This is a genomic window from Rhizobium sp. 05L419 (genome assembly GCF_056397845.1).
This window is the reverse complement of sequence record NZ_JBFTOF010000011.1, coordinates 111,626-166,291: the sequence shown is the minus strand read 5'-3', so window position 1 is coordinate 166,291 and position 54,666 is coordinate 111,626. Positions and strand designations below refer to the sequence as shown.

Below are 54,666 nucleotides of genomic sequence, written 5' to 3'. Positions count from 1 at the left end.
ACGGCGCCACGGTCACTTCGCTCGAGGGGCGCGACCGGCGTACCTCGAACGTGGCCGCCTACGCCGTCGATCCGGCGTCGGCAGAGCGCTTGTGGAAGGCGAGCGAGGCCATGACCGGTATCGCACTGCCCGGCTGATATCCCGGGGCCTGGAGAACATGGACCGATTTTCGCCTCGTTGTGCCCTTCTCCCCGGTAGGGAGGAGGGGTTTGGGGCACAGTGGGCCGAAAACGTTGCCAGGGGCCCAAGCCGCCGTCCGTCACTCCCAAATGACGATGAGGCGGCGGGTATTCAGGCCGCGACCGCTTTACTCCGTTTCTCTGTTTCCAGCTGGCACCATGTCGGTAACCGCGCCACTCATTTCGAGATTTCCGCCAAATCCCGCCGTGCCGATATCGTCGAGGCATGCCTCAAATAGGATAGTACTGCCGCATGAAACGGGTGGCTTCCAGAGGCCTCCGGCCGACCATGCAGTTCCTGTAACCGAGGAACGCGATATGTCATCCATGCTGGCACTTCATGTCCTCGCCGCGGAGCGCGGTGATGGACTTCGTCCGGAACTCGTGGATGCGCTCAAACGACAAGCCCTTATGGATCGGCTTGCCTCCATTCCCATGTCGCCTGGCGCCTTTTCTCCCGCTGGCGGCGCTGTTCGTTTCTTGCCCCGTCCGGACGAGCGCAAGCCCCGGCGCCGAAATGGACGACAACTGAGCTATCCTTGACAGGTGCCTTGAACCGCAATGCTCGACGCCGCGTCATGCGTCAGATCGGCTGATCAAGCTGCTGACTGTGTCGGGAAGTGACACCGGCTCGGCCGCGTGCTCGTCTGCAGTCGGTCCTCAGTATGCGCGCGATCTATAAAGCGCGATGTCGTTGAGCTCGCTGACAAAAATTGTCGCCGGAGCAATCACACCCTATGCTCTATCGCCCACCGGCCCGGCTTTCGGAGCGCGATTTTCGCCGCCAGGCACTTCTCCCCGGCGGGGAGAAGTGAAAGAGCGACCGCGAGGCGACGAGGGGCGAGCGACCAACGCCACCTGCAACCACAGGGCCACGCCTGCCGCCTCCCTCAGCCGGCGCGTCTTCAAGCAACCGTGACCGGAACCTCGGTCGAGGTGCGCATGGCGTGGCTGTAGGGGCATACGATGTGGGCGGCAGCGGCGAGCTTTTCGGCCGTCGGCTTGTCCAGGCCGGGAATATTGACGGTCAGCGCCACTTCGATGCCGAAACCGGTGCCGTCTTCGCGCGGGCCGATGCCAACCTTCGCGCTGACGGTTGTGTCTTCCGGAATCTTGACCTTTTCCTTGGCGGCGACAAATTTCAGGGCACCGAGGAAGCAGGCGGAATAGCCGGCGGCGAAGAGCTGCTCGGGATTGGTGCCGGTTGCGCCGTCGCCGCCGAGTTCCTTCGGAACCGTCAGCGTCACGTCAAGAACGCCGTCTTCGGAAACGGCGCGGCCTGCGCGGCCACCGGTGGCGGAAGCTTTGGTCGTGTAAAGGATAGGCATGTCAGTCTCCATTGCATTGGTTGGGTTGGGTTTCACGTTGCGTCTGGATTTTTGTATAATGCACAATTAAATTGTGCGCAAGTTAATTTTGCAAATTGCATTCAGAATCCGAAAGGAGGAGAATGCACCCCAGGGATCAACGGCAATGAAAACGCAGACGGCAAAGACGATGGAAATTCCGGAAGAGGAAAAGCGGCTGGAAAAACAGCTGTGCTTCGCAGTCTATTCGACAGCGCATGCGTTCACGCGCGCCTACAAGCCGATCCTCGACAAGGTCGGCCTCACCTACCCGCAATATCTTGTCATGCTGGTGCTCTGGGAGAAATCGGAGCTGCCGGTGAAGACGATCGGCGAGCAGCTGGATCTCGATTCCGGCACGCTGTCGCCATTGCTCAAGCGCCTCGAGCAGAACGGGCTGATCACGCGCACCCGCGACGCTCGCGACGAACGGCAGGTTCTCGTGGCGCTCACCGCAAAGGGACAGGGCATGCGTAGCGAGGTCGACACCATCATGGCCTCGATCGGCCAGGCCGCGGGCTGCACGCTAGAGGAGATGGTGACGATCCGCGAAATGCTGCAGGGTCTGCGGGCGAACCTGACGTCGGCAATCTGATACGCAGCGTGAGGCGAACGCCTCTCTCCAATGGAGAGAGGCCGACGCGCCTTATTGCAGGACCACCACCGGCGCCTTGTTCGGCACGCGGTCGTAGAGGTCGATGATGTCCTGGTTCAGCAGCCGGACGCAGCCCGACGAGACGGCTTTGCCGATCGAGCGCCAGTCCGGGTTGCCGTGAAGACGATAGAGCGTGTCCTCGCCGTTCGAGAAGATATAGAGCGCGCGGGCGCCGAGCGGGTTTTTCAGGCCCGGCTCCATGCCACCGTTCTCGATCGAGTACTTGGCAAGCTCCGGCTGGCGGGCGACCATCTCGTTCGGCGGCTTCCAGCGCGGCCATCGCTGACGCCACTGGATCACGCCCGAGCCCTCCCAGGCGAAGCCTTCGCGGCCGATACCGACGCCGTAGCGCATCGCCGTGCCGCCGGGCTGTACCAGATAGAGGAAGCGCGACGGCGTATCGACGACGATCGTGCCGGCCGGCTGTCCGGTCGGATCGATCACCTGCTGGCGATAGAAGCGCGGATCGATCTGCTGGAAAGGCACTGCGGGGATAAGGAACCCGCCATCCTCGATCGGGCCGTACATGACGGCCAGTTCCGCGTCGGTGGGTGCCGGAACCGTCTGGAAGGCACGAACCGGATTGGGGAAGGACATCGGCTGGCCGACGGGGGAGCCGGTGCCCGACGTGGACGCACAGCCTGCCAGCGCAGAGGCCGCCGTCATCGCCGAAAGCGACAGAAAGCTGCGGCGGGAAATCGATTTTTCAAAGCTCATACGCAGGTCTGGTTTCCTTTAGCACGGGAACAGCGGACGCCTTTCCCTGGAGGGTTTGTTCATCGCCGCCGACGACTGGGCCAGTGACGGCTGGGCCGCTGACGACAGAAATGAAAATATCCCGTTGCGCTAAATAAACCATAACCTCACGAACTCGTGTCCCCACTTGGTCAGACGTTCTCGCACGGCCTGTTGCGCGGCTACATCACCACGATCTCGGCCTTGGCCGGAACGCGATCGTAGAGATCGACGACGTCCTGGTTTAGCATGCGCACACAGCCCGACGAAGTCTGCTTTCCGATCGACTGCCAGTCCGGCGTTCCGTGAATGCGATAGAGCGTATCCTCGCCATTCTTGAAGATATACATCGCACGCGCTCCGAGCGGGTTTCCGAGCCCCGGGTTCATGCCGCCATTTTCCGCGGAGAAGGCGCGAACATCCGGCTGGCGCGACACCATTTCGGCCGGCGGCGTCCAGCGCGGCCATTTCTGCTTCCACTGGATGACACCACGGCCGGACCAGGCATAGCCCTCGCGCCCGATGCCGACGCCATAGCGCATGGCCTTGCCGCCGGGCTCGATGAAATAGAGATGCTTGGTCTTGGTGTCGACGACGATCGTGCCGGGCTTCTCGTTGGAGGGATAGGCTACTTCCTGGCGCATGTACTGCGGATCGATGCGGCTGACGGGGATGGCCGGCAGCGTAAAATCATTGTCGCGCACCTGGCCATACATGGCGCTGCTGACCGGATTGGTAACCGGCAGGCCGTAGGTCCGACTATAATTGCCGCCCGGCAGACCGTAGGTCTGATTATACAGCGTCGGCGGCTCGATCTCGCGCCTCTGCGGCACAGGCGCATCCTGCAAAGCCCTGACACGCATCGGATCGACGCCGGGCGGATTGTAGAACACCGGCGACGTCTCCTGCACGAAGCGGGCGGGGTCGGTTGCGCCGGTATCGGGAACGAGGATGTTGCAGCCGCTCAGCGACAGAGCCGCAACAGCAAGCCCGGCAATGGACGACAGCCGGCTGAGACCATTCATAAAACCACCCTCATCGATGACAGCGACACGTATAATTGCGGCCAAGATGGCAGGCGCGGCTGGCGCGAAGCTGGTGGGGATCACTCGCCTGGGGCGGCGGCTAAGCGGTCACCCCATGAAAGAAGCGAATGCTCTGCGCGATTTCGTCGGGCAGGGCCGAAGTGTGATTGCCGGTCACCGTATCCGTCTCGATGTGCACCCCGGCCGAGCGGGCGCGGCTGGCAAGCAGGCCGGCGCGGTCGTTGAAGTGAGCCTCGTCGGTTCCGTGGACCACGCGAACAGGACACTTGAAGCTCTGCGCGTAGCAAAGCGCACTGCGCACCTCGAACTCGTGGTTGTTCTGGTCGTCGAAGCGAATGTCCTGCGGATAGCGGTTGAAGAAGCGGAAGGCATCGGGGTTGCCCGAGATCGGTGCGGCGGCCCGGAATTTGTGGCTGCTCATCGCGGCAAGCATGGTCAGCGTTCCGCCGATGCTGTGGCCGGCGATGAAGACACGGTTGGAGTCGACGCCCGGAAGATGGGCAAGACGGTCGGCTGCGGCAAGAACATCGTCCACCTCGTCGTAGAAGCCGGAGAAGTTCCCCATCTGGCCGTTTTCACCGCGCATCGACGGCATCATCACCACGTAGCCCGCATCGACGTACGGGGCCATCAGGGTCCAGTGCCCGACGCCCATTGCGTTGCCGCCATGCAGGAAGAGCACGGCAGGTTTGGGCTTGCGTTCGCGCTTGTACTTCGACACCCAGGCGGCAAGTTCGAGTTCGCCGCCATAGCCGGAGCGATAGAATATCTTCTCGGCACCAGACGGCGCATCGAGCGGTTCATACTTGTCGGGGGCCGGCCCTTTCTGCAGCAGCTTGGTGCGGAAATGATTGCGAACCTTGGCGTAGTCGCGGGTGATGAGGCGCGGCTCGGGGGGAACATCGAAGGCGTTTGCCATGCGCGGAACGATGATCGCTCCGGCCATGCCGGCGAGGAGCAGGCGACGCTGGCGAAGAAAGGCATTGTTCTTGTCTGTTGTCATGGCACTCTTCCGTCATTGCATGCAATCTGCCCCGGTAATTTGGAAAAGTGCACCCGACGTCCGCCGCCGCCAACACACATTGTGTTGAGAAACCGCCGGCTGCGTCATTTTGCGTCAGGAAAAGCCATCATTGCGCCTTGGCATCGATCATGGCGACGAGAGTCTGGAGGCGATCGGCCTCGTAGGACGGCTTTTCCGGCCGCAATCGGGCGATTCGGGGAAAGCGCATGGCGACGCCCGATTTGTGACGATTCGACCGGTTTATGCCTTCGAAGGCGACCTCGACGACGAAACCGAAGTCCTTGTCGGCCCTGACCGCACGTACGGGCCCGAAACGCTCGGTCGTGTTGTTGCGGACAAACTTGTCGAGAACCTCCAGCTCGGCGTCGGTGAAACCGAAATAGGCCTTGCCGACGGGCACGAGCTGTTCCCCGTCGGGAGTTTCCGTCCATACGCCGAAGGTGAAATCCGAATAGTAGCTGGAGCGCTTGCCATGACCGCGCTGGGCATACATCAGCACCGCATCGACATTGAATGGATTGCGCTTCCACTTAAACCACGGCCCCTTGAGGCGGCCCGCTTGGTAGACGCTGTCGCGCCGCTTGATCATGACGCCCTCGATGACGGGATCGGGCGGCGACGCGCGCAACCGATCGAGGTCGTCCCACGAGGTGAACCCAACCAGCGGGGAGAGGTCGAAACGCTCGTGCGGCGCGAGTTCGACGATGTCGGAAAGGCGGTCGCGGCGGTCGACATAGGCCCGCGCCCGCACATCCTCCTCCCCGTCGAAGAGAAGGTCGTAAGCGCGGATGAAGGCCGGATACTCCTCGAGCATCCTGGCGGTCACCGTCTTGCGGTTGAGGCGCTGCTGCAGGTCGGAGAAGGTGCGCGTCGGGCTGTTCGAGCGCGCGGTGCCGCCGACCAGCAGCTCTCCGTCCAGCACGCCGTTGAAGCTGATGGCATCGACGATATCGGGAAAGGCGGCAGAGATGTCGTCGCCCGAGCGGGAATAGAGCTTTCGGGTCTCGCCCGAGCGCGACAGCTGCACGCGGATGCCGTCCCATTTCCATTCGGCGGCGTAGTCGGCCGGGTCCAGGCCGTCCAGGTCGCCTTCGCCCACCGGATTGGCGAGCATGACGGAGTGGAAGATGGCAGGCGTCGCCAGCACCGGCTTGCCGCCCCTGTCCTCCAACCAGGCGAACAGGCTCTCGTAGGACGGCTGCAGGCCATGCCAGAGCGTTTCGATCTCGGTCACATCCTTGCCGCCGAGATCGGCGAGCGCCTGCTTGGCCAGGCGGGCGGAAACGCCGATGCGCAAGGCGCCCGTGGCGAGCTTGATGAAGGCGAAGCGGCCCGAGGCGTCGAGGTGATCCAGCAGGTCGCGGACGAAGCTGCGCACCTCCGTGCGCCCTAGCGAATTCATCCGCACGACGACGTCGCCGAGCCGCGGCTGGGCAAGCGCCGACCGTTCGATATCCTTCTCATTGTCCCAGACCAGCGCGATCGTCTCGGCCAGGTCGCCGACATAGTCGTAGGAATAGCGAAAGAGCACCTCGTCCATGCGTTCGAGCACGAGTTCGCGCAGCATTGCCGGTTTGACGTTTCGCACCTCCAGCGTACCGGCGATCGCGGCAAGCCCATAGCCGCGGTCGGGGTCGGGCGTGTCGCGGAAATAATCGGCGAGCAGCTTCAGCTTGCCGTTGCGGCTGGGAGTGAGCACGAGACGATCGAGGAGGTCGGCGAAGGCTTTCATGCAGGCCCTCCGACGCGCGGTGAAGACCCCTCCCCAACCGACATTCGCGGTGAGGACCCCTCCCCCTTGTGGGGAGCGGTTGGGGAGGGGTCTTTTCCCAAAACTGCCGGGGAGTGAAAAACCATCCGCATCAATCCCCCTCGTCCTCATAGCCGACGAGGTGGAGGGGCCTTGCCTTGATGCCCTGCAGTTCGCACCAGCGGACCAGCGCCTCCTCGCGGCCATGGGTGACCCAGACTTCGCCGGGGTGCAGCTCGGAGATTGTCTCGGTCAGCTCCGGCCAGTCGCAGTGGTCGGAGATGACCAGCGGCAGTTCCACGCCCTGCTGCTTGGCGCGCTGGCGCACCATCATCCAGCCGGAGGCAAAGGCAGGCAGCGGCTCGTTGAAGCGCCGTGCCCAGCGATCGGCGACAGCCGAGGACGGGCCGACGACGATCGCGCCTTTGAAACCGGCCTTGTCGGTGGTTTCGATCGTTGCCGGCCGCAGCTCGCCAAGCGCGATCCCCTGCCCGACATAATAATCGCAGAGCTTTTCCATGGCCCCGTGGATGTAGATCGGCTCGTCATAGCCGGTGTCGCGCAGCAGGCGGATAACCCTCTGCGCCTTGCCAAGAGCATAGGCGCCGATCATGTGCGTGCGCTCTGGAAAGCGGCGCAGCGAGGCGTAGAGTTTCGCCATTTCGTCGGCGGGGTCCGGATGATGGAATACCGGCAGACCAAAGGTCGCCTCGGTGATGAAGACATCGCAGGTAACCGGCACATAGGCTGCACAGGTCGGATCGGGGCGGCGCTTGTAGTCGCCCGATACCACGATGCGCGTGCCGCTCTTTTCGATGGCGATCTGTGCGGAGCCGAGCACGTGACCGGCCGGATGAAAGCTTACCTTGACGCCATTGACCATCAGCTCCTCGCCGAAGGCTGCCGCCTGCTCGCTGACGCAGAAGCCGTCGCCATAGCGAATGCGCATGATGTCGAGCGTCTGGCGTGTTGCCAGCACATTGCGGTGACCCGAGCGGGCATGGTCCGAATGGCCGTGGGTGATCAGCGCGCGCTCCACCGGCCGAACCGGATCGACATAGAATGCTCCTTCCGGGCAATAAAGCCCTTCGGGTGCGGGATAAAGCAATGCATCAGGTCTCATGACCGCGAAGATAGCGGGAAACGACGGAAGGGCCAGAGGCGTTGGCAGCATCTGGACGAACGAGACCGAACCGGTCGGCGCCTGGCCCGGCGACCTAGCGCTTCAACAAGCCGGGGATGAGGTCGGCAGGAACAGGTTTCGAAAAGCGGTAGCCCTGCGCCTCGTCGCACTTGGCGGATCGGAGGAAGTCCAACTGAGCGCCCGTCTCCACGCCCTCGGCGACGACGGCGAGCCCCAGCGTCTGCGCCAGCGAGATAACCGCAAGGCCTATGGCGACAGCCGTCTTGTCGCCGGGAAGCGCCTCGATCAGCGAGCGATCCATCTTCAGCCGATCGAAGGGGAAGGTCTTCAAAGACGCCAGGCTGGAGTATCCGGTTCCGAAATCGTCGATCGAGAAGCGGATGCCGAGCGGGCGCAGCGCGTTCATCATGGCCAGCGCCCGGTTGGCATCCTGCATGAGCACGCTTTCCGTAAGCTCGAGCTCCAGCCATCGCGGCGCCAGGTCGAACCGTTCGATCGCCTCGGCGACGTGGCGCGCAAAATCGGGATCGGTAAACTGCTTGGCGGAGACATTGACCGCCATTCGCAGCGGCGCAAGGCCCATATCCTGCCACTTGCGCGCCTGCCGGCACGCCTCGCTCAGAACCCACAGTCCAAGGGGAACGATCAGTCCGTTCTCCTCGGCCATCGGTATGAACTCGGCGGGCGGCACCATGCCCCTTGCCGGATGGTTCCAGCGCACAAGAGCCTCTACCCCGGTCACCTCCCCCGTCATTACGTCGACCTGCGGCTGGTAGTGCAGCACGAGCTGGTCGTTGACGATCGCCTGGCGCAGTTCCTCCTGCTCGCTGACCGGCAGCTTGATCTCCGCATCGCGTGCGCCCAGGTGGTGCTGCAGCGTATTGCGGCCGAGCTGCTTTGCCCGGTACATGGCGCGATCGGCATTCGCCAGCAATTCCTCCGCGGTGGATCCGTCGCTCGGGAAGGAGGCGACGCCGATGCTGCACGTGACCGCGATCTGCTTGACCTCTATCAGTATCGGCTTGACGACCGCCTTCTGCAGATCGCGAAGCCGGCGCATGATGCCGCCATCGTGGCCGGATTGATGCACCAGCACGACCAGAAACTCGTCGCCGCCAAGGCGAACGACCATGTCGGAAGCGCGCACGCCATTGGCCATGCGTGCCGCCACCTCTTTCAGGATTTCATCGCCGGCCGCATGGCCCAAACCGTCGTTGATGTCCTTGAAGTTGTCGAGGTCGAGATAGGCGACCGTCACCTTGCGGCCGTTGCTTCGCGCCTGGTAGAGCGTCTTGGCCATGCGCTCCTTGAAGAAGGCGCGGTTCGGCAGTCCCGTCAGATCATCGTGATGCGCCATGAAGTGGATACGCTCGTCACCTCGCTTGCGCTCGATGGCGATGCGCGCGATGTGGGTGGCTAGTGCGACAAGCTCCGTCTCTCGCGCCGTCGGGCGGCGAACCCTGTTGGAATACAGCGCGAAGGTCCCGAGCACATTGTTCTGAGCGGTCATGATCGGGGTCGACCAGCAGGAGCGGAACCCGAACTGCTCGACCACGCCGCGAAAATCCGCCCATAGCGGATCGACCCTCGCGTCTTCGACGATGACAGGCGCGCCGCGCCACGCAGCCGTTCCGCATGAACCGACATTCGGGCCGATCACGACGCCATCGATCATGCGGCTGTAGGCACCTGGCAGATTGGGCGCTGCGCCGTGGTAAAGCCGCCGGCCATCGCGATCCAGCATGAGGATGGAGCCCGAAATGCCATCGAGCTCGGCCTCGATCAGCAGTACCAGTGCCTCCAGAACCATTTCCAGCGGCTCGTTGCGGGCGATCATCTCCAGCAGATGCGCCTGGCCGCGACGCAGCTCCTCCTGTCGCTTGCGCTCGGTGATGTCGCGCGACACGCCGATCAGGCCGACGACGACACCGCAGTCATTGCGCAGCGGAAGTTTCGACGTAAGCCGGCAAGTCGGTTTTCCACCGATCGCGGAGGGGACAACCTCCTCGATATCGAGGCAGGCCTCCCCGGTCGCCATGATGTCCTGCTCGAATTCGAAGTAGCGACGGGCGGTGTCGAAATCGAAGAAGTCGAAATCGCGTCTACCGCAAATGCCCTCGGGATCCTCGAGGCCGAAGCTGCGAGCGACCACGGTGTTGGCAAATACGAAGCGGCTGTCGCGATCCTTGACGTAGAAGAAATCCGGAAGCTCGCGGATGATGGCCTTCAATCGCAGGTTTTCGATACCGTCGGCGGCGCTACGGTGGCTTGCCGCAATAAGTGCTTCCGTGGCAGCGACGATCCGATCGGCTTCGTTGTCTGTGTGGTCGACATTGCGGCGGCCGGCACCCGTCTTATCCATGACCATTCTCCAGGGCGGCGATGACAGAAGGCGCATCCAGTTGGGCGCGACCGAGATTAGCAGCAAGCTTAGCGCTCATTTCCTTCGCCCTGCTTAAATGGAAAGGTGAATGGGAGAACAATATTTCGGGCTCAATTCTCGTTTCAGATTTTTCCGACAAGTCTTCCTCAGCAATGCTCCAGAACGATACAAAGCTCTCGGCACGTTTCTTGCTTGTCGGAGGCAATGAACCGGTTCTTAACGATATCGTCGCGCCGCGAATTTCTTCGGCTCGCAGCCGTGGCGGCGGCGGCTCTATCGGCGCCGCGTGCTTTTGGGTCGACACGACAGCCCGACCTGCGCGGCTCGATCGATGCTGTGCAGTACAAGGCGGCGGTTCCCGGCGCGGGCGACCAGAAGAGCGGCAGCCTGCAGCGCGTGATCGACGAGGCATCGCGGAACAACGTGCCGGTGTTCCTACCGCCCGGTGTCTACAAGGTTTCCAACCTCAGACTGCCCGACAATGCGCGCATCACCGGCGTTGCGGGCGCATCGAGGATCCTCTACACCGGCGGCGGACACCTTTTCTCGGCCGAAAACGTCAAGCGGATCGAACTTTCCAACATCGTCATCGACGGTCAGAACCGCTGGCTCGGCGACCATGCCGGGGCGCTTGTGCAGTTCACCGACGTGGACGAGGTGCGGATCGACAACTGCGAGATCGGCGGCAGCCGAAAGCATGCGCTGCAGCTCGAGCGCTGCGGCGGGCGGATCGAACGCAGCCGCATATCGGGCGCGGGGCAGTCCGGCCTCTACGCCGTCGAGTCGGCCGGGCTGTCGATCACCGGCAACGAGGTCTTCGACTGCGGCAACGGCGGCATCCTTGTCCACCGCTGGAACAAGGGCGCCGACAACAGCATCGTCAGCGGCAACCGCGTCTACCGCATCCGGGCGAACGACGGCGGAACGGGGCAGAACGGCAACGGCATCAATATCTTCCGCGCCGACAGCGTAATGGTGACGAACAACCACGTTTCCGACTGCGCGTTTACCGCCATCCGTGCCAACTCCGCCTCCGACATCCAGATAAGCGACAATCAGTGCCTCCGGTCGGGCGAGACGGCCGTCTATGTCGAGTTCGAATTCGAGGGGGCTGTCGTCTCCGGAAACATGATCGATGGTGCCGCCAACGGCATTTCGATCGCCAATTTCGACCAGGGCGGCAGGCTTGCCAGCGTTACCGGGAATGTGGTGCGCAACCTCACGCTGATTGGCCCCTACCCGCATGAACTCGGCTTCGGTGTCGGGATTGCTGCGGAGGCCGACACGCTCATCTCCGGCAACATCGTCGAGGGCGCTCCGCGCTGGGGCATGCAGCTCGGCTGGGGTCCTTACCTGCGCAATCTGATGGTCACCGGCAACGTCATCCGCAAGGCGCCCATCGGTTGCGCGGTTTCGGTTGCGGACGGTGCCGGCACGGCTGTCATCACCGACAACGTCTTTCAGCAGACACCCGACGGCGCCGTGCTCGGCTTCGAATGGGACAAGAAGGTCTCCGGAGAGCTTGCGACTGGCGGACAGGCCCGATACCCGCAGCTAACCGTCGAGCGCAACCGGATCTCCTGAGAGGTCGGCTTGCTCGATGCGCGCGCCTTCGTGACATCAATAGCTTTCATTGATCCATAACGGCGAGATGCTTCCGCACTGGCACGGCCACGTCTAGTTTCACTTCACTTCAAGCAAGGGGATCTGACATGTTGACAATCTATGGCGTTTATCGCTCGCGCGCTTCGCGCGTCTACTGGATGGCAAACGAGCTTGGGCTGGAGTTCGAGTCCGTGCCTGTGCTGCAGGCGAACCGCCTCGACAATCCGCTGGCACCCGATGCGCCGATCAACACGCTTTCGCCCGCGTTCGTCGCGATCAATCCGATGTTGCAGATCCCAAGTATCAAGGACGGCGATCTGGTCATGCACGAGTCGCTGGCCATCACGCTCTACCTCGCCCGCAAGCAAGGTGGACCGCTTACCGGCAAAACCGTCGAAGAGGACGGTTTGCTGACGATGTGGACATTGTGGACAGCAACCGAAGTCGAACCGGAGACGATCAAGGTCGTCTACACCTATGACTACGAAAAGGAAAACACCGAGGAAGGCAAGGCGACGATCGCCGTTGCGTGCCGATCGCTGAAGAAGCCGTTCGCCGTGCTGGAACAGCACCTCGGCGACAACGACTACCTTGTCGGCAACCGCTTCACCGCCGCCGACCTGAACCTCGCCGAAGTGCTACGCTACGTCCAGTCGGAACAGGCACTGTTCGACACCCATCCGAACGTCGGCGCCTGGATCAAGCGCTGCCAGTCCCGACCCGCCTATATCGCCATGCAGGCAGCGCGCTCGCATGAACCGATCTGATCAGGGAAAGAGCTTCAGGGTTTCAGCCATTTCTTCGCGGATCCAGGCCTTGAAATCCCTGACCTTCTTGGGCTCTCGCACCCCTTCGGCCGTTACGAAGTAATGGCCGAAGCCCGTCTTCGCGCGGATCCCGAACGGGGCCGCCAGCTGCCCCTGCTGCAGCGCGTAGCCGGCAAGCGTCTGCCAGGCGAGCATCACCCCCTGCCCGGCGATCGCGGCATCGAGGCAGAGCGACGCGTCGTTGAAGACGTGGCGGGTTTCGAGCGAGGCGCCGGGAAGCCCTGCTTCGCGCATCCAGACCTCCCAGGTGAACATCGCATGACCGTCGATGATGGCCGGCAGCGCCAGGATGTCGGTGGGCTGCCTCAGCCTTGCGGCCAGTGCCGGCGAGCAGACCGGAAAGACCTCCTGCGCCAGAAGCGGCTCGGCCTTCACGTCGGGCCAATCGCCGCTGCCGACGCGGATGCCGATGTCGACATCGCAGAGCGCCGGGTTGACGAGCCTCGTGGTCGCATCCATACGCAGACTTATGCCCGGATGTCGTTCTGCAAAACGATCAAGTCGATAGACCAGCCAGCGCGCGGCAAAGACCGGTGCAACTGATATGGTCAGGATGTTGTCGTCCCGGCGCTGCGTCGCCGCCACGGCCTGCGACAGATGGCGAAACCCCTCCGTCAGCATGGCAAGCAGCCGGGCGCCCGGCTCGGTCGCGAGCATCCCCTTCGGCGTGCGCTCGAAAACGACGAGATCGAGCTGTGCTTCAGCCTTGATGACCTGCTGGCTGACAGCGCCGATCGAGACGCCGAGCTCTTCGGCTGCCGTCTGCAGGGAGCCGAGCCGTCCCACAGCCTCCACCGCGCGCAGACCGTTCAGATGAACCGAATTGAGGTTTCTCATATAGATTTCCTATAGCTCCGTGCTGCTATTCTCAATTGAAATCTTGCTGCTGAGCCCGGATACTCATCAAATGACGTGCAGCATCTCCGGCGCACGGTAAACCCAAACGGATGGAAGCAAAACTCGGGAAAGCGAGGCATGCGATGCAACTGCTGAAGTTTTTCTTGAACGTTGAAATCATCGATCCGCCCTATGTCACTGACCCCGGCCAGGATCCCTTGAACCATCCGGATCTGGCACGCATGTCGCTGACGGAACTGGCCGACCTGCCGCTTGTCGCGCAAGGACGGGCACCTTTGCCGCAGAAGCCGGCGCTTGCCGTATGCGCATAGCGGCCGAAACCTGCTAGGCTCCGCCAGAGGCAAACGATCGGGAGGGAGCATGGCGGAGAAGGTGGAGACGGTATATGGCCGCCTGCGGCGGCTAGCTGCCGAAGCAAATCTGCCCGGCATCGAGGAGAGCACGTCCTATGGGAATCCGGCTCTCAAGGTGGGAGGCAAGACGTTCGTTGCAGTCAAGGACAGCGAGACGGTCGTGCTTTCGATTTCGATCGACGACAAGGAGCGGCTGATCGAGATGGCGCCCGAAATCTACTACCAGACCGATCACTACGTCGGATGGCCGCACCTGCCGCTTCGCATCGACGTCATTGCGGATGCGGAGTTGAAGGAGCGGCTGATCGGCGCGTGGCTTTTTCGCGCGCCGAAGAAACTCGCAGCAGGCTTCCGACGGTAAGCAGCCAGGCGCCCCGGGCCGAGGCGCCTGTTCGTCGATCAGGCTTGTTCGCGAGCCAGGGCACGCTGCACGGCAGGGCGCTCCATCATGCGGGCATAATGCGCCGTCGCCTTGGAAAAGCGCATCGGGTCGACACCGTCGCCGCGAAGCCAGCCGGTCATCACGAAAAGATAGGCATCGCCCACGGAATAACGCTCGCCCATCACCCACGGCCCGGCCAGCATATCCTCCTCGATCAGCATGAAGCTGTCCGTCATCGTCTGCGGGACCTTTGCCTTCATCGCCTCGAGCGCGGCGGGATCGTCGGCCCAGCGGCTGCCGCGCCGGCCATGCGCGTGGTTCACATGCACCGTCGAGCACAGGTAGCTGTTGAAAGCCTGAAGACGGGCGAATTCAAAGGGATCGTCCAGCGGAGCAAGGCCGGCTTCGGGGGCGATCGCGGCGATGTAGGCAAGGATCGCAGGCGTTTCCGTGACGACGCCGCGCTCCGTGGCGAGGGCCGGAACGCGGCCCTTCGGATTGATCTTCAGATATGCCGGCGAGCGTTGCTCGGCTTCGGCGAAATGGACCCTCTTCGTTTCGAAGGGAAGTCCAGATTCCTCCAGTGCGATGAGGCTTGCCAGCGAGCAACTACCCGGCGAAAAATACAATGTCAGCATGATCGACTCCCGTTTCGGCCCCCTTATAACGCGCCGGCCCGCTGACGAACATGCGGAAAGCGAGGCCGATCTGCCGGCCTCGCGTATCGGCTCATTTTATCACGCCGCCCTTATGACGCGACGTGTGTCACGCTGCCCTGGCGCAGCCCGGGACGTCCTCGAGCTGGTACCAGACGGGAATGCCGCGTTCGCGGGCGATGCGCACGTCGTTGTCCGCGCCCTTGGATTCGCCTTCGAGACGCAGCACGCCTTCGCAAAGCTGCAGCAGACGCCCGGCGACCGGATGGAAGATCTGCTCGTAGAGATCGTCGCCAACCGACGTGCCGCCAGCGGCATGCCAGATCGGCAGCGCCACCCACTCGCCGATCATCGGCACGTGGCCGGCTTGAAACAACGCATGCGACGGTTCCTCAAGGCGCTTGAGGTTGGCCGCCATCTTCACCGGGTCATCGCCCGTTCCCGACCGATAAGGGCCGGCAATCAAAATTAACATGATCAAACTCCGCTACTCCCGGCTTCATGCACGGGATTTCTTGAAAATGCATGAAATTCCTTGAGAGTCGAATCATTTCGTGCATATTCATGAGACTTCATTCAACCTCACGGATTCCCATGCTGACGTCGCAACGCAAATCCCTGATTCTCGACATCCTTCGACGTGACGGGCAAGTGATTGCCAAGCGTGCGGCCGAGAGCTTTTCGCTGTCGGAAGACACCATCCGGCGGGATCTTCGCGAGATGGCGGCCGAAGGTCTACTCAAGCGGGTGCACGGCGGCGCCATGCCGATCTCGCCGGAGCTCACCGACTTTTCGACGCGCAGGGATGTGTCGTTGGAAGCCAAGCAGCGCCTGGGCGCAAAAGCCGCGAGCCTTGTCAGGCCGGGTCAGATGATCTTTCTCGATGGCGGCACGACGACTGCGGAGATCGTCCGGCATCTGCCGCGCACCTTCGACGTGACCGTTGTGACGCATAGCCCGACGATCGCTGCTGAACTGGAGCATCATCCGACGGCCGAGGTCGTCCTGATCGGCGGACGCCTCTACAAGCATTCAATGGTGGCGACGGGAGCGACGGCAATGGCGGCGATCTCGCGGCTTCGGCCAGACATCTTCTTTCTCGGGGTGACGGCCGCCCATCCCGTGCACGGCCTGTCGACCGGGGACTTCGAGGAGGCGGCCATCAAGCGGCATATCGCCGGCTGCTCGGCGGAAACCTACGTGCTGCTGACGGAGGAGAAACTGGATCGTGCATCGTCCTGCCAGGTCCTGCCGATCTCCGAAGTGTCCGGACTGATCGTACCCGCGGAAGCCGCAGAGGCCCTGCTTCAACCGTATCGCGACCTCAATGCCGCGATCCTCGCAGGATGAACGGCGCCAGGAACCGAACGCGCAACTGGTCAATATTCTGCGGCAGGAGGCTCGCCACAAGCGCCAAGGCGAAGACGCCGCAGGCGAGATAGGCGAGCCCATTGCCGTCCATGCCGAAGGTTAGGAGATCGAGCAGCCCGGGCTGCAATGCCGCGATCCAAGCCGACAGCGACGGCTGGCCCAACAACCGTCCAGGCAACGCCGCGAAGGCCGGCGCCTGCGCCACTGCGATCAGCGCTCCGTAGACAGCACAAAACCGGATCGCCGCACGCAACGGACGCCACGGGCCGAGCGGTTTGGCGCCGCCGTCCTCGAACGACCACCCGATATAGGCGCAGAATGCCACCAGAAACAGGAAGGCAACCGGCAGGCTCTCGAGCACGGTTTCCGTCTTCAACTGCCCCGTCCAGCCGCTTGCCAGCAAAAGCGGAAACGGTGCCGACGCGACGAACCAGATGAAGGCGGACACGCCCCAGGCAGGGCTCAGCCCGACATAGCGGGTCCGCGCAATCGTGACGGCGAGGATGATACCACCCGCCAGATAGACGCCCGCAGGCTTCACGGATCCGGTCATCGTCAGGATAATCGGACCGCAGGAGCCTGCAATCCTCGCACATCCGGACATCGCGACCGTCGCCCAGGTGACATAGTCGAAGCAGATCGCAAAGAACAAAAAGATCGCCATTGCGATCAGCATCCACCAGAGATAGCGGCCTGCAAACATATCCTGCCCTCATGGCGTTCGATGTACTTGGCCGAGGGTAGCGCAAAGCTAGAAAGCTGCACTCGTTGTTGCTGCCTGTAGTTTCGTATACATTAGCATATCCTGCCCTTCATAGCGCGGATGTGCCGTTCCGAAACGGGTTAGTCGGCCAGCGCAGCTGCGGCGCGAATGTCGCCGACATGGATACCGTTCCAATTGTGCATCCTCACGGTGGCCATGTCGGTCAATGCCGAGTGAACCGCCGTGTCTTGCTCGAAGAAGCGGCTGAGCGCTGCCGCAATCATTGCCTCGGCGGCGCGGGAATGGCCGTCGTCGCACTTGACCGCAATGGCAATTCCCCGCTCCGGGATCGCGGCGCAGAAGACGCCCTCCGCCCCCGTTTTGGCAAAGATGCGGCCGGGGGCGATCTGCATCAGCGCCGTGCAGGCGCGGCCCGTGCCGGCGACGTAGAATGGTTCGGCCATGCAGGCGTCTAACAGCCGCCGCGAAGCCTTGGCGCGGAGCGGATCGAGGCCGTTGCCGGTCGCCATCCTGGCAAAACCATGCGCGAGGCCACGCAGCGGGACTGCGTAGGTGGGGATGGAACAGCCGTCGGTACCGCAATTGTCCTTGCCGAGCGGGGCGCCCGTCAGGCTTTCCATCGTGCCGCGGATTTCCTTTTGCAGCGGGTGGTCGTAGCCGACATAGCCCTTCGGATCGACATCCCGATGGCAGCAGGCGCAGACAAAACCGGCGTGCTTGCCGGAGCAATTGTTGTGAAGCGCCGTCGGCTTGTCCATGGTTCGCGCCTGGTGGACCAGCACCTTCTGGCTCGACGACCAGTGCGCTCCGCATTCCAGCGTCTCGACGCCAAGACCGGCCCGCGCGAGCATGGATGAGGCCAGCGCCACATGCTCGTCTTCGCCATTGTGGGAGGAGCAGGCGAGCGCCAGTTCGCGGTTGCCGAAGCCATAGGCGTCCGCCGCGCCGCTTTCGACGAGCGGCAGTGCCTGCATGGCCTTGCATGCCGAGCGCGGGAAGACGGCCGCATCGATGTCACCGACCGCAAAGGCGATCTTTCCGTCGCCATCGACGGCAACGACCGCGCCGCGATGCCGGCTTTCGACGAGCGAGCCGCGGGTGACTTCGACGGTGACGGGGTTGGCCATGGCAGGAATCCTGATCGTTGGGAACGGTTCACGCATAGCGAATAGCACTGATAATGCAATCGGCTTTCAGCCCGAAAGGCGGCGCAATTGCGCCATGTTATTCAGGAAATCTCCACATACAACCGCGCGTCAGCAGAGGTCATCGGCGTCTCCATGCGTCATCTCAAAAGGCTCTTCCTTGCAATCGTCGTCGTCTACCTCCTGCCTGCGCTGGCCTCGGCCGGCTGGTGGGCGCTTGGCGACCATCCGAAGACATGGCGGGAGGCGAACTGGACCGCATCCGGCGTCCTGCCGAAAGCTGACGGGGACCGCGAGGCAGCGATCTACATCATGTCTGCGAACACCGGCGGCTTCAAAGGCGCGGTGGCCAGCCACTCCTGGATCGTCACCAAGGCAACCGGCGACACGACCTACAATCGCTACGACAAGGTCGGCTGGGGCGCACCGGTCCGGCGCAACAACTACGCGGCGGATGCCTTCTGGTATTCCAACACCCCGCACATCGTTCGCTCAATCACCGGGCCGGAGGCTGATAGGCTCGTTCCGAAGGTGGCAGCGGCCATCCAATCCTATCCCTACTCCGGCGTCGGCGATTACCGGATCTATCCCGGCCCGAACTCCAACAGTTTCGTCGCATATGTCCTGCGGTCACTGCCCGATCTCGGTGCGGTCCTGCCGCCCGATGCAGTCGGCCGAGACTTCCCGACGGACGGCCGGATGTTCGAGATCGATCCGGACGGTCGCGACATGCATGCGACACTCTACGGGCTGATCGGCTTTGCGGCCGGAGCACGAAGCGGCTTCGAGGTGCACTTCATGGGGCTGGTCGCTGGTATCGACATCGCCAATCCCGGCGTGAAGATACCTGCCATCGGCCGAATCGGGCTGTAGTAGCCGCTCGAGCCATCACGCCACCTGACCATTCATCACATGAATTGACGACTGACATCACAAACTCTGGTTTTTCGAAAGCGCTCTGCAGGTCTAAAGCTGGGGCATCGGGAATCATGCCATGCCATCTGCCTTCTCCTCCATTCTCCGCGACCATCGCATCCGCGTCCCAACGCTGACGCTGATTGCGCTCGCCTTCACCTATGCCTCGACGATCCCCTACCAGTCGATCATCGGCATCAACGAGATCGGCTTGTCGGACGGCGCCTATTCGGCGCTGATCTTCAGCGCGGCGCTGGTCAATGTCGCGACGAGCCTGACGCTCGGCATATGGTCGGACAGGCTCAGCGATCGCCGCCCCCTGGTGCTGGCGCTCTCCGTCAGCGGCATGCTCGGCTTCGGGCTGATCTACGAGTTCCGCACCGCCGCCGTCTTCATGCTCGGCGTGCTCGTGCTGATCCCGATCAGCAACTCGACCTATTCGATCCTGTTTGCCAGCATTCGCGCCACGACGAACACGATGGATCGCGGAAGGGCGGCGGCGATCACCTCGACGGTGCGCGCGCTTTACTCTGGCTCCTGGGCGCTGGCGCCCGGCCTTATCGGCCTCTACCTCATCAACTCGCAATCGATGACGCCCGCCTATGGCATTGCGGGACTGGCAAGCTTTACCTGCTTCTGCCTCTATCTCTTCCTTGCCAAACGCGCGCCGAGACAAGAAGGGCCGCTGTCCCACCAGATCGGTTTCTTCTCCTCACTCGGCCGGATTTTCTCGCCCTACGTGCTGATGCGCATCGGCATCATGTCGCTGCTGCTCGGACTGCAGCGGCTGAGCGGCGTGGTATCGCCGCTGATCATCACCCACGCCGTCGGCGGCACCGTGGTCGACGTCGGCTTCATGGCCGGGCTCGTGGCTTTCCTGGAAATGCCCTTGATGATGATGTGGGGGGCGTTGCAGCGGCGCTTCCGCAGCGTTCACGTCCTTGCCGTCGGGACGCTCATCTATTGCGTCTATCTGGCGCTGCTGAGCCTTGCCACGGCACCCTGGCAGATCTATGCCCTCGTGCTGATCAATGCCTGCGGCGCCGCGGCGATCCTCAGCATTCCCATCACCTACCTGCAGGACCTGATTGCCGATCGTCCGGGGCTCGGCAGTTCACTGATCTCGGTCAACGTGTTCGTCAGCAACGGCGTCAGCGCGTCCATCTTCGCGGCCGGCACGGCCTTTACGGACTATTCCGGCACCGCGCTGCTTGCCGCGGCCGTCGGCGTCGTCTCGGTCGGCCTGCTGCTCTTCCTCGAAAGCGGTCGGCGTGAGGTTCAGCAGCCGGCCTAGTCTAGAGTTTCCGCTTTTCTTCGAACCGCGAAAACGCCATCTTTTTGTTTTCACGCAATTCCAGGCGCAAAACCGCTACTCACTTTTGCTGCAATTGCTCTAGGCGGCCGTAATGCGGTAGGCGCAGCGGCGAGCGCCGAGCAGGATATGCTCCTCCCGCTCCACCCTGGCGCCAAGAACGGCGCGAAACGTGTCCAGTTCCGAGCGGCAGAAGCCCGCGCAGACAGTCGCTGCAGCACAGATCGGGCAATGGTTTTCCACCAGCAGCAGCGATCCATCGGCTACTTCCCAGCTATCGGACATGTAGCCCTCGCCCGTGCGGATGGCGGCCAGCTGGCGCACGCGCGCAGGCAGGTCGGGCGCCGTGATCTCGCTGCAATAGCGCTTCAGGGTTTCCTCCTCGCGCCCGGCAATGACGGCATCGAGCGCGGGCTTTCCCAGCTGCGCGACCAGCGTCGTCAGGAGGTTTGCCGTGAGTTCGGCATGACGATCCGGGAACTGGCCGTTGCCGGCGGCGGTCAGATGCCAAAGCTGGCGCGGCCGTCCCTTGCCGGATGCGGCCTCGGTCACAGGCTGGACAAGCCCCTCCTCCGCCATCTTGATCAATTGCTGGCGCACGGCCTCGGACGAGATGCCGAGCGCCGTCCCGAGGTCCGACGCGAGCTGGGGGCCCTCGGTCTTGATTATCAGCAGAATTCGGTTCGCAGGCGACTGGCGCATTTCTTTTTCCAAGTTATTTCTTGCTTTAATAACATGCCCGTGCAATTTTCCAATCTATAACTTTTAAAAATCGTCATTTCCAGGGAAACAACCAAGGCATACGCAATGACCAGCATCGAACAGGCACCCGAGAAGCTCTCGGTCTTTCATCTTTTCTCAACACCCCTTCTGCCCGCGACGCTGATGCTCGGCGGCGGCGTCACGCTCTACGCGGTCGAGACCTATATCACCGCGACCATTGCGCCCTCCATCGTGCGGGATATCGGCGGGCTTGAGCTGTTTTCCTGGATGACGACGCTTTATGTGGCGGCAGCCGTGCTGGGTTCGATCTTCGTCGCCATGCGCCCGCGCGGCACTGGCCTCAGGACCGTCTACGTTGCCGGCGCTGTGGTCTTTGCCGCCGGCAGCCTGATCTGCGCAGTTGCCCCTGCCATGCCTGTCGTGATTGCCGGCCGCGCCGTCCAGGGCTTCGGTGCGGGAGCGCTCGCGGGTCTCGCCTATGCCTTCATCCGCTTTGCCTACCCGGAACCGCTCTGGCGTAAGGCATCCACGCTCTACGCGGCGATCTGGGGGATATCGACGCTGCTCGGCCCCAGTCTCGGCGGCGTCTTCACTGAAGGCAATGCCTGGCGCCATGCGTTCATGTTGCTCGTGCCGCTCGGATTGCTGATGGCTGCGCTGGCGCCGCGGCTGCTGCCACCGGCCGATGACGACCGGGGAGCCGGCAGGACGCCGATTCTGCAGATCGTCCTGCTGCTTTCGGCGGTGCTCTTTGTCAGCCTTGCCGGCACATTTGAGGAAACCCGAACCAAGGCAATGCTGGTCGCAGCATCGATGGTGGCAATCGCTGCGATGCTGGTGGTCGAGCGGCGGAGCGAAAACCGGCTGCTGCCATCCGGCGCAGTCACGCTCAGCAAGCCGGTCGCCCGTGTCTATCTGACGATGTTCGTGCTGATCATGGTCCTGACGAGCGACATCTACATCGCCTATTTCCTACAGGTGCTGCACGGCGTGACGCCACTGATCGCGGGCTACCTGACGGCGCTGGTTGCGCTCGGCTGGACCCTTGCGGCCTTCTTCAGCGGGACGCTGTCGGGCAGGCGTGCCAGCGCCGCGATCGTCATCGGCTGCGTGATCGAGACCGTCGCCGTCGCCTCGCTGACGATCTTTTTCGCCAGAGACAACCAGGCCGGCAACCTTGCGCTGCTCGGACCTGCCGTCGTCGGCATGTTCCTGATGGGTTTCGGCGTCGGCCTCGGATGGGCGCATCTGGTGACCAAGATCCTGCGCCTCGTCGGCAATTCGGAGCAGGACAAGGCATCGGCCGCGATCTCGACGGTGCAATCCCTCGGCAGCGCGTTCGGTGCCTCCGTGGTGGGTGTGATCACCAACAGCACCGGCCTGATCGACCCCGGCGGCATCGCCGGCACCGTTTCGGCCGCACACTGGCTCTATATCGTCATGGCATTGCCGGGACTGGTCGCCATCGCGGTGTCGCTGACGCTCAGAGACGCAGCATGATCTTGCCAATGTGGCTGCTGGTTTCCATCAGGCTATGGGCCGCAGCCACGTCCTCGAAGGCGAAGGTCTTGTGGATGATGGGGGCAACCTTGCCCTCGTCGAGCAGCGGCCAGACCTGAGAGAGAAGGTCGTCGCGAATGGCGCGCTTTTCCTCGGCCGTCCGTGGACGCAGGGTGGAGCCGGTAACCGTCAACCGCTTGACCATGATCGGCCCCAGGTTGACCTTGTCGGCCACCGCTCCGCCGAGAAAGGCAATGATGGAGAGGCAGCCGTCCCTGGCAAGCGAGGCGAGGTTCTTTTCCAGATAGGCGGCGCCGATCATGTCGAGGATGATATCGACGCCGCGGCCGGTCTCGGCCTTGATCACCTCGGCAAAATCCTCGGTCCTGTAGTTGATCGCACGCTTGGCGCCGAGCCTGACGCAGGCATCGCATTTTTCCCCTGAACCCGCTGTCGCATAGACCTCAGCGCCGAAGGCGCGTGCGAGCTGGATCGCGGTCGTGCCGATGCCGCTGGAGCCGCCGTGGATCAGCACAGACTCGCCCTCGGTCAGGCCGGCCATCTGGAACATGTTCGCCCATACGGTGAAATAGTTCTCCGGAAGTGCCGCAGCCTTCCCCGCATCGTAGCCCTTCGGAAAAGGCAGAGCCTGGCCGGCGGGCAGTACGCAATATTCGGCATAGGCGCCGCCGTTCGCAAGCCCGCAGACCTTGTCGCCGATGGCGTAGCCGCTGACACCGGGTCCGATCGCGACGACTTCGCCGGCAAGCTCCAGGCCAAGGATCGGACTTGCATCCTTCGGCGGCGGATAGATGCCCTGGCGCTGGGCGACGTCGGGGCGGTTGACGCCGATCGCCTCGGTGCGGACGAGAAGCTGGCCCTCACCGGGAACAGGCAGAGGCCCTGTCGCGATCGTCATCACCTCGGGTGCGCCGAAGCTCGGCAGATCGACGAAACGCATTTGGACAGGCAAGGACATGATCCGGTCTCCTCATTCCGAAAGCAACTGAAATAGTTCAGTGGTTCGGGCTTGAGAAGGGCGGAAGCGATAGAGGCGTCAATTCGTCTCGCCCAGCAGGTGGAAGACGAGACCCTCCTCGCTTTCCTTCGCTTTCGCCTTGATGTGGGCGATCGCGGCACTCACGCGGTTGGTATCGTCGATGACGAGCCCCTTGGGCAGCTCAAGCACGCCGATCGAGCAGCGCATGAGCGGGAAGAAGGCGTCGGCACCGGCGCGGTCATGGCCGCGAATGCGGCCCGCCGCGCGGTCGGCAGCGGAATAGAAATCGAGCACGTCGTCATGGAAATCGCTGATCAGGCGGTCGAGGATTTCGGTCAGTTCCTCCTTCGTCCAGCCGCAGACGCCGATGAAAAAGTCGTCACCGCCGACGTGGCCGAGGAAGTGGCGCTCAGCGAAGAAATAGCGTCGCATCAGGGCGGCAAACAGCGAAATGGCATGGTCGCCGAGATGAAAGCCGTAGGCATCGTTGAACGGCTTGAAGTTGTCGAAATCGCAATAGCAGAAGTGGCGCGTCTCGTCGTCGTCCCGGCTCGATTCGCGCATGAAGTCGCGTATCGCATGGTTGCCGGGCAGCCCGGTCAACGGGTTCTGGTCCTGCGCCGTCTTCAACTTCTTCTCGTTCATGACCTTGATGAGCGAAGCGGCGGAAACGACGCCGGCATAGCGCATGTTCTCTGTCAGCAGCAGGCAATTGCTGCCCTCCATGTTAGCGAAGATCGCCATCAGCTGCTCAGCGTCGGAATCAAGGCCGACGATGGGCGCCATCTCGACGAAATGGGAAATGGTGCGCTCATAGACCTTGTTCTTGAGCAGGTCGCGGCCGAACGGCTGGTAGATGTATTCCTTGAGGTGGCGCTCATGGAGAATGCCGCGCGGCTCGCCGTTGGCGTTCAGCACCGGGAAATAGGCCTGATGCGGATTGCGGCGGAACAGCTCGAAGACGCTGTCGATAGCGTCGTTCTCATAGACCGTCGGCAAACGCTCGATCTGCTTGCGGATCAGGATTTCGTCGAGAGACTGGGTGTTGCGCTTGGTCTTGCCGAGATCCTGCAGGTGCGGGAAGGATGGCTGCAGCTCGGTCAGATGCGTCGTCGGGCGCGAAATGAACCATCCCTGGACGAGGTCGACGCCGTATTCGCGGCAGGCGATGAATTCCGCCTCCGTCTCGATCCCCTCCGCGATCACGCGCGTGCCGAGCACGTGGGCGATATGGACGATGTTCTTCAGGAGATGACGCTTGCGTGGATTGCTGTCGATATCGGCGATGAAGAAGCGGTCGATCTTCAGGTAATCCACCGGATGGTCGCAGAGCAGCTTCATCTCGCCGTGGCCGACGCCGAAATCGTCGATCGCGAGCTTGAAGCCGCACTTGCGCAGCAAAGAGACAAGCGAGGCGAACTCGGGAACGTTGGTGTTGTCGAAGCGCTCGGAGAATTCGAAGCAGATCGAGGATGGGGGGATGCTGGCAAGCTTTAGATGCTGCAGCAGGCTTTCGACCAGCCGCTCGCCGTGCGGAATGAGGCGGACGTCGAGATTGAGAAACAGCGTCGCATTGGCAAAATTCGGAAGCGTCGCGAACTTGGCGAGCGCCCGGCTTGCCACCATCTGCTCGAGCTGCAGCAACTGGTCGTTCTTGTGGGCCTCGTCCAGAATTTCGACCGGCGAATTGAAGCCAAGCCGCTCCTGGCCGCGCATCAGCGATTCATAGCCGAAAGCAACCCCCGTCCCGGCCTCGCCGATCGGCTGGAAGGCATTTTCGATAACGAGCTTGGCGAGCGTAACGATCTGATCGCTGGCATAACGACGGACGAGCGCCGGTTCGACGGTGGCTGCCAAAGACATGCCGATCTCCACTGTGACTTATTGTTTTGCGCAGGGAAGATGGTGGAGAAGGGTCAACGAAGACTTTCCCCAATGTGAAAGTTTTGTGAAAGCAGCATCGCCGGACATTCAGGCGATGCACGCGAAGAGGCTGCGGCGACCGTCTGGTCGATCTCGGTCAGGCAGAGCGCCGATGTTCGGCTTCGTGGTCTGCGAACATCTCGGCCACGCATTTGCTATCGCCGGCGTCGCAGTCGCGCCCACGCGCGGATCCGTCGATCTTACGCGCAGCATCCCACAGGCGCAGGGCCTCTCGCACGACTTCGCTGCTTGAAACGTAGCTGCCATCATCGATCGCGGCGCGGATGTCGGCCGCCTGCAACGGAGAGATGGAAACGGTTACCATGGGCATGACATTCCTCCCATTACCTCGCGGGACAGAAATCTGCCCTGTCGGGGGACGGATGAGCGTTTCAGGCAAAAGCCGCCGGTTACCGCCGTTTCCGCGGCTGCCCTTATATGAGGAATTTTAGCCGCTGCTCACAAGCTTGTCAAAAAAGAAACAATCCGTGATGACCGGCCTGTGGATTGCGGGCACAACTACCGACGGATCGCGAAGGCGAAGGCGAGCATCGACCAGCCCTGGATGAGCAGGTCGCAGGCAAGGAAAAGACCGAGGATCCAGAGGCTATTGACGGGCCAGCCGAGGGCGATGACGAAACCCGCCAGCGCCGTGATGACACCGCTGGCGACAACCCAGCCCCAGCCTTTGAGCGGCCGCATGCGCCAGCCGACCCAGACGCGGAAAACGCCGGCGATCAACAGCGCGATCGATAGAAACAAGGTGAGCGCCGCCGAGGCGAGGATCGGGTTCATGAAGGCAAAGACCCCGGCGAGCACGTAGAGGATGCCGCTCAGCGCCCAGAACAGCAACTGATCCCACCCGCGCACCTGGAACGCGTGGATGAGATAGACGACGCCGCCGACGAGCATCAGCATGCCGACATAGTAGACCGACACGACTGTCGCCATGATCACATTGCCGGCTGCGATGACGCCGCAGGCAATCAGCAATGCACCAAGGATCGCAAACCAGACCCACTTCGACTGAAGAGACGAAAAAGACATGCCATTGGAAATATCAGCCATGATGCACCTCCCGGTTGGTGAGAAGAATATGTCGCAACAACGGAGGATGCAAAGAGATACCCTCCGGAAAAGTCGAAAGATTTTTTATTGATTGATCAGTCAATCAATATTAGGATGCGATCTTTGCCGGAGCAGCGTTATGCCGAAAGTCGGAATGGAGCCTGTGCGCCGCAAGGCGCTCGTCGATGCGGCGCTGCGCGTGATCGGAGATCACGGCTCGCTCAGCGTCACCATGTCCGAGATCGCGCGGCAGGCCGGCGTTTCGCCTGCGCTCGCGCACCACTATTTCGGCAGCAAAGAACAGTTGCTGATCGAGACGATCCGCTCGCTTCTACGCCAGTTGCGCGACGATGCAGTGACGGCGCTGCGGATGGCCGCGACGCCGCGCCAAAAGCTCGCCGCGATCATCCGCATCAGTTTCCACGCCGACCAGTTCGCGCCCGAGACCATCGCCGCCTGGCTCGCCTTCTATGCGGAGGCGCAGCGCTCCGAAGAAACGCGTCGCTTCCTCGTCATCTACGCCCGGCGGCTGCGCTCGAACTTACTTGCCAATCTCAAAGCGCTTTGCCCCTCCGATGCCGCAGAACGCATCGCTGAAGGCGCGGCCGCGATGATCGACGGTCTCTATATCCGGCAAAGTCTGAAATCGGCGCCAATCGGCATAGAAGCCTCGATCGCGCTGACGGAGGATTATGTAACGATGCAGTTGAGGGGGGTCGAGCGATGATGGCACATATGCTCCCTCATTCCTGTTCTTGTCACAGGAATCCAGTGCGCCCAGGTCCTTGGGCGCGAAATACCAGTTTCATAGCAGGACGGTCTCTCACGGCGCCGACGCGCCGTGGCTGGATTCCTGTGACAAGCACAGGAATGAGCGCCTCTCGTTTCTGCCGCACCGAACCACGCGAAGGACAGACCCGATGACCCTCAGAGCCCAACCCAAGGCGTCGCACTTCATCGACGGCGAATATGTGGAAGACGAGGGCGGCAGCGTCATCGAAAGCCTCTATCCGGCCACCGGCGAAGTCATTGCCCGGCTGCACGCGGCAACGCCCGCCATCGTCGAAAAGGCGATCGCCGCTGCCAAGCGCGCGCAGCCGGAATGGGCGGCAATGAGCCCGACGGCACGTGGCCGCATCCTGAAGCGCGCCGCCGACATCATGCGCGAGCGCAACCGCGAGCTTTCCGAGCTCGAAACGCTCGACACCGGCAAGCCGATCCAGGAAACAATCGTCGCCGACCCGACCTCGGGCGCCGACAGCTTCGAGTTCTTCGGCGGGGCCGTGGCCGCCGGTCTCAACGGCTCCTACATCCCGCTCGGCGGCGACTTCGCCTATACCAAGCGCGTGCCGCTCGGCGTTTGCGTCGGCATCGGCGCGTGGAACTACCCTCAGCAGATCGCCTGCTGGAAGGGCGCGCCGGCGCTCGCCGCCGGCAATGCCATGGTCTTCAAGCCTTCGGAAAACACGCCGCTCGGCGCGCTTGCCATTGCCGAGATCCTGCACGAGGCCGGCCTGCCGAAGGGCCTTTACAACGTCATCCAGGGCGACCGCACCACCGGCCCTCTGCTCGTCAATCACCCCGATGTCGCGAAGGTTTCGCTAACCGGCTCAGTGCCGACCGGACGCAAGGTGGCAGCAGCGGCCGCCGGAAACCTTAAGCATGTCACCATGGAGCTCGGCGGCAAGTCGCCGCTGATCATCTTCGACGATGCGGACATCGACAGCGCCATCGGCGGCGCCATGCTCGGCAATTTCTATTCGACCGGCCAGGTCTGCTCGAACGGAACGCGCGTCTTCGTACACAGGAAGATCAAGGGAGAATTCCTGAAGCGGCTGAAGGCACGCACGGAGGCAATCGTCATCGGCGATCCGATGGACGAGGCGACGCAGCTCGGGCCGATGGTCTCGTGGGTGCAGCGCGGCAAGGTCCTCGACTATATCGAGAAGGGCAAGGCCGAGGGCGCGACGCTGGTCGCCGGCGGCGGCATCCCCAACAACGTCTCCGGTGAAGGCTACTACGTGCAGCCGACGGTCTTTGCCGATGTGACGGACGGCATGACGATCGCGCGCGAAGAGATCTTCGGACCTGTCATGTGCGTGCTCGATTTCGATGACGAGGCCGAGGTAATCGGCAGGGCGAATGCCACCGAATTCGGCCTCTCCGGCGGCGTCTTCACCTCCGACATCACCCGTGCACACCGCGTCGTCGATCAGCTGGAAGCCGGCACCCTCTGGATCAATACCTACAATCTCTGCCCGGTCGAAATCCCCTTCGGCGGATCGAAGCAATCGGGCTTCGGGCGGGAGAATTCGCTTGCGGCGCTGGAGCACTATTCGGAACTGAAGACCGTCTATGTCGGCATGGGGCCGGTGCAGTCGCCGTATTGAAATAATTGCGCGCCGCACCCCTTGTATCCGCCCTGTGGGCACCTTCTCCCCGAGGGGAGAACGAGAAACGAGGCGGCGCAGCATATCCTTCTCCCCCCGGGGAGAAGGTGGCGGCAGCCGGATGAGGGGCTGCGGTAAGACAAACATTATGGGATCCATCATGCAGGCAGATTTCGTCATCATCGGCTCCGGTTCCGCCGGCTCGGCCCTCGCCTATCGCCTCTCGGAAGACGGCAGGAACAGCGTGATCGTCATCGAGGCGGGCGGCAGCGATTTCGGGCCGTTCATCCAGATGCCGGCGGCGCTTGCCTGGCCGATGAGCATGAAGCGCTACAACTGGGGCTACCTCTCGGAACCGGAGCCCGCGCTCAACAACAGGCGCATCACCGCACCGCGCGGCAAGGTGATCGGCGGCTCGTCCTCGATCAACGGCATGGTGTACGTGCGCGGCCACGCGGAAGACTACGACCGCTGGGAGGACCTCGGCGCCAACGGCTGGGCTTATGCCGACGTGCTGCCCTATTTCAAGCGGATGGAGCATTCGCATGGCGGCGAAGAGGGCTGGCGCGGCACGGATGGCCCGCTGCATGTGCAGCGCGGCGGTATGACGAACCCCCTCTTCCACGCCTTCATCGAGGCTGGAAAGCAGGCCGGATTCGAGGCGACGGACGATTACAACGGTTCGAAACAGGAAGGCTTCGGGCTGATGGAACAGACCATCTTCCAGGGCCGGCGCTGGTCTGCTGCGAACGCCTACCTGAAGCCGGCGCTGAAACGGCCGAATGTCGAGCTCGTCTACGGCTTTGCCCGCAAGGTGGTGATCGAGAACGGGCGTGCGACCGGCGTAGAGATCGAGCGCGGCGGCAAGGTGGAGGTGGTGAAGGCGAACCGCGAGGTGATCATTTCGGCCTCCTCGTTCAACTCGCCGAAGCTTTTGATGCTGTCGGGCATCGGCGCTGGCGGGCACCTGCGGGACATGGGCATCGAGGTCAAAGCCGACCGGCCGGGCGTCGGCGCCAATCTCCAGGACCACATGGAATTCTATTTCCAGCAGGTGAGCACCAAGCCGGTGTCGCTCTATTCCTGGCTCCCCTGGTTCTGGCAGGGCGTTGCGGGCGCGCAGTGGCTCTTGACTCGTTCGGGCCTCGGCACGTCCAACCAGTTCGAGGCCTGCGCCTTCCTGCGCTCGGCGCCCGGCGTCAAGCAGCCCGACATCCAGTATCACTTCCTACCGGTGGCGATCAGCTACGACGGCAAGGCGGCAGCCAAGAGCCACGGCTTCCAGGTGCATGTCGGCTACAACCTGTCGAAGTCGCGCGGCAACGTCACGCTGCAATCGTCGGACCCGACGGCCGATCCGGTCATTCGCTTCAACTATATGAGCCATGCCGAGGACTGGGAAAAGTTCCGCCACTGCGTGCGGCTGACCCGCGAGATCTTCGGGCAGCAGGCGTTCGACCAGTATCGCGGGCCGGAAATCCAGCCGGGCGAAGGCGTTCAGACCGACGATCAGATCGATGCCTTCCTGCGCGAGCATCTGGAAAGCGCCTATCACCCCTGCGGCACCTGCAAGATGGGCGCCAAGGACGATCCGATGGCGGTCGTTGATCCCGAAACCCGGGTGATCGGCGTCGACGGATTGCGCGTCGCTGACAGCTCCATCTTCCCACACGTCACCTACGGCAACCTCAACGGCCCCTCGATCATGACCGGCGAAAAGGCCGCCGACCATATCCTCGGCAAGCAGCCGCTGCCACGCTCAAACCAGGAGCCGTGGATCAATCCGCGCTGGGCGGTGAGTGATCGATAATGGGCGAGAGAACGTAGGGAAGACGCACACCGGGCGCACCGGCAGGGAATCCTTCGAGTTCCTGGTGACAAGAAGCATCGAATTCGCCGCGGCCGTCGCCCAGATGATGGCGTGGGCAATCTTATGCGGTGTATCTTCCTGATCTGAACCGCTTTTTCCGCAATGGCGGCTTCCAAGGGAATGACGTGGAAGCCGGAGAGAAAACGGCGCGTCGCATCGACGACGTCAGGTGCGGCACCCGCCAACACCTCCGGCCGGGTGATGATATCAATTGCCGCACGTTCGTAGCCATCAAGCTCTTCGACGGCGGCGGTGATCGCGTTCAGGTAGTCGATCAGGATGATGGTATCGAACAGCAGCTTCACCACTCGCCCCGGATTCCATCCTGATAGGCCAGCCCGTCAATCTTTTTATCGCCCCAACCCAGGCGAAGCGCCACAAATCGACCGGAACCGCCACTCAGGCCAGCATGCGCGCGACCTGCGGAACCTTGGCGGGTTCAATGGCATCGGCGATCGTCGTGGAGAAAAGCACCTTGCGCGTGGCATCCGCAACTTTTGCGAAGACGTGGCGGATTTCGCAGTTCTGTTCGCCCTCGCAGTCATCGCATTTGCGATAGGCCGTGATCGATAGGCACGGCAGCGGAGCGATCGGGCCGTCGATGATGCGCAGCACCTCGCCGAAGGTGATCATATCGGCCGGTTTCAGCAGCAGATAGCCGCCCTGCTTGCCGCGGCGGCTGGAGACGATACCCTGATGCTTCAGGTCAAGCAGTATCTGTTCCAGGAACTTCTTCGGTATCTTCTGCTGCGCCGCGATGTCGGAGATCATCACAGGTTCGCCGTCATCGGCCTCGGCCAGAACGGTGAGCGCTCGCAGCGCATATTTGGCTTTCTGGGTAATCATTTTGCCCGTCAACACACACATGGCGGGCTGATTCTCAGCCCACGGAAATCATCACCGTATCTCTATCGCACTTCCAGCATGAACGGAATTTGAATGAAGAAGCGAAACCCCTGAGACATAAGGTTTTTGGCCTTGTTTTTTGCCCTCGGCCAATGAGCATGAATCTACGCTAAAATTCGACTTCGGCGCTATCAATTCAGATTTCCAATTGACAGGCAGCGTGTAACTCTACTAATTCAATAGACATTAGGGCTCGCGGGCGATTTTCATCGTTCGCGCGGCTGCTTTTCCGCATTGCAGTGGTCGGGGAGAGATATTTGCTCCTTTCACGCCCGCTTTCGAAATGCCTGTTTCTGTCCCATCCATTCCTGACCTGCGATACTCCGGCCAGCATCTAGGACAGGATTCCCATGACTGTTGCCCATACAATCGAAGAAGCGGAAACGCTGAACGCGAAACTTGCTAACCTTAACCTGGCCGAACGTCTGTCGTTCGTGACTGGTCTCGGCGGGCGCGTCGTGTTCACAACCTCGCTCGGCATCGAGGACCAGGTGATCACGGCGGAGATCGGCAATCACCGCCTGCCGATCGACGTCGTGACGCTGCAGACCGGCAGGCTCTTTGCCGAAACGCTCGCGCTGATCGACGAGACCGAGAAGCAGTATGATATCCATATAAGCCGCTACGAGCCGGAGCAGGCCGATATCGATGCCTATGCCGCCCAATACGGCCTGAACGGCTTCTACGAGAGCGTCGAAGCCAGGCATGCCTGTTGTGGCGTGCGCAAGCTGAAGCCGCTTGCGCGCGCGCTCTCAGGAGCAACGATCTGGATCACCGGCCTTCGCCGCGGTCAGTCCGCCAACCGCGCCGAGACGCCCTTTGCCGAGTACGACGCCGAGCGGCATCTCCTGAAGGTCAACCCGCTGGCCGACTGGGATATCGACATCATCAAGGCCTATGTCGCCGACAACAGCGTGCCGGTCAATCCGATGCATGCGCGCGGTTACCCGTCGATCGGCTGCGAGCCCTGCACGCGGGCCATCAAGCCCGGCGAGCCCGAGCGTGCCGGCCGCTGGTGGTGGGAGCAGGACCAGACGCGCGAATGCGGCCTGCATGTTGCCGAAGAGGCCTCGGCGATTGCCGCCCAACAGTAGCCCGTCGACCTCGGGACCGGAGCGCGGCAACCATGCGCTCCCCGAAATCTGAATTGTACTCCATTCCGGACGCCTCTCGCCCGCGAATGATCGAAGTCTGGAGTTAGTAATGCCCGATAGCCGTCCGGATACGGAACTCAACAATCCGCAGAGCACAAAGTCGCCGCTCGATCCGCATCTGAAAGCCCTCGAAAACGAATCCATCCACATCTTCCGTGAAGTGGCAGCCGAATTCGAGCGTCCGGTGATGCTCTATTCGATCGGCAAGGATTCGTCCGTGCTACTGCATCTGGCGCGCAAGGCCTTCTACCCCGGCCGCGTCCCCTTCCCGCTGCTGCATGTCAACACCGGCTGGAAGTTCCGCGAGATGATCGCGTTTCGTGACGAGACCGCGAAGAAATACGATCTCGACCTGATCGAGCACATCAATCCGCGTGGCGCGGCGGAGGGCATCACGCCGTTCACCCATGGCTCGGCAACCTTTACCGACATCATGAAGACCGAAGGGCTGCGCCAGGCCCTCGACGCCGGCAAGTTCGATGCTGCCTTCGGTGGCGCACGCCGCGACGAGGAAGCAAGCCGCGCCAAGGAGCGCATCTATTCCTTCCGCACGCCCGACCATCGCTGGGATCCGCGCAACCAGCGCCCGGAACTCTGGAACGTCTACAATGGCCAGATCCGCAAGGGCGAAAGCGTGCGCGCCTTCCCGCTGTCGAACTGGACCGAGGTCGACATCTGGCGCTACATCCAGGCCGAGGATATCCCGCTGGTGCCGCTCTATTATGCCAAGAAGCGGCCATACGTCGAACGCGACGGCATGATGATCCTTGCCGAAGACCCGCGCCTGGAACTGCTGCCGGGCGAAGTTCGCCAAGAAGGCATGATCCGTTTCCGCACGCTGGGCGACTTCCCGCTGACCGGCGCCATTCCCTCCCAGGCAACCACTCTCGAAGAGGTGATTGCCGAACTCGAGATCGCAACGGTCTCCGAACGCCAGGGCCGCGCGATCGACCGCGACCAATCCGGCTCTATGGAAAAGAAGAAGCGTGAAGGATATTTCTGAGATGACTGCAGCTCAAACAGCAGCCTCGGCCGCAACCGTCGTCCCCCTCCCCGTTGCCGAGGCTGTCAAAGCGGTGCGCGACACGCGCCCGCTCCGCCTCATCACCTGCGGCAGCGTCGATGACGGCAAGTCCACGCTGATCGGCCGCCTGCTCTGGGATACCAAGGCGGTCAAGGAAGATCAGGCGGCGACGCTGCAGCGCGATTCGACCGGCAAGCAAAACGATCTCGGCCTGCCCGACTTCGCGCTGTTGCTCGACGGCCTGCAGGCCGAACGCGAACAGGGCATCACCATCGATGTCGCCTATCGCTATTTCTCGACCGGCAAGCGCTCGTTCATCGTCGCCGACACGCCCGGCCACGAACAGTACACGCGCAACATGGCAACGGGTGCATCGACCGCGGATCTCGCGATCCTGCTTGTGGACGCCCGCGCCGGCATTCTGGAACAGACGCGCCGCCATGCGACGATCGCCTCGCTGCTCGGCATCAGGCAGTTCGTGCTGGCGATCAACAAGATCGACCTGACGAACTACGACCGTGCCGGTTTCGAGAGGATTACGCACGAGTTCCGCGAGTTCGCGCTGTCGCTCGGCGTCAAACAGATCACCGCGATCCCAATGTCGGCGCTGAAGGGCGAAAACGTCGTCTACTCCGGCGAGGCATCGATGCCGTGGTATTCCGGCCCGACGCTGGTCGAGACGCTGGAGCTTGCCACGGTACGGTCCTCGCAGACTGTCGGCTTCCGCCTCTCGGTCCAGCGCGTCTCGCGTCCAGGCGAAAGCTTCCGCGGCTATCAGGGCACGGTTGCCGGCGGCTCGGTGAAGCCCGGCGATAGCGTCATGATCCTGCCGTCGGGCATGGTCGCCAACGTGTCGAAGATCGTCACCTTCGACCTCGTGCGCAATGCAGCTGTTGCCGGCGATGCCATCACGCTCGTCCTCGACCGCCAGGTGGACGTGGCGCGCGGCGACATGATCGTCTCGATCGACGCCCAGCCGCAGGTCGGCCTCTCCTTCGACGCCCAGATCGTGGCACTGCAGCCCGAGGGCATCGAGCCCGGCAAGCGCTATTGGCTGAAGAGCGGCAGCCGCCGCCAGCGCGTGCAGGTGCAGCCGGTCGCCCAGCTGCAGCTGAAAAGTGGAACCTGGACGTCGGCCGACACGCTCTACATGAACGCCATCGGCAAGGTTCATCTCGCCTTCGACGAGGCCGCGATCTTCGATCCCTACGAACAGAACCGTTCCTCGGGCTCGTTCATCCTGATCGATCCCGACACCAACAACACGGTAGCAGGCGGCATGATCACGGCCAAGCGCTCGGAACTCGGCGGGATCCACGGCGGCGATGCTCGCGTGATCCTCTCCCTGCCGGCCGATCTCGCCGATCAGATCATGGCGAGCGAACTCTTCGCCAACCGCCGCCACGAAGCCGAGGTCCGGCGCATGACCGCCGCCCAGGCCGCCGACCTCTGGTCGGACGCCGCAAGCGACATCTGAGGGCTGGAAACCAAGCCGGGGCTGAGAGGCCCCGTCTCATCGTCAGCGATGCTACCCTAAAAGCATCCGGTGCTGCGATGTCAGTGTTGAATGTTCCCCATTCGCTCGCTCATCCTCGCCCTTGTGGCGGGGTCCAGCGCGCTCAAGTCCTTGAGCGCAAAAGGCTCTTCTCACGGCGCAGACGCGCGGTGCCTGGATTCCTGTGACGAGCACAGGAATGAGGGCAGCGCAACCTATCCCTACCACAACGCCACATGGCGATTGACGTCCTTGTAAAGCAAGTAGCGGAAGCGACCGGGGCCGCCGGCATAGCAGGCCTGCGGGCAGAAGGCGCGCAGCCACATGAAGTCGCCCGCTTCGACCTCGACCCAATCCGTGTTCAGGCGATAGACGGCCTTGCCTTCCAGCACATAGAGGCCGTGCTCCATGACGTGGGTTTCCATGAAGGGGATGACGGCGCCGGTTTCCAGCGTGACGATGTTCACGTGCATGTCGTAGCGCACATCGGTCGGGTCGATGAAGCGGGTCGTTCCCCAGCGGCCGTCGGTATCGGGCATCGCCGAAACCGGATGGTTGTCCTCATGCGTGAAGATCGCCGGCGGCGGCTCCAGCCCCTCGACTTCCTGAAAGGCCTTGCGCACCCAGTGAAATTTCACCGGAGCCGAGCTGCTGTTCCAGAGGCGCCACGCGGAGCCTGCCGGAAGATAGGCGAACGAGCCGGAGCGCAGGGCATGAGCTGCGCCTTCGAACTCGACGGTCATTTCGCCTTCGACCACGAAAAGCACGCCCTCGGCGCGTTTTTCCGGTTCCGGCCGGTCGCTGCCGCCGCTCGGCTGCACTTCCATCACATATTGCGAAAAGGTCTCGGAAAAGCCGGTGAGCGGACGCGACAGCACCCAGGCGCGGGTTCCCGACCAGTGCGGAAGCACGCTGGTGACGATATCCGTCATGACGGTCCGGGGAATGACGGCATAGGCTGTCGTGAAGACCGCCTTGCTGGACAGAAGCTCGGTCTGCGGCGGCAGGCCGCCCAGGTTGGAATAGAAGTTGCTGCTCATCGATCCACTTTTCATGACGGGGAAGTGCCTGCCAGCTTTAAGCGCCCGATATGCCGCAGGCAACATCTAGATTGGCAAGAGTCCTTTTCCAGATGGCGCGACCGTGGCCGGCGGCCGAGTCGCGCGCAGGCGACGCACGGCCGGCGCTACCGGAAGTTATAGAACGACTGAGGGTCGTAGACGCAGGCGTAATCGAGGATGCACTGCTTGCCGCTTGCATCGCGCAAATTGGTGGTGCCGCGCTTCTCACCCAGCTTACATTTGGCCGGCGGATAGCGGAAGCTGCGGCCGCCGATGCCGACGCGGACAAAAACCGATTTGTTCTGGCGGATGATCTGCGCGAGGTCGCTGCACGTGTGAGTGCGGCTGTCGACTTTCAGCGATTCGGCCGCAAAGGCTGCCGTGGGGATCAGAAAGGCGGCCGCTAGAATCACACCTTTTGCCCTGGCATCCATTTCGTCCTCCCGAGACGGAGATCACTCGAAGCCGCAACTATACGCGCGATTGCAGAAACGGAAAGCATACGCTTCCCGTCTGCGGGAGCCTCCCCAGCCCGCGGGCTACTCGCAACCGGCGCCGTTCAGCGCCAGCCTTCCAAGTCTCTTCGCCGACACGGCCGTGCGGGTAGACGCGCCGCGGATGACATCGATGCCACGGAGGATCTTGATCATCTGCCGCGCTTCGTCATGCTGCATGTGCGCCAGCCACACGCCGTCGATCTTTGCGGGTGCCTGCGTCGCCTCGTCGACGATCGACCATTTGTCGTCGTCCTGAACCAGGATATACTTTGACATATCGCCCATACTTCAACATTGTTCTTGAAGACGACGCTAACATGGCAAATGCAGCATGCGTATACCTCACAATGCAGTATGAATTACCTCATTGCGGTAGTAACGAACTCGGTATTGATCGGTGAGGTGTACGTCGATCTGGCTAGGACCGCGGCTGCAGGCGACACGAAGGGCCGGCTCCATCGAGGTCGACGACAAACAGCCAGCCGTTGCCAGCGGCCAGACAAGAAAAAAGCCCGCTTTCGCGGGCTTTTCGGCTGGTCGGAGTGGAGTGATTCGAACACTCGACCCCCACGTCCCGAACGTGGTGCGCTACCAGACTGCGCTACACTCCGTGACCAGCGGCGCCTCTATAGACCGGCCCATCCCATTGTGCAAGCTCCAAAATTCAAAAGGCCGCGCATTTTTTCGACCCCACCAGATTGGCAAGATCGGGCACCGGGATGGAGCAAAAAGCCACACCTGGGGCAAATTTTACAATTGCGAAGGCGAGCCGATTTTCTTTTGTCGAGTTCCGGGCTAAAGGGCTCGACGGGACACGCGGAACCGTTGCCAGGCAGCGATTCCCCGCCATCGAATGCGCGACAATTCAGGGACGATATGATGAAACTCCGCACCTTTGCCGCGGCCGGGCTCGCCATTGCGCTGGCCGGCTGCACGACCATTCCGACTGCAGCAGATCCGATCTCCAGCCGCTGGGTCGGCCAGTCGGCCGGCAAGTTCTTTGCTGCCTTCGGCCCGCCGCTCACCGATGCCGACAACGGTTCCGGCAACGTCTACACCTGGAAGGGCGGCTACAAGACCGTGACGGTTCCGGCGAAGTATGCGGAAGGCGCCGACGGCAAGCGCGGGAAGCAGACCTCTCCAGCCCGCAAGCTCTATCTGCGCTGCCAGGTCGAGATCACCACGAACTCGGACTACACGATCCGCACCATCCGCGTCTCCGGCGACGTGCCGGGCGCAAACGGTCCGTCCTACTGCGCCGAATTCCTGGCGCCGGCCGACAAGGCGCAGTAGAGGCGAGCCTGATCGATGAAACAGGAAAGGCGGCTCCTTCGCGGGCCGCCTTTTGCATTCGAAGCCGATCGACATCCGGTCCCGAGACCCCTCTCCGGACCGGCGCCGCCTGTTCGTGGCCCCGCCTATTCGTGAATGGTGTAGGAACCCATTTCGCAGAGGTTCTGCGTATCGGTCGTCGTGTCGAGGTCAGACTCCTCCTCGAATTCGAAGCGCATGTCGTACTTGCAGACGTCCCGACCGTCGGCAATCGTGATATCCATGCTCTCGCCCGGATTGAGAACCTGCTTGCCGAAAACATCGTCTTCCCACTCGTTCACGCCGACCGGCGAGGTGTAGAAGTTCGTGAGCACCGAATTGGTGCCGTTCTTCAGCGAGAAAACGAGATCTTCCGCATAGGATGCGCCGGCAGACGCCAGCAAGGCGGCCGCAACCGCGACGGACATCAGTTTTAGTTTCATGGTTTGCCCCTTGCTCAGAATTGAGCAAGGGGAGGCTTATTTTGCGCGCCGGTTTTGTCAACGGCCATGGCGCGAAACGACAAGCGCGGCGGGAACCAAATTTGGTGCGGTCGGGCCGCGCGCGGTTTGGTGGAAACGGGCCGGCCAGGAGATCCTCCTTCAGGTCGGAGAATGTCTGCTTGCGCGGGAATTTGGAAAAGCAGTGGCTGGGGCGCCAGGATTCGAACCTGGGAATGCCGGTACCAAAAACCGGTGCCTTACCGCTTGGCGACGCCCCACCAGAGCTTGGAAGCGGAGACCGCTTGCCAGATCGACGCCTGATTAGCAAAGGACGCTGGCGGTCACAATCATTAAGTTTCGGCCTGAGCATATTTCTGTGCGCATTTGCAGGCGCCGTGCTAGGTCTGGAGCGAACAGACCGAAGCCCGCCGGAGTGAAGATGAGCCAGTATCGTGCCCGCCCGCCTGCCCTTGCGACCCTGCTCGTCGACGACGCCGTGGTGCGGATCACGCGCTGGGATTTCGAACCAGGCGCAGACACAGGCGTGCATACGCATGGAATGGGCTATGTGGTCGTGCCGATGACGGATTGCAAATTCCTGCTCGAGGAGAAGGACGTCAGCCGCAGGGTCGATATCGCCATGGGCGCCGCCTACCGGCGCGATGCCGGCATGGAGCACAATGTAGTCAACGCCGGAGACCAGCCGATGTCCTTCATCGAGATCGAATACAAGTAACGGGACGTCGGCAACAGACGGCATTCAGCGCAGAACGACATGGCCAACCCGCAATTCAATCGCGACTTCGATCCGGCTTATGGGCAGCCGATGCCCGTCGCCCCTCATGTGCAGCGCATCACGGTCAACAATCCGAGCGCCTTCACGTTCCACGGCACCAACAGCTACATCGTCGGCGACGCCTCGGTGGCGGTCATCGATCCCGGGCCCGAGGACGAGGCGCACTTCCATGCGCTGATGGCCGCGCTCAAGGGGCGCGAGGTCACGCATATCCTCGTTAGCCATACACATCGCGACCACTCGCCGCTTTCAAGGCGCCTGCAGGAGGCGACAGGTGCGGCTGTCGTCGCCGAAGGGCCGCACCGCGCCGCCCGGCCGTTGCATGCGGGCGAGATCAATCCCTTCGCGGAAAGCTCCGACATGGCGTTCCGCCCGGACATCGCGATCGGCAACGGTGAGACGATCGAGGGCGACGGGTGGCAACTGACCGCCGTGGCAACGCCCGGCCACACCGCCAACCACCTAGCCTTTGCGCTCGATGACACCGGCGTCCTGTTTTCCGCCGACCACGTGATGGCCTGGGCAACCTCGATCGTGGCGCCGCCGGACGGATCCATGGCAGACTACATGGCGTCCCTCGACAGGCTGATCGCGCGGCGCGACCGTTTGCTGCTCCCGGGTCACGGCGGACCTGTGAGGAGACCGGTGTCGTTCATGCGGGCGCTGAAGACGCACCGGCGCATGCGTGAGCGCGCCGTGCTCGGACGCATCCGGGCCGGCGACGTCTCCATTATCGAGATGGTGAAGGTGATCTACCGCGATACCGATCCGCGCCTGCATGGTGCAGCCGCACTGTCGGTGCTGGCCCATATCGAAGATCTGCTCGAACGCGGCGAGATCGAGACCGACGGGCTGCCGGCGCTGTTCGGATCGTATCGGCCAGCGCAACAGAGGTGATTGGATGCACGCCGACTACAGTTATCGCAGGGATGCAGCTGTCCCCGAATTCGCCGATGACAAGGCGCTGATCGTCTTCGATGGCGAATGTGTGTTCTGTTCGGCCTGGGTCCAGTTCGCGCTGAAGCATGACAAGGCGGAGCGCTACCGCTTTCTCGCCGCCCAATCAGCGCTCGGCGAAGCCCTCTATCGGCACTACGGGCTGGATGGACGCGACTACGAAAGCAACATACTGGTCGAGAACGGGCGGGCTTTCTTCAAGTCGCAGGGATCCATCCGGATGATCGCCGGGCTCGGCGCCCCCTGGTCGGCTGTTCGGATCTTGCAACTGCTGCCACGCGGCCTCGCGGACCGGCTCTACGAATTCGTGGCGCGCAACCGCCTGCGCATTGCCGGGTGGCGGGCGACCTGTTTCGTGCCGACGCCGGAGCAGCGGAGCCGCTTCCTCGGATGAAAAAGACGCGGCGCAACATGCTCGCAGGCGGCCGCTCGCTCGACACGGCGAAAGTCTTCGCGGACAGTGTCGTGGACGCGGAGACAGGGATCGAGCCCATCCGTTCGTTTCAGACAGACGCGATTGCGAGCGGCATTCGGGCGACAAGCGACGGCAACGCACCCCTTTCGCTCTATCGCCGACTGCTCGGCGAGGCCTGGGAGGCGCTGCCCCCGGCGGTGGCAGCCATGCATGATGTCACAGGCGAGAGCGTTGCGTTGGGACGCGCCGACATCGAGCGCGGCCACGGCCTTCCTGCCAGACTTGTCGCAGCCGTCGTCGGCTTCCCGAAAGCCGCAAGGCAGGCCGATGTCAGGGTTCGATTTTCCGTGGTTGAGGGTATCGAGACGTGGACCCGAACGTTCGGGGGCAGGACATTCCGCAGCAGGCAATGCGCAGGACGCGGGCCGGACGCGCATCTCCTCGCCGAGGATTTCGGGCCGTTTCGGATCCTCATGGCGCTGGAGCCCGAAGACGGCCGGCTCAAGCTCGTGGTGCGGAGCTGGCGCTTTTTCGGCGTGGCCCTGCCGCGATCGTTCGCCCCCGGCGGCAATACCTACGAAGAGCAGCGCAACGGCCGCTTCCACTTCCACGTGGAGGTCAAGGCGCCGCTGATCGGGCTGATAGTGCGCTATCAGGGCTGGCTCGTTCCGGACGACACGCCGAACCGATCATCCTAGAGCAATACTCTAACTGCCGGCAATGCCGAGCAGTTCTGAGTCGAGCGCCTTCAGATAGTCCTCGGCGATATCGGCACTGAAGCCGAGATCGGCGGGGCCGTAGCGGGAGGCGACGCGGACGTCGACGAAGGTGGTTTCCGCCTCCTCGCGCAACCGGATGACGACATCGAAGCGCAGGCCGAGAACAAGGGTGCGCGTGTCGCCCTGCAACGTCACGCCGTTGGCACGGCGGATGAGCTGGGCCACGTCGTCGTCGTAGGGCCTCGGGGTCGGAACAGGGACGGCCTCGGGAGCATCGGCGACAGCGCCCTCTTCGGCACCGGCCCTGGCGGGCTTGTCTTGCGAATCGCGCGGCGGCTCGCTGTCACCCTCGGCACGGGTGATCCTGATGCCATTCAGCTTGGCGACCTTCTTCACGGCCTCGAGCACGCGATCGATGGCGCCGTCGTAGCGACGGCCGGTCAGTTCGGGGTAGGTCTCCAGCTGTTTCTCGCGATCTTCCGCCGTCACGGCATTGCGCTTCAACCAGATCTGGTCGGCACTCGGCGGCTTCAACCATTCCGGCGCGGAAACGACGTCCGTCGACACATCATAGATGGCAGGAAGGGCGAAATAGCGTTCTGCCGCAAGCCCCCCGATCACCAGCGGCAAGGCACAGAAAACCAGCCCCTTCAACGCGTCATGCCCGCCTTCGGCGCCCGTCAGCCAGAGGCTTCGAAGACCGGCGACGGCCAGAAGCGCGGCCAATGCCGCGAAGCCTGCGGAAACAAGGAGAATGAGGACGAGATAGGGTGTTGCAAGTCCGCCGAAGCGATGGCCGACCAGAGCCGCCAGGCAAAGCACCAGCGCGAACGCCGCAAAGCGCCGCGAAAAGCGGGCGGCACTGGAGACAGGGCGGTCGAAACGGATTGCCATCAAACTTACCGGTTACTCGCAAGCGGCGCGTCCCGCATGAACACGCAAATCGCCCAATGACTTGTTTAGTGCAAGATTCGCCTAAATTGAAACTGTTGTCTCGAACCGGAACGCGCAATCCACGACGAAGACGATGATGGCGTGCGTGAGCAATTTCTGATATTGCATGAAGCGACCGAAATGCAGCATGTTCATCGCGCAAGGACGAACAGGAGAAGTGCAATGATTGCATCCGAGCTTGCAGTGGACACCCAGGCGCCGGCGTTCACAGGAACCGACGGCAAGGACCCGCTTCTGCCGGTGGAGCTTCTGGAACTGGAGCTGTCGCTCGACAGCTACGATGGCGATGCCGATTTCTGCGATGCTGTCCGAGAAGCGGCCGCACGGGCCGGCGGCGAGTTTCTCTTCGACCTCCCCGCGGAGGGCCTTATGGCAGATTGCAAGCGGATCGCCGTGCTGCGCGTTCCGTCTGCCGCCTCGGACATGCGGATCGTTCTTGCGGTGCTCGACCAGAACGGCACCGACATCCGCATGGAAACGCCGGCACCCGGCACTGCGCATCTCGTCCGGTTTGCCGACGCCTTCATCAAGGTGCTCGAGAGGTTCTGATCCTCAATCCCGACCGCTTGTCGCTTCCGCCACGCTGCGGAAGGCAAATTTTCGCCCGCACTCGCACTTGATCATGCAAGTCTCCTGATGATTCGACGGGCGCTGAATAAAGAAACCGCGCGGCAGATGATCAATCGTAAAACCCGGATGCTTGCGCTTCGGATCGTCGATTTCCGACGCTTCGGCAAAACCGCTGTTGCCGCATTGCGGACAGGTCAGTTTCTTCGAAAATCGATCACGTAGTGCCATGCCTGCCTTCCATTTTCCGAAGCAGCCTTCTTACAGGCGAAAGGCGCCGGACGAAAGCCGAAACCAAAGCCGCGAGGCATCGTTTCTTCGTGAAGGAGATCGTCATGCCGACCAGAGAATCAATGCCCCTGCCAAGCGCCGACACGCCGCGGGGCCGACCCCGACACCAGGGACTCCCGATCGCGTGCAGGAGAAGCCGCGCCTGACGCCGGCCCAGGATCCGGGCGACAGCAAGAACCCGCAGGACCCGACGCTCAACCCCGCGCTCCTGCCGATCGGCGACCCGGTCGGAGCGGCTTGAGGCGGTATTTCCGATTGACGCACGAGCCCGAATGGCCTTTGCTGATGAACAAGGTCAATGGCTTAAAGATATGTCGATGCGCATCCTCACCCTAACGTTCGCCCTCGCCGCCACTGCGATCGGGTTATCCGCGTGCCAGACGCTGTCGCCCGAGGAGCGCCGTGCCGCAGACCAGCGGCAATGCATGAGCTACGGCTTCAAGCGCGGCACCGACGCATTCGCCACCTGCCTACAACGCATCGATCTCGATCGACAGGCGCGGGCGCGCTACGACAGCGACTTGGTCATGATGGACATGTCGTACAGCCTGGGCGGACCCTATTATGGCGGACCGTATTACGGTCGCCCCTACTATCGCCGCTATCGCTGAGCAGCGCGGATGACTGCCTGAGCCGCCGCAAGCCTTGCGATCGGCACGCGGAACGGCGAACAGGACACGTAGTCGAGCCCGATCTCCTCGCAAAACTGAATGGACGCGGGATCGCCGCCGTGTTCGCCGCAAATTCCGAGCTTCATATCGTTGCGCGTCCGCCTGCCGCGCTCGGTTGCGATGCGGATCAACTCTCCGACGCCATCGAAGTCCAGCGATATGAAAGGGTCATGCTCGATGATGCCCTTGCGCTGATAGGTCGGGATGAAGGCTTGCGCATCGTCCCGTGATATGCCGAAGGTCGTCTGCGTCAGGTCGTTGGTGCCGAAGGAGAAGAATTCCGCGGCCTCCGCAATGACGTGGGCCCGCAATGCCGCGCGCGGCAGCTCGATCATGGTGCCGACCAGATAGTCGATCCGCATGCCGGCTTCCGTCATCACATCCCTGGCAACGGCATCGATTCGCGCCTTGACGTAGTCGAGTTCCGACCGAAGGCCGACCAGCGGCACCATGATCTCCGGAACGACGGCGGCACCGGTTTCATGGGCAGCAGCCACCGCCGCCTCGAAAATGGCGCGGGCCTGCATCTCGACGATCTCGGGATAGGAGATGGCGAGACGGCAACCGCGATGGCCGAGCATGGGGTTGAATTCATGGAGCGCGTCGACGCGCTGGCGCAGCGCTGCCGCGTCCATGCCCATCGCCGCGGCAACATCGGCGATTTCCTCGTCGCTCTTCGGCAGGAATTCGTGGAGCGGCGGATCAAGCAGGCGGATCGTCACCGGCAATCCATGCATGACATTGAAAAGGCCCGTGAAATCCAGCCGCTGGATCGGCAGCAGCTTGTCGAGAGCGGCGCGGCGACCCTTCTCGTCCTCGGCGAGGATCATCTCGCGCATAACATGAATGCGCTCGCCCTCGAAGAACATGTGCTCGGTGCGGCACAGGCCAATGCCTTCGGCACCGAACGAGCGCGCTGCGCGGGCATCGGCAGGCGTATCCGCATTGGTGCGCACCGTCATGCGGCGAACGCGGTCGGCCCATTGCATGATCCGCCCGAAATCGCCCGAAAGCTCCGGCTGGATCATCTGAACCTCGCCTTTCAGAACCTGGCCGGCCGACCCGTCGATGGTGATGACGTCACCCTTTTTCAGCGTGACGCCCAATCCGATCAGGCGCTCGTTGCGCGGGTCGATACGCATCGTGCCGGCACCGACGACGCAGGGAATGCCCATGCCGCGGGCGACGACGGCAGCATGGCTCGTCATGCCGCCACGCGTCGTCAAAATGCCTTCTGCCGCATGCATGCCATGAATATCTTCCGGGCTTGTCTCGACGCGCAAAAGGATGACCTTGCGTCCTTCCTCCTCCGCTACGACAGCCTCTTCGGCGGTGAAGACGATCTCACCGGTCGCCGCTCCCGGCGATGCCGGCAGGCCGGTGCCGATCACTTCGCGCGGAACCCGCGGGTCGATGGTCGGGTGCAGCAACTGATCGAGCGAGGACGGCTCGATGCGGAGCACCGCTTCCTCCTCGGTGATCAGTTTCTCGTCCACCATGTCGACGGCGATCTTCATCGCCGCGCGTGTCGAGCGCTTGCCGGAGCGCGTCTGCAGCATCCAGAGCGTCCCGCGTTCGATAGTGAACTCGATGTCCTGCATGTCGCGGTAGTGCGCTTCAAGCCTGGCGCAAATCAGCGAGAATTCCTTGAAGGCATCCGGCATCAGCTTTTCCATCGAAGGCCGGTCGGAACCGGAGCTGATGCGTCCTTCCTCGGTGATGCTTTGCGGCGTGCGTATGCCCGCAACGACGTCCTCGCCCTGCGCATTGACCAGGAACTCTCCGTAAAGCGACTTCTCGCCGGTCGAGGGGTTGCGCGTGAAGGCGACGCCCGTGGCAGATGCGTTGCCGAGATTGCCGAACACCATGGCCTGAATATTGACAGCCGTGCCCCAGCCTTCGGGGATGTTGTGCAGATGCCGGTAGGTGATGGCGCGGGCGCTCATCCAGCTTGCGAAGACGGCCCCGACAGCGCCCCAGAGCTGCACTTGCGGGTCCTGTGGGAATTCCTCGCCCAACTCCTCCTCGATCGCGGTCTTGTAGAGCGACACGACGTGCTGCCATTCGCTGGCGGTCAATTCCGTATCGTATTCGTAGCCGAGCCGAGCTTTCTCGTCCTCGAGGATTTCCTCGAAGACATCGTTGTCGATTCCCATGACGACATCGGCATACATCTGAATGAAACGGCGATAGCTATCCCAGGCGAAACGCGCATCACCGGCATCGTGGCCGAGCGCCTGCACGGTTTGGTCATTGAGACCGAGATTGAGCACAGTGTCCATCATGCCAGGCATCGACACGCGCGCACCGGAGCGCACAGACAGCAGCAGCGGCCGCTCGCCGGCGCCGAAGCGGCGCCCGGTGATCGATTCGATGCCTCCAATGCCGGCAAGCACCTGCGCTTTGGGTTCTTCGCCAATCCTGCGCCCGCCTTCGTAGTAGGCAGCGCACGCGTCCGCGACGATCGTCAGGCCGGGGGGGACAGGGAGACCAAGGCTGCACATTTCCGCGAGGTTCGCACCCTTGCCGCCCAAAAACTCGCGGTCAAGCGCACGACCTTCGGCCGTCCCGTTGCCGAATGTGTAGACCCACTTGGTCATATTCCCCCCAAACCCAAATCGGCATCAACTTAATCCGTTGGACTTGAAAAGAAAATCGACAAATGCGGCCAAAATGTTGCGACGCACAATATCCGTTGCCGGCGGATCGATTTTGATTGTGTGAAAGAGAATAAAGCTTTGCGGGACCGCAACAAAGTCCCGCAAAGCCTTATTTCCGTCCGGCCAGGAAAACCGGACGGGGGGTTCAGCATGCCGGCACGAAAAGGAGCAAAAGCCTCGACACGTGCACACGGCAATCACGACACAAAACTGGCGGAGCGGTTTGGTAGCCGCACCTGTGGATGTTCTAATACAAGATTGGTACGAAGACATCACCTTATTGGGTGATACTGCCGACTGAAGCCGACTTTTTTTGGGGTTTCGTCGCGTCAGGCGATTTCGCGCAATTGCTCGGCGGTCTGGAGGTCGACGGATACGAGCTGCGACACGCCCTGCTCGGCCATCGTGACGCCGAAAAGCCGGTTCATGCGGGCCATGGTGATTGGATTGTGCGTGATGATGACGAATCGCGTTTCCGTCGAGGCGGCCATTTCGTCCATCAGGTTGCAGTATCGCTCGACATTGTGGTCGTCGAGCGGCGCATCCACTTCGTCCAGCACGCAGATCGGCGCCGGATTGGTCAGGAACACGGCGAAGATCAGCGCCATCGCCGTCAGCGCCTGCTCACCGCCTGAAAGCAGCGTCATAGTCTGCGGCTTCTTGCCGGGCGGTCTTGCCAGGATTTCGAGGCCCGCTTCCAGCGGATCTTCGGATTCGATCAGCTGCAGTTCGGCCGTACCGCCGCCGAAGAGATGGGTAAAGAGGCGCTGGAACTGACCGTTGACGACGTCGAAGGCGGCGATGAGGCGCTCGCGGCCTTCGCGATTGAGGCTCTGGATGGCGCCGCGCAACTTGCGAATGGCGTCGATCACGTCGTCGCGCTCCCTGACCAAGGCCTCGAGCTTGTCGCTCAGTTCCTTCTGCTCCTCCTCGGCGCGCAGGTTGACGGCGCCGAGGCGCTCGCGCTCTATTTTCAGCCGTTCGAGCTCGCGCTCGACTTCGCGCAGATCCGGCATCGCCTGCATGGCCTGCAGGCCGGCAAGGCGCAAGGCTTCGTGCGGCGCGACGTTCAGCGCCTCGCGGATCCGTGCCTCGCCCTCTTGCCGCTTCTCGCGGGCAGAAACCAGCCGCTCTTCAGCCCGGCCCCGGCGCTCGCGGCTTTCGGCAAGCTCCGAGAGAGCCGTTGCCGCCTTGTGGTCGGCATCGCGTTGAACAAGCTCGGCTTCCGCAAGCAGGTCGGCCGCATGGCGGCGGGCTTCGTCTGCCCTCTGCAGCTCGTTCAGAAGCCCCCGGCGCTTGTCGTCGAATTCGTCGGGGGCCATTTCCAGCTCGACGGCTTCGTCGCGGGCTTCTTCCTCGCGGGCGCGCAGGGTGGCGATGTGATCTTCGGCGCTGACTGCACGCTGGCGCCACGTGTCTCGCTCCTGACCGATCGCGATGAGGCGACGCTGGCGCGCCTCGTTCTCGCGGTTCAGGCTTTCGTGGCGAGCGCGGGCCTCGGCAAGTGCACCACGATCGGTCGCAACATCAACCTGTTGCAAGCGCAGCCGCTCGTCGATCGCCGAGAGGTCAGGCGCGTCGTCGAGCTCGATGCGGGCATTCTCTTCCTGGACGGCAACGTCCTCAAGCTGGGACTGCAGCTGGCTGACAGCCTCGGCAATGACGTCGCGGCGGCGGATAAGGTCGCCGGAGGCGCGTTCGGCGGCAGTGAGCGCATCGCGGGCGTCGGCCAGGTGCCGCGCAGAAAGCCTGACCGCATCGCGCGCATCGGCAAGGCGACGCTCCTCGACGCCGATCGCCTCGGCAGCCACGGCAAGCTGTTCTTCAGCCTCGACCAGAACATCGCGGGCGAAAGCTGCCTCACTTTCGAGTTCGGAAAGGCGATTCTTCTGAGCCAGCCGCAGGGCCGCCGCACTCGGCGCATCTGCACCGGTGACATGACCGTCCCAGCGGTAGACTGCGCCATTCCTGGTCACCAGCCGCTGGCCCGGCTTCAGTTGGTGCATAAGCGTCAGCGCATCGGCATCCGACACCAGACCGATCTGCTTCAGCCGGCGCATCAAGGCTGCCGGCGCGCGCACATGCTCCAAGAGCGGGGTGGCGCCGGTCGGCAGGCCCGGGTCAGCCGACCCGTCGCCGTTCTCGGACCAATGTGCCGGGGCATTCGGATCGAGCGGGGATTCCAGATCGTCTCCCAAGACAGCGCCAAGGGCCGTTTCGAAGCCGCGGTCGACACGCAGCTCGTCCGCGACCGGAGTGAACTCACCTGCGGCAGCGCCGGCGGCGAGCATGCGGGAAATGGTGCGGGCTTCGGTTTCGAGCGCGTTCAGCCTGGAGCGCGCCTGATCCACCGGTGCGCGTGACATCGCTTCGGTCTGCCGGGCCGCGGCAAGCGCCTGTTCGACGGCCTGGATCTCGGCTTCCGCCTCTGCCACGGCGATCTCGCCCGCTTCGACCACGGCCCGCTTCTCGTCCGGATCCGGCAGGGTGGCAATCTTCTCGCCGATCGTCGATAGCTCGCGGTTCGCCTCGTCCATTTGCCGCTCGAGCCGCATTCTGCGCTCGGAGAGATCGCGAATGGCGCGTTCGAGTTGATTGCGCCCGGCGGACGCTTCGGCACGCTCGGCCGTCACGGCAGTAAAGAGACGCTCGCTTTCGGCAAGCGCTGCGGCCGCTCCCTCGAAGGCCTCGCGCGTTTCCTCCGCGTAGCGGCCGGAATCGGCAAGGACTTCAGCGATGTCGGCCTCTTCGGCATCGAGGCGCGCCAAAATCGTGGCATTGTCGGCAACCAGGCGCTCCTCGCGGCTGATATCTTCCGTCAGCTGCGCAAGCCGACGCGTGAGTTCGTCGCGACGTCGCAGGATGCGGTTTGCATCCTCCTCCAGCTGCGTCTTGGCGATCTGCAGGCGCTGCAACGCCGCAGCGGCGCGCGCCTCGCCCTCGCGCAGTTCCGGCAGCTTCAGGCTTGCAATGCCCTGCGCCTTCGCCGCTTCCATCTGCGCCTGCGCCTTCTCGGCAACGACGACCGTCGCCTGATTGAGGGCGCTGTCAGCCTCGGCTTCCGCCTCCTTGGCCTGCACCCAGCGAATATGAAGCAGCATGGCCTCGCGGGCACGGATATCGGCCGAAAGGGACTTGAAGCGGCTTGCCTGCCGGGCCTGGCGCTTCAGGCTCTCGATCTGGCTCTCGAGCTGCGAGGTGACATCATCGAGCCGCTCTAGATTGCCTTCGGCGGCGCGTAGCCGGAGCTCAGCCTCGTGGCGGCGCGAATGCAGGCCGGAAATGCCGGCCGCCTCTTCCAGCAGCTGGCGGCGCGCCTGCGGCTTTGCCGAGATCAGCTCGCCGATGCGCCCCTGCCCGACCATCGACGGCGAACGGGCGCCGGTGGAGGCATCCGCAAATAGCAGCTGGACATCCTTGGCACGGCTTTCCTTGCCGTTGATACGATAGATCGATCCCTGTTCGCGCTCGATGCGGCGGGTCACCTGGATCTCGTCGCTGTCGTTGAAGGCAGCGGGTGCGGTGCGCTCAGAGTTGTCGAGGTAGAGCGCGACTTCGGCAGTGTTGCGCGCCGGACGGTTTCCGGAGCCCGAGAAGATCACGTCGTCCATGCCGGAGGCACGCATGTTCTTGTAGGAGTTCTCGCCCATCACCCAGCGCAGCGCTTCGACAAGGTTCGACTTGCCGCAGCCGTTCGGCCCGACAACGCCGGTCAGTCCGCGCTCGATGATGAATTCGGTCGGCTCCACGAATGATTTGAAGCCGACGACGCGAAGCTTGTTGAACTTCATGCGGCCGCCCCATGCCGCCTGAAGCAAAAAACGGGCGCGCGGCTTCCGCCGCCGCCCGTCATTCCGGAACGGTTCAACTTAGAGCAGGCTGTCGATAAGGGCCGACAAGGTGTCAACCGACATGTCTCCAGAATAGCGCTTTCCGTTGATGAGGAAAGTCGGCGTGGCGTTGACGCCGAACTCCTTGGAGCCCCGTTCCCGCGTCGCGTTCACTTCATCCAGCAGCTTCTGGTTCGTCAAGCACTTCGTGAAGCTATCCTCAGTAAATCCAGCAAGTTTGGACATCTGAAGCAGCGCCGCGCGGCCATCGTCGGCGGCGGCCCAGGTCTCCTGCTGCTTGAAGAGCATCGAGACCATCGGAAAATACTGTTCCGGGGTGCTCAATTCTTCCGGCTTGGCGGCATTGCAACGGGCCAGCATGAAGGCCGCGGCAGCGCGCGGATCGAAGGGGAATTCGCGGATGATGAAACGAACCTTGCCGGTGTCGACATACTTCTTCTTGATCTCGTCGAAGGTCGTCGTGTGGAAATGCGCGCAGTGCGGGCAGGTCATCGACATGTATTCGACGATCTTGACGGGTGCGTTTTCCGGGCCGAGCGCCATTTCCGGCAGCGCACCGGGGGTCAGGACGGCCGCCATATCGACGTCGCCGTCGGCCTTTGGCATTTCGACAGCCGCATTTGCGGCGCTGAACATCGCCATGCTCGCCGTCGCGGCAGCCACGCCGCCCAGAAGCTGGCGTTTCGTCAGTTGCATTTCAGTCATCTGCATGAGTTCCCCATATGAGAAGAGAGTGACGGCATAACTGTGCGATATAACGACGCGAGGCCGCGAACAAGGCACGCTTCGCCAACTTCCTTCAAAGAATTGTGACCATGATGCGACGAATGCCGTGGGTGCCTGCTTACAGCCGCGTTTTCACCGGCAGACATCACCGCTTGCCCAGCACCGCCGTGCCCAGCCGCTGGATGGCGTCGCGCAGCTTGTCGCCCTCGATCCCTTCCATCATGCCCTCCAGCCTTTTCGCGGCCTCGCCCTTCAAAGGCTGCGGCGTGCGGGAGCGCTTGGCAGCCTGCGACACGGGTTTCTGGACGATTCTGATCTGGTGAACGGCGGAGAAGCCGAAGAAACCGTTGATGCGCTGGATGAGTTCGCCCTGGGCGTGGGTGAGGAAGAGTGCGCGAGCGCCCTCGCATGCGATCGTCAGCACGCCGGGGCGGAAGCTGCCGTCGTCGTTGCCTCTTGCCCAGGCAATCTTCTCCGGCCGGGTGCAATCGGCGAAGTCCTCGCCGGCGATTTCGTCCCACGAACCGAGCAGCGCCGTGTTTATGCCGGCCCGGCGGGCGAGCACTGGATCGATCAGGCCATTGGCCAGCTCGGAAATCTGCTTCACATCTTTGCGTGGATAACTCATCGAAACCTTCGGATGCCGCCACCATTCGGCGCCGCTGCCTTGATCGGACGGCATTGCTTCGCCAAGTATAGGCCACTTCCCCACAGCACGGCAAATGATGACATCAACGACCCTCGACGCGCCTGCCGCAAAGCCCCTCCTCGACTGGTACGACCGGCACCACCGCGACCTGCCATGGCGCGTCTCGCCTGCGATGGCGGCGCGCGGCATCAAGGCCGAACCCTATCACGTGTGGCTCTCCGAGGTGATGCTGCAGCAGACGACGGTGCCGGCGGTGAAGCCCTATTTCGCCAGCTTCCTGGCCCGCTGGCCGACCGTGGGCGACCTTGCGAACGCGCCGAGCGAGGATGTGATGGCGGCTTGGGCGGGCCTCGGCTACTACGCCCGCGCCCGCAATCTGAAGAAATGCGCGGAAGCGGTGGCGTGGGGCCATGATGGCGTATTCCCTGACACGGAAGAAGGACTAAAGGCGCTTCCGGGTATCGGCGACTATACGGCCGCGGCGGTCTCGGCGATCGCCTTCAACCGGCAATCGGCGGTGATGGACGGCAATGTCGAGCGCGTGATCTCGCGCCTTTATGCCATCTCGGCGCCGCTACCGGCGGCAAAGCCGCTGATGAAGCAGAAGGTGGCACTGCTGACGCCCAAGGACCGGCCGGGCGATTTCGCGCAGGCGATGATGGATCTCGGCGCGACGATCTGTACGCCGAAGCGTCCGGCCTGTTCGCTCTGTCCGTTCAGGGGGGCATGCGAGGCGCTGCGGCTGCACGATCCGGAGAAATTCCCGGTCAAGGCTGCGAAGAAAGAGAAGCCCGTCCGCTACGGCGCGGCCTTCGTCGCCGTCACGGCCGACGGCGAGATCCTGCTGCGGCGGCGGATCGAAAGCGGCCTTCTCGGCGGCATGACGGAGGTGCCGACATCAGGGTGGACCGCACGCCTGGACGGCGAGACATCGGCGGCTGCAGCCCCCTTCCCGGCAGGCTGGGAAGCATGCGGGACGGTGACCCACGTCTTCACCCATTTCGAGCTTCGGTTGTCGATCTACAGGGTGGCGATCGCCTCGCGAATTCAAGCAGATAACAGTTGGTGGGAGCCGGTTACAAATCTTGTTTTCCAGGCGCTGCCGACAGTCATGAAAAAAGCGATCACAACGGCTATTCCACGCGCGTTCAAACACTCGAAGGACTGACAGATGCCCATTGATCATATCGTGTTCGATATTGGAAAAGTTCTCATTCACTACGATCCGAATATTCCGTTCAGCCACCTCATTCCCGACGAGGCCGAACGCAAATGGTTCTTCGACAACGTCTGCACGCATGACTGGAACATCGAGCAGGATCGCGGGCGCAGCTGGGCAGATGCGGAAGCGCTGCTGATCGAGGCTCACCCGACGCGCGAGGAGCACATCCGCGCATTCCGCAAGCACTGGCACGAGATGGTATCGCACGCCTACGACGACAGCGTCGCGATCATGGAAGGACTGATCGCGGACGGCCAAGACGTGACGATGCTGACCAACTTCGCCTCCGATACGTTTCGCGAGGCGCAGGTCCGCTTCCCGTTCCTGACGAGGCCGCGCGGCGTCACCGTCTCCGGCGATGTCGGCCTCATCAAACCCGACATTGCGATCTACGAAACGCACGCGAAGAGCTTCGATCTCAATCCCGCGGCGACTGTCTTCATCGACGACTCGGCGCCCAACGTCGAAGGCGCCAAGGCGGCCGGCTGGGATGCCGTCCTGTTTACCGGCGCCGACACGCTGCGCGCCGACCTTGTCGCACGCGGCGTCAGGATCTGAGCATGGGGTTCGATCCAGTCGAGGAAATCACCCGCTTTCACGCTGCCATCGACGCGCTCGATTTCGAAGCGATCGAAGCCTATTTCGCCGAGGATGCGACCTACGTTTCGAACGGGGTGGGCAGCCTGTCGGGGCGCGCCGCGATCATGGTCGCCTTCCGGAAGTACTTCGACGACTATCCGGACCAGACGGCTTTCAACACGCTTGTCGAGAAGGTCAGCCCGAAGGCCGGCCGCGCCGTGTGGTCGGTTCGGGCAACGCACAGCCGGTCCGGCAAGCCGCTGATCCGGGAGGGCGAGGAAACGATCACCTTCGACGAGGATGGTCGCGTTAGCCATGTCGAAGTCACCGACTATCAGGCTTTCTGACCGCAAACCCAACGTCCTGGCGCGACACGAACGGCAAATTACGCGTCGCGTCAGGAACAATGAGGGCCTTCGACTGTTTTGAGATGAGCCGCGAATGACGCGGTCTGTAGCAAAACGATAAGTCAGCTCGTCTGACCGAGGTTACGATGGGTAGAGGTATCTCGCTTTGGTTTCTCGGAATTCCGATTCCGCTTATCCTGCTGTTCTGATCGGATCGGGCTTGGGCCTGACGATGGTCTCGCCCTGGTCGCATGACAGCAGTTCTCGCCACGGTCGGGGCCTCGGCGGCGATCTGGCTGATCGTGGTGCAATGGGTATCGGCGCGGCGGTTACCTGACCGGGCGGCGGTGGGCCAAATGGGTCGGTGTCCATACCTACGAGATATTCTTCCGCGATACCGCTCACGGCTTTCTGGCCCGGGCGCTGGCGATGGTCGTGGTGGCCGGGCTGCTCGGCTCGGCGCTCTCCGCGGTCGTCAGCACCGGTG

55 protein-coding genes, 2 tRNA genes and 2 pseudogenes (2 of these 59 only partly in view) are annotated in these 54,666 nt (G+C 62.7%); 29 read left to right on the top strand and 30 right to left on the bottom strand.

Annotated features, from left to right (window positions below; all coding sequences use genetic code 11):
- Positions 1-137: the end of an oxidoreductase gene (locus tag AC1DMK_RS16395; protein ID WP_477860348.1), read on the top strand. It extends 868 nt beyond the left edge of the window; 137 of the gene's 1,005 nt are visible here — the last part of the coding sequence; its start codon lies beyond the left edge, outside the window; it ends in the stop codon at positions 135-137.
- A 947-nt stretch (positions 138-1,084) separates the two neighbouring features.
- Here the strand turns inward: AC1DMK_RS16395 and AC1DMK_RS16390 are convergent.
- The gene (locus tag AC1DMK_RS16390) at positions 1,085-1,507 is read right to left on the bottom strand and encodes an organic hydroperoxide resistance protein (protein ID WP_037062344.1); all 423 of its coding nucleotides are present in this window, start codon (positions 1,505-1,507) and stop codon (positions 1,085-1,087) included.
- 145 nt (positions 1,508-1,652) lie between these two features.
- On the opposite strand from AC1DMK_RS16390, the gene AC1DMK_RS16385 reads away from it, so the two are divergent.
- On the top strand, positions 1,653-2,120 hold the full coding sequence (locus tag AC1DMK_RS16385; RefSeq protein WP_477860345.1) for a MarR family winged helix-turn-helix transcriptional regulator: 468 nt from the start codon (positions 1,653-1,655) through the stop codon (positions 2,118-2,120).
- A gap of 51 nt (positions 2,121-2,171) precedes the next feature.
- On the opposite strand, the gene AC1DMK_RS16380 is transcribed toward AC1DMK_RS16385, so the two are convergent.
- The 6 genes from AC1DMK_RS16380 to AC1DMK_RS16355 all read right to left on the bottom strand — a co-directional run bounded on the left by AC1DMK_RS16380 (position 2,172) and on the right by AC1DMK_RS16355 (position 10,241).
- Complete coding sequence (locus tag AC1DMK_RS16380) at positions 2,172-2,897, bottom strand: L,D-transpeptidase family protein (RefSeq protein ID WP_477860343.1); 726 nt, start codon at positions 2,895-2,897, stop codon at positions 2,172-2,174.
- Between the two features lie 200 nt (positions 2,898-3,097).
- Entirely contained in the window at positions 3,098-3,940 is an 843-nt protein-coding gene (locus AC1DMK_RS16375) for a L,D-transpeptidase (RefSeq protein WP_037062301.1), read from the bottom strand.
- A 100-nt stretch (positions 3,941-4,040) separates the two neighbouring features.
- Complete coding sequence (locus tag AC1DMK_RS16370; RefSeq protein ID WP_477860341.1) at positions 4,041-4,964, bottom strand: alpha/beta hydrolase family protein; 924 nt, start codon at positions 4,962-4,964, stop codon at positions 4,041-4,043.
- A gap of 127 nt (positions 4,965-5,091) precedes the next feature.
- Positions 5,092-6,717 (bottom strand): cisplatin damage response ATP-dependent DNA ligase, encoded by a 1,626-nt coding sequence (locus AC1DMK_RS16365; RefSeq protein WP_477860339.1) that lies wholly within the window; start codon positions 6,715-6,717, stop codon positions 5,092-5,094.
- Positions 6,718-6,847: 130 nt separating this feature from the next.
- Positions 6,848-7,858, bottom strand: coding sequence for a ligase-associated DNA damage response exonuclease (locus AC1DMK_RS16360; protein WP_477860377.1), 1,011 nt, complete (start codon positions 7,856-7,858; stop codon positions 6,848-6,850).
- A 94-nt stretch (positions 7,859-7,952) separates the two neighbouring features.
- A complete protein-coding gene (locus AC1DMK_RS16355; protein ID WP_477860337.1) occupies positions 7,953-10,241 on the bottom strand; it encodes a sensor domain-containing protein in 2,289 nt (762 codons plus the stop codon).
- Positions 10,242-10,484: 243 nt separating this feature from the next.
- Here AC1DMK_RS16355 and AC1DMK_RS16350 point away from each other — a divergent pair, with 243 nt between their 5' ends.
- Complete coding sequence (locus tag AC1DMK_RS16350; RefSeq protein WP_477860375.1) at positions 10,485-11,846, top strand: TIGR03808 family TAT-translocated repetitive protein; 1,362 nt, start codon at positions 10,485-10,487, stop codon at positions 11,844-11,846.
- Positions 11,847-11,974: 128 nt separating this feature from the next.
- Positions 11,975-12,634 carry a glutathione S-transferase family protein gene (locus tag AC1DMK_RS16345; protein ID WP_037062305.1) on the top strand — a complete coding sequence of 220 codons (660 nt, stop codon included), beginning with the start codon at positions 11,975-11,977 and terminating at the stop codon, positions 12,632-12,634.
- Here AC1DMK_RS16345 and AC1DMK_RS16340 read toward each other — a convergent pair whose 3' ends face one another.
- A complete protein-coding gene (locus tag AC1DMK_RS16340) occupies positions 12,635-13,531 on the bottom strand; it encodes a LysR substrate-binding domain-containing protein (protein ID WP_037062306.1) in 897 nt (298 codons plus the stop codon). It abuts the gene before it with no gap.
- 164 nt (positions 13,532-13,695) lie between these two features.
- On the opposite strand from AC1DMK_RS16340, the gene AC1DMK_RS16335 reads away from it, so the two are divergent.
- A complete protein-coding gene (locus tag AC1DMK_RS16335) occupies positions 13,696-13,863 on the top strand; it encodes a hypothetical protein (RefSeq protein WP_477860334.1) in 168 nt (55 codons plus the stop codon).
- Positions 13,864-13,912: 49 nt separating this feature from the next.
- Complete coding sequence (locus tag AC1DMK_RS16330; RefSeq protein ID WP_477860332.1) at positions 13,913-14,266, top strand: MmcQ/YjbR family DNA-binding protein; 354 nt, start codon at positions 13,913-13,915, stop codon at positions 14,264-14,266.
- A 38-nt stretch (positions 14,267-14,304) separates the two neighbouring features.
- Here the strand turns inward: AC1DMK_RS16330 and AC1DMK_RS16325 are convergent, their stop codons facing one another.
- Positions 14,305-14,925, bottom strand: a complete 621-nt coding sequence (locus tag AC1DMK_RS16325) for a glutathione S-transferase (RefSeq protein ID WP_037062310.1) — start codon at positions 14,923-14,925, stop codon at positions 14,305-14,307.
- Between the two features lie 127 nt (positions 14,926-15,052).
- The gene (locus tag AC1DMK_RS16320; RefSeq protein WP_477860330.1) at positions 15,053-15,418 is read right to left on the bottom strand and encodes a DUF4406 domain-containing protein; all 366 of its coding nucleotides are present in this window, start codon (positions 15,416-15,418) and stop codon (positions 15,053-15,055) included.
- Between the two features lie 119 nt (positions 15,419-15,537).
- On the opposite strand from AC1DMK_RS16320, the gene AC1DMK_RS16315 reads away from it, so the two are divergent.
- Positions 15,538-16,293 carry a DeoR/GlpR family DNA-binding transcription regulator gene (locus AC1DMK_RS16315; protein WP_477860328.1) on the top strand — a complete coding sequence of 252 codons (756 nt, stop codon included), beginning with the start codon at positions 15,538-15,540 and terminating at the stop codon, positions 16,291-16,293.
- Here the strand turns inward: AC1DMK_RS16315 and AC1DMK_RS16310 are convergent.
- On the bottom strand, positions 16,268-17,017 hold the full coding sequence (locus AC1DMK_RS16310) for a hypothetical protein (RefSeq protein WP_477860327.1): 750 nt from the start codon (positions 17,015-17,017) through the stop codon (positions 16,268-16,270). The genes AC1DMK_RS16315 and AC1DMK_RS16310 overlap by 26 nt on opposite strands.
- Before the next feature lie 140 nt (positions 17,018-17,157).
- Positions 17,158-18,165, bottom strand: a complete 1,008-nt coding sequence (locus AC1DMK_RS16305) for an asparaginase (protein ID WP_477860325.1) — start codon at positions 18,163-18,165, stop codon at positions 17,158-17,160.
- A 153-nt stretch (positions 18,166-18,318) separates the two neighbouring features.
- On the opposite strand from AC1DMK_RS16305, the gene AC1DMK_RS16300 reads away from it, so the two are divergent.
- Both AC1DMK_RS16300 and AC1DMK_RS16295 read left to right on the top strand, forming a co-directional pair.
- On the top strand, positions 18,319-19,056 hold the full coding sequence (locus AC1DMK_RS16300; protein ID WP_477860373.1) for a DUF3750 domain-containing protein: 738 nt from the start codon (positions 18,319-18,321) through the stop codon (positions 19,054-19,056).
- 121 nt (positions 19,057-19,177) lie between these two features.
- Entirely contained in the window at positions 19,178-20,392 is a 1,215-nt protein-coding gene (locus AC1DMK_RS16295) for an MFS transporter (RefSeq protein WP_477860324.1), read from the top strand.
- Between the two features lie 99 nt (positions 20,393-20,491).
- On the opposite strand, the gene AC1DMK_RS16290 is transcribed toward AC1DMK_RS16295, so the two are convergent.
- On the bottom strand, positions 20,492-21,112 hold the full coding sequence (locus AC1DMK_RS16290) for a helix-turn-helix transcriptional regulator (RefSeq protein WP_477860322.1): 621 nt from the start codon (positions 21,110-21,112) through the stop codon (positions 20,492-20,494).
- A gap of 105 nt (positions 21,113-21,217) precedes the next feature.
- Between AC1DMK_RS16290 and AC1DMK_RS16285 the strand changes: the two genes are divergently transcribed.
- Complete coding sequence (locus AC1DMK_RS16285) at positions 21,218-22,633, top strand: MFS transporter (protein WP_477860320.1); 1,416 nt, start codon at positions 21,218-21,220, stop codon at positions 22,631-22,633.
- Here AC1DMK_RS16285 and AC1DMK_RS16280 read toward each other — a convergent pair.
- From AC1DMK_RS16280 to AC1DMK_RS16265, 4 genes are all read right to left on the bottom strand, one after another.
- Positions 22,617-23,612, bottom strand: a complete 996-nt coding sequence (locus AC1DMK_RS16280; protein ID WP_037059984.1) for an NAD(P)H-quinone oxidoreductase — start codon at positions 23,610-23,612, stop codon at positions 22,617-22,619. The genes AC1DMK_RS16285 and AC1DMK_RS16280 overlap by 17 nt on opposite strands.
- A gap of 78 nt (positions 23,613-23,690) precedes the next feature.
- Positions 23,691-25,496: a GGDEF domain-containing protein gene (locus tag AC1DMK_RS16275; protein WP_477860318.1), complete on the bottom strand. Its 1,806-nt coding sequence runs from the start codon at positions 25,494-25,496 to the stop codon at positions 23,691-23,693.
- A 157-nt stretch (positions 25,497-25,653) separates the two neighbouring features.
- Positions 25,654-25,887: a type II toxin-antitoxin system ParD family antitoxin gene (locus AC1DMK_RS16270; RefSeq protein ID WP_037059980.1), complete on the bottom strand. Its 234-nt coding sequence runs from the start codon at positions 25,885-25,887 to the stop codon at positions 25,654-25,656.
- 188 nt (positions 25,888-26,075) lie between these two features.
- Positions 26,076-26,624, bottom strand: a complete 549-nt coding sequence (locus AC1DMK_RS16265) for an HdeD family acid-resistance protein (RefSeq protein ID WP_037059978.1) — start codon at positions 26,622-26,624, stop codon at positions 26,076-26,078.
- A 139-nt stretch (positions 26,625-26,763) separates the two neighbouring features.
- On the opposite strand from AC1DMK_RS16265, the gene betI reads away from it, so the two are divergent.
- From betI to AC1DMK_RS16245, 4 genes are all read left to right on the top strand, one after another.
- Entirely contained in the window at positions 26,764-27,351 is a 588-nt protein-coding gene (gene betI, locus AC1DMK_RS16260; protein WP_037059976.1) for a transcriptional regulator BetI, read from the top strand.
- Between the two features lie 193 nt (positions 27,352-27,544).
- Entirely contained in the window at positions 27,545-29,014 is a 1,470-nt protein-coding gene (betB, locus tag AC1DMK_RS16255; protein WP_037059974.1) for a betaine-aldehyde dehydrogenase, read from the top strand.
- 160 nt (positions 29,015-29,174) lie between these two features.
- Positions 29,175-30,824: a choline dehydrogenase gene (gene betA, locus AC1DMK_RS16250; protein ID WP_037060048.1), complete on the top strand. Its 1,650-nt coding sequence runs from the start codon at positions 29,175-29,177 to the stop codon at positions 30,822-30,824.
- Positions 30,825-30,952: 128 nt separating this feature from the next.
- Positions 30,953-31,213, top strand: coding sequence for a hypothetical protein (locus tag AC1DMK_RS16245; RefSeq protein ID WP_037059972.1), 261 nt, complete (start codon positions 30,953-30,955; stop codon positions 31,211-31,213).
- Positions 31,214-31,283: 70 nt separating this feature from the next.
- On the opposite strand, the gene AC1DMK_RS16240 is transcribed toward AC1DMK_RS16245, so the two are convergent.
- Positions 31,284-31,730, bottom strand: a complete 447-nt coding sequence (locus AC1DMK_RS16240) for an RrF2 family transcriptional regulator (RefSeq protein ID WP_037060046.1) — start codon at positions 31,728-31,730, stop codon at positions 31,284-31,286.
- 410 nt (positions 31,731-32,140) lie between these two features.
- On the opposite strand from AC1DMK_RS16240, the gene AC1DMK_RS16235 reads away from it, so the two are divergent.
- The 3 genes from AC1DMK_RS16235 (at position 32,141) to cysN (ending at position 35,445) form a co-directional block, all read left to right on the top strand.
- Positions 32,141-32,884, top strand: a complete 744-nt coding sequence (locus AC1DMK_RS16235; RefSeq protein ID WP_037059969.1) for a phosphoadenylyl-sulfate reductase — start codon at positions 32,141-32,143, stop codon at positions 32,882-32,884.
- Between the two features lie 109 nt (positions 32,885-32,993).
- On the top strand, positions 32,994-33,947 hold the full coding sequence (cysD, locus tag AC1DMK_RS16230) for a sulfate adenylyltransferase subunit CysD (RefSeq protein WP_037059967.1): 954 nt from the start codon (positions 32,994-32,996) through the stop codon (positions 33,945-33,947).
- 1 nt (position 33,948) lies between these two features.
- Entirely contained in the window at positions 33,949-35,445 is a 1,497-nt protein-coding gene (gene cysN / locus AC1DMK_RS16225) for a sulfate adenylyltransferase subunit CysN (RefSeq protein ID WP_037059965.1), read from the top strand.
- A gap of 239 nt (positions 35,446-35,684) precedes the next feature.
- Here the strand turns inward: cysN and AC1DMK_RS16220 are convergent, their stop codons facing one another.
- The 4 genes from AC1DMK_RS16220 to AC1DMK_RS16205 all read right to left on the bottom strand — a co-directional run bounded on the left by AC1DMK_RS16220 (position 35,685) and on the right by AC1DMK_RS16205 (position 37,632).
- Positions 35,685-36,503, bottom strand: a complete 819-nt coding sequence (locus tag AC1DMK_RS16220; protein WP_477860314.1) for a bifunctional allantoicase/(S)-ureidoglycine aminohydrolase — start codon at positions 36,501-36,503, stop codon at positions 35,685-35,687.
- 146 nt (positions 36,504-36,649) lie between these two features.
- Entirely contained in the window at positions 36,650-36,958 is a 309-nt protein-coding gene (locus AC1DMK_RS16215) for a hypothetical protein (protein WP_037059963.1), read from the bottom strand.
- A 105-nt stretch (positions 36,959-37,063) separates the two neighbouring features.
- Positions 37,064-37,297: a hypothetical protein gene (locus AC1DMK_RS16210; RefSeq protein ID WP_158447489.1), complete on the bottom strand. Its 234-nt coding sequence runs from the start codon at positions 37,295-37,297 to the stop codon at positions 37,064-37,066.
- 258 nt (positions 37,298-37,555) lie between these two features.
- Positions 37,556-37,632 (bottom strand) — tRNA-Pro (locus AC1DMK_RS16205).
- A 268-nt stretch (positions 37,633-37,900) separates the two neighbouring features.
- Here AC1DMK_RS16205 and AC1DMK_RS16200 point away from each other — a divergent pair.
- On the top strand, positions 37,901-38,314 hold the full coding sequence (locus AC1DMK_RS16200) for a hypothetical protein (RefSeq protein WP_037060041.1): 414 nt from the start codon (positions 37,901-37,903) through the stop codon (positions 38,312-38,314).
- Between the two features lie 125 nt (positions 38,315-38,439).
- On the opposite strand, the gene AC1DMK_RS16195 is transcribed toward AC1DMK_RS16200, so the two are convergent.
- Positions 38,440-38,775 carry a hypothetical protein gene (locus tag AC1DMK_RS16195; RefSeq protein WP_037059961.1) on the bottom strand — a complete coding sequence of 112 codons (336 nt, stop codon included), beginning with the start codon at positions 38,773-38,775 and terminating at the stop codon, positions 38,440-38,442.
- Between the two features lie 203 nt (positions 38,776-38,978).
- Positions 38,979-39,053, bottom strand: a tRNA-Gln gene (locus AC1DMK_RS16190).
- 161 nt (positions 39,054-39,214) lie between these two features.
- On the opposite strand from AC1DMK_RS16190, the gene AC1DMK_RS16185 reads away from it, so the two are divergent.
- The 4 genes from AC1DMK_RS16185 to AC1DMK_RS16170 are packed head-to-tail and all read left to right on the top strand — an operon-like array spanning position 39,215 to position 41,641.
- On the top strand, positions 39,215-39,511 hold the full coding sequence (locus AC1DMK_RS16185) for a cupin domain-containing protein (protein ID WP_477860311.1): 297 nt from the start codon (positions 39,215-39,217) through the stop codon (positions 39,509-39,511).
- 39 nt (positions 39,512-39,550) lie between these two features.
- The gene (locus AC1DMK_RS16180) at positions 39,551-40,468 is read left to right on the top strand and encodes an MBL fold metallo-hydrolase (RefSeq protein ID WP_037059954.1); all 918 of its coding nucleotides are present in this window, start codon (positions 39,551-39,553) and stop codon (positions 40,466-40,468) included.
- A gap of 4 nt (positions 40,469-40,472) precedes the next feature.
- Positions 40,473-40,922 (top strand): thiol-disulfide oxidoreductase DCC family protein, encoded by a 450-nt coding sequence (locus AC1DMK_RS16175; RefSeq protein ID WP_477860310.1) that lies wholly within the window; start codon positions 40,473-40,475, stop codon positions 40,920-40,922.
- Positions 40,919-41,641: a DUF4166 domain-containing protein gene (locus AC1DMK_RS16170; RefSeq protein WP_477860308.1), complete on the top strand. Its 723-nt coding sequence runs from the start codon at positions 40,919-40,921 to the stop codon at positions 41,639-41,641. Before AC1DMK_RS16175 ends, AC1DMK_RS16170 begins: the two co-directional genes overlap by 4 nt.
- 9 nt (positions 41,642-41,650) lie before the next feature.
- Here AC1DMK_RS16170 and AC1DMK_RS16165 read toward each other — a convergent pair whose 3' ends face one another.
- Complete coding sequence (locus AC1DMK_RS16165; protein WP_037059951.1) at positions 41,651-42,556, bottom strand: DUF1499 domain-containing protein; 906 nt, start codon at positions 42,554-42,556, stop codon at positions 41,651-41,653.
- Between the two features lie 222 nt (positions 42,557-42,778).
- Between AC1DMK_RS16165 and AC1DMK_RS16160 the strand changes: the two genes are divergently transcribed.
- On the top strand, positions 42,779-43,165 hold the full coding sequence (locus AC1DMK_RS16160; RefSeq protein ID WP_037059949.1) for a hypothetical protein: 387 nt from the start codon (positions 42,779-42,781) through the stop codon (positions 43,163-43,165).
- 3 nt (positions 43,166-43,168) lie between these two features.
- Here AC1DMK_RS16160 and AC1DMK_RS16155 read toward each other — a convergent pair whose 3' ends face one another.
- Positions 43,169-43,414, bottom strand: coding sequence for a hypothetical protein (locus AC1DMK_RS16155; RefSeq protein WP_037059947.1), 246 nt, complete (start codon positions 43,412-43,414; stop codon positions 43,169-43,171).
- 104 nt (positions 43,415-43,518) lie between these two features.
- Between AC1DMK_RS16155 and AC1DMK_RS16150 the strand changes: the two are divergent.
- Positions 43,519-43,715 (top strand): annotated as a pseudogene (locus tag AC1DMK_RS16150) (hypothetical protein).
- A gap of 76 nt (positions 43,716-43,791) precedes the next feature.
- Entirely contained in the window at positions 43,792-44,085 is a 294-nt protein-coding gene (locus tag AC1DMK_RS16145) for a hypothetical protein (RefSeq protein WP_037060037.1), read from the top strand.
- Here the strand turns inward: AC1DMK_RS16145 and ppdK are convergent.
- The 4 genes from ppdK to AC1DMK_RS16125 all read right to left on the bottom strand — a co-directional run bounded on the left by ppdK (position 44,076) and on the right by AC1DMK_RS16125 (position 52,010).
- Entirely contained in the window at positions 44,076-46,745 is a 2,670-nt protein-coding gene (gene ppdK, locus AC1DMK_RS16140; protein WP_477860305.1) for a pyruvate, phosphate dikinase, read from the bottom strand. The two genes, AC1DMK_RS16145 and ppdK, sit on opposite strands and share 10 nt — an antisense overlap.
- 389 nt (positions 46,746-47,134) lie before the next feature.
- Positions 47,135-50,596: a chromosome segregation SMC family protein gene (locus tag AC1DMK_RS16135; RefSeq protein WP_477860303.1), complete on the bottom strand. Its 3,462-nt coding sequence runs from the start codon at positions 50,594-50,596 to the stop codon at positions 47,135-47,137.
- Positions 50,597-50,674: 78 nt separating this feature from the next.
- Positions 50,675-51,367: a DsbA family protein gene (locus tag AC1DMK_RS16130; protein ID WP_037059943.1), complete on the bottom strand. Its 693-nt coding sequence runs from the start codon at positions 51,365-51,367 to the stop codon at positions 50,675-50,677.
- 160 nt (positions 51,368-51,527) lie between these two features.
- Positions 51,528-52,010 carry a DUF721 domain-containing protein gene (locus AC1DMK_RS16125; RefSeq protein WP_477860371.1) on the bottom strand — a complete coding sequence of 161 codons (483 nt, stop codon included), beginning with the start codon at positions 52,008-52,010 and terminating at the stop codon, positions 51,528-51,530.
- 97 nt (positions 52,011-52,107) lie between these two features.
- Here AC1DMK_RS16125 and mutY point away from each other — a divergent pair, with 97 nt between their 5' ends.
- From mutY to AC1DMK_RS16105, 4 genes and pseudogenes are all read left to right on the top strand, one after another.
- On the top strand, positions 52,108-53,199 hold the full coding sequence (gene mutY / locus AC1DMK_RS16120) for an A/G-specific adenine glycosylase (protein WP_477860301.1): 1,092 nt from the start codon (positions 52,108-52,110) through the stop codon (positions 53,197-53,199).
- A gap of 3 nt (positions 53,200-53,202) precedes the next feature.
- A complete protein-coding gene (locus AC1DMK_RS16115; RefSeq protein WP_477860299.1) occupies positions 53,203-53,811 on the top strand; it encodes an HAD family hydrolase in 609 nt (202 codons plus the stop codon).
- Positions 53,812-53,813: 2 nt separating this feature from the next.
- Complete coding sequence (locus tag AC1DMK_RS16110; protein WP_037059936.1) at positions 53,814-54,179, top strand: nuclear transport factor 2 family protein; 366 nt, start codon at positions 53,814-53,816, stop codon at positions 54,177-54,179.
- Positions 54,180-54,345: 166 nt separating this feature from the next.
- A pseudogene (locus tag AC1DMK_RS16105) lies at positions 54,346-54,666 on the top strand (hypothetical protein) (it continues 507 nt past the right edge of the window).

Excerpts from the sequence above, each read along its gene's own strand:
- cysN (WP_037059965.1), top strand. The coding sequence starts at position 33,949 with ATGACTGCAGCTCAAACAGCAGCCTCGGCCGCAACCGTCGTCCCCCTC.
- AC1DMK_RS16320 (WP_477860330.1), bottom strand. The coding sequence starts at position 15,418 with ATGTTAATTTTGATTGCCGGCCCTTATCGGTCGGGAACGGGCGATGAC.
- AC1DMK_RS16310 (WP_477860327.1), bottom strand. The coding sequence starts at position 17,017 with ATGTTTGCAGGCCGCTATCTCTGGTGGATGCTGATCGCAATGGCGATC.
- AC1DMK_RS16130 (WP_037059943.1), bottom strand. The coding sequence starts at position 51,367 with ATGCAGATGACTGAAATGCAACTGACGAAACGCCAGCTTCTGGGCGGC.
- AC1DMK_RS16280 (WP_037059984.1), bottom strand. The coding sequence starts at position 23,612 with ATGTCCTTGCCTGTCCAAATGCGTTTCGTCGATCTGCCGAGCTTCGGC.
- betA (WP_037060048.1), top strand. The coding sequence starts at position 29,175 with ATGCAGGCAGATTTCGTCATCATCGGCTCCGGTTCCGCCGGCTCGGCC.
- AC1DMK_RS16355 (WP_477860337.1), bottom strand. The coding sequence starts at position 10,241 with ATGGATAAGACGGGTGCCGGCCGCCGCAATGTCGACCACACAGACAAC.
- AC1DMK_RS16360 (WP_477860377.1), bottom strand. The coding sequence starts at position 7,858 with ATGAGACCTGATGCATTGCTTTATCCCGCACCCGAAGGGCTTTATTGC.
- AC1DMK_RS16295 (WP_477860324.1), top strand. The coding sequence starts at position 19,178 with ATGCCATCTGCCTTCTCCTCCATTCTCCGCGACCATCGCATCCGCGTC.
- AC1DMK_RS16235 (WP_037059969.1), top strand. The coding sequence starts at position 32,141 with ATGACTGTTGCCCATACAATCGAAGAAGCGGAAACGCTGAACGCGAAA.
- AC1DMK_RS16240 (WP_037060046.1), bottom strand. The coding sequence starts at position 31,730 with ATGATTACCCAGAAAGCCAAATATGCGCTGCGAGCGCTCACCGTTCTG.
- AC1DMK_RS16290 (WP_477860322.1), bottom strand. The coding sequence starts at position 21,112 with ATGCGCCAGTCGCCTGCGAACCGAATTCTGCTGATAATCAAGACCGAG.
- AC1DMK_RS16220 (WP_477860314.1), bottom strand. The coding sequence starts at position 36,503 with ATGAGCAGCAACTTCTATTCCAACCTGGGCGGCCTGCCGCCGCAGACC.
- AC1DMK_RS16370 (WP_477860341.1), bottom strand. The coding sequence starts at position 4,964 with ATGACAACAGACAAGAACAATGCCTTTCTTCGCCAGCGTCGCCTGCTC.
- AC1DMK_RS16330 (WP_477860332.1), top strand. The coding sequence starts at position 13,913 with ATGGCGGAGAAGGTGGAGACGGTATATGGCCGCCTGCGGCGGCTAGCT.
- AC1DMK_RS16385 (WP_477860345.1), top strand. The coding sequence starts at position 1,653 with ATGAAAACGCAGACGGCAAAGACGATGGAAATTCCGGAAGAGGAAAAG.
- AC1DMK_RS16155 (WP_037059947.1), bottom strand. The coding sequence starts at position 43,414 with ATGGCACTACGTGATCGATTTTCGAAGAAACTGACCTGTCCGCAATGC.
- AC1DMK_RS16285 (WP_477860320.1), top strand. The coding sequence starts at position 21,218 with ATGACCAGCATCGAACAGGCACCCGAGAAGCTCTCGGTCTTTCATCTT.
- AC1DMK_RS16305 (WP_477860325.1), bottom strand. The coding sequence starts at position 18,165 with ATGGCCAACCCCGTCACCGTCGAAGTCACCCGCGGCTCGCTCGTCGAA.
- betB (WP_037059974.1), top strand. The coding sequence starts at position 27,545 with ATGACCCTCAGAGCCCAACCCAAGGCGTCGCACTTCATCGACGGCGAA.
- AC1DMK_RS16265 (WP_037059978.1), bottom strand. The coding sequence starts at position 26,624 with ATGGCTGATATTTCCAATGGCATGTCTTTTTCGTCTCTTCAGTCGAAG.
- AC1DMK_RS16170 (WP_477860308.1), top strand. The coding sequence starts at position 40,919 with ATGAAAAAGACGCGGCGCAACATGCTCGCAGGCGGCCGCTCGCTCGAC.
- AC1DMK_RS16145 (WP_037060037.1), top strand. The coding sequence starts at position 43,792 with ATGCGCATCCTCACCCTAACGTTCGCCCTCGCCGCCACTGCGATCGGG.
- AC1DMK_RS16115 (WP_477860299.1), top strand. The coding sequence starts at position 53,203 with ATGCCCATTGATCATATCGTGTTCGATATTGGAAAAGTTCTCATTCAC.
- AC1DMK_RS16110 (WP_037059936.1), top strand. The coding sequence starts at position 53,814 with ATGGGGTTCGATCCAGTCGAGGAAATCACCCGCTTTCACGCTGCCATC.
- AC1DMK_RS16345 (WP_037062305.1), top strand. The coding sequence starts at position 11,975 with ATGTTGACAATCTATGGCGTTTATCGCTCGCGCGCTTCGCGCGTCTAC.
- AC1DMK_RS16325 (WP_037062310.1), bottom strand. The coding sequence starts at position 14,925 with ATGCTGACATTGTATTTTTCGCCGGGTAGTTGCTCGCTGGCAAGCCTC.
- AC1DMK_RS16180 (WP_037059954.1), top strand. The coding sequence starts at position 39,551 with ATGGCCAACCCGCAATTCAATCGCGACTTCGATCCGGCTTATGGGCAG.
- betI (WP_037059976.1), top strand. The coding sequence starts at position 26,764 with ATGCCGAAAGTCGGAATGGAGCCTGTGCGCCGCAAGGCGCTCGTCGAT.
- AC1DMK_RS16365 (WP_477860339.1), bottom strand. The coding sequence starts at position 6,717 with ATGAAAGCCTTCGCCGACCTCCTCGATCGTCTCGTGCTCACTCCCAGC.
- AC1DMK_RS16380 (WP_477860343.1), bottom strand. The coding sequence starts at position 2,897 with ATGAGCTTTGAAAAATCGATTTCCCGCCGCAGCTTTCTGTCGCTTTCG.
- AC1DMK_RS16375 (WP_037062301.1), bottom strand. The coding sequence starts at position 3,940 with ATGAATGGTCTCAGCCGGCTGTCGTCCATTGCCGGGCTTGCTGTTGCG.
- AC1DMK_RS16160 (WP_037059949.1), top strand. The coding sequence starts at position 42,779 with ATGATTGCATCCGAGCTTGCAGTGGACACCCAGGCGCCGGCGTTCACA.
- AC1DMK_RS16135 (WP_477860303.1), bottom strand. The coding sequence starts at position 50,596 with ATGAAGTTCAACAAGCTTCGCGTCGTCGGCTTCAAATCATTCGTGGAG.
- AC1DMK_RS16270 (WP_037059980.1), bottom strand. The coding sequence starts at position 25,887 with ATGCCCATGGTAACCGTTTCCATCTCTCCGTTGCAGGCGGCCGACATC.
- AC1DMK_RS16125 (WP_477860371.1), bottom strand. The coding sequence starts at position 52,010 with ATGAGTTATCCACGCAAAGATGTGAAGCAGATTTCCGAGCTGGCCAAT.
- mutY (WP_477860301.1), top strand. The coding sequence starts at position 52,108 with ATGACATCAACGACCCTCGACGCGCCTGCCGCAAAGCCCCTCCTCGAC.
- AC1DMK_RS16210 (WP_158447489.1), bottom strand. The coding sequence starts at position 37,297 with ATGTCAAAGTATATCCTGGTTCAGGACGACGACAAATGGTCGATCGTC.
- AC1DMK_RS16185 (WP_477860311.1), top strand. The coding sequence starts at position 39,215 with ATGAGCCAGTATCGTGCCCGCCCGCCTGCCCTTGCGACCCTGCTCGTC.
- AC1DMK_RS16340 (WP_037062306.1), bottom strand. The coding sequence starts at position 13,531 with ATGAGAAACCTCAATTCGGTTCATCTGAACGGTCTGCGCGCGGTGGAG.
- AC1DMK_RS16390 (WP_037062344.1), bottom strand. The coding sequence starts at position 1,507 with ATGCCTATCCTTTACACGACCAAAGCTTCCGCCACCGGTGGCCGCGCA.
- AC1DMK_RS16165 (WP_037059951.1), bottom strand. The coding sequence starts at position 42,556 with ATGGCAATCCGTTTCGACCGCCCTGTCTCCAGTGCCGCCCGCTTTTCG.
- AC1DMK_RS16200 (WP_037060041.1), top strand. The coding sequence starts at position 37,901 with ATGAAACTCCGCACCTTTGCCGCGGCCGGGCTCGCCATTGCGCTGGCC.
- AC1DMK_RS16300 (WP_477860373.1), top strand. The coding sequence starts at position 18,319 with ATGCGTCATCTCAAAAGGCTCTTCCTTGCAATCGTCGTCGTCTACCTC.
- cysD (WP_037059967.1), top strand. The coding sequence starts at position 32,994 with ATGCCCGATAGCCGTCCGGATACGGAACTCAACAATCCGCAGAGCACA.
- AC1DMK_RS16175 (WP_477860310.1), top strand. The coding sequence starts at position 40,473 with ATGCACGCCGACTACAGTTATCGCAGGGATGCAGCTGTCCCCGAATTC.
- AC1DMK_RS16215 (WP_037059963.1), bottom strand. The coding sequence starts at position 36,958 with ATGGATGCCAGGGCAAAAGGTGTGATTCTAGCGGCCGCCTTTCTGATC.
- AC1DMK_RS16315 (WP_477860328.1), top strand. The coding sequence starts at position 15,538 with ATGCTGACGTCGCAACGCAAATCCCTGATTCTCGACATCCTTCGACGT.
- ppdK (WP_477860305.1), bottom strand. The coding sequence starts at position 46,745 with ATGACCAAGTGGGTCTACACATTCGGCAACGGGACGGCCGAAGGTCGT.
- AC1DMK_RS16275 (WP_477860318.1), bottom strand. The coding sequence starts at position 25,496 with ATGTCTTTGGCAGCCACCGTCGAACCGGCGCTCGTCCGTCGTTATGCC.
- AC1DMK_RS16195 (WP_037059961.1), bottom strand. The coding sequence starts at position 38,775 with ATGAAACTAAAACTGATGTCCGTCGCGGTTGCGGCCGCCTTGCTGGCG.